This is a genomic window from Thermoanaerobaculia bacterium, from assembly GCA_018057705.1.
In the GTDB taxonomy this organism is placed as follows: domain Bacteria; phylum Acidobacteriota; class Thermoanaerobaculia; order Multivoradales; family JAGPDF01; genus JAGPDF01.
In genome coordinates, this window is the sequence record JAGPDF010000038.1 from 1 (window position 1) to 43,987 (window position 43,987).

Genomic DNA, 43,987 nt, shown 5'->3' on the forward strand with positions numbered 1-43,987 from the left:
CGTCCGAGCCCACGGCGAACGCCACGCCGCCCTCGTGCCGTTCCTCCTGGTCTACGCCGGCCTCCTCAACCAGTGCCAGGGCTGGGCCGCCGGCAAGCCCTTCTACGATCGCGCCCAGCGCCTGCGCGCGCTGGTCGCAGCCCCGCGCTAGCCAGCGCGAAGTGACCCGATCGCCGCGCTAGCCAGCGCGGCTTGGGTCGCGTCGCCCCGCGCTGGATTGCGTTCCATGACCGAACTCACCGGAGAGAGTCTCATGCGCCCTGCACTCCGCTTTCGCCTCTCGATCGCCCTGCTCTGCACCTTCCCCGCGCTGTCTGCGTCGGCGCAGGACGGCCCGTGTGCCTTCTTCAACGCCCGGAACTTCTGCGTCACCCAGGATTCGGAGAACATCTCCGACTCTTCGCAGACCGGCGACAACTTCGGCAGCGCCCTCGCGTTCGGGGACTTCGACGCCGATGGTCACCTCGATCTGGCGATCGGAGCCCCCGATGAGGACTACTCCGGCGCGCTCCTCAACAGCGGCGCGGTACACGTCCTGCGCGGCCGGGGCCTCGGCTTCACCACCGTCGCCGACCGCTTCTACGAGCAGTCCGATGTCTCGGGCGGGGGGAACTCCGAGACCGATGACCGCTTCGGCGCCGCTCTCGCGACCGGCGACTTCGACGGCGACGGCTACGACGACCTCGCGATCGGCAGCCCGGACGAAGGCTTCGTCGCCGACGGGCACTGCGGCGAGTTCGGTCTGTGCACCGGCTTCGGCGTTGTTCAGATCGCCTGGGGCGGCGCCACCGGTCTCGGCCTGAGCTTCGACACCTACACCTTCCTCGACCTGGGTCTCGAGATCCTCGACTCGGGCGCCTTCGCGCTGCGCATGGGCACGGCGCTCGCTGCCGGCGACCGGGACGGCAACGGCCTCTTCGAGCTCGCCATCGGTATCCCGAACGCCGACGTCGGACCCGACCATCGGACCGGTGCCGTGGCGATCTTCGAGGGCACGGCCGGCCGCACGTTCGTCGAGGCCGACAGGATCGACCGTCAGTCCACTGCCGGCAACAACGATCACATCGGAACGACGACGGCGTTCGGCCACTTTCAGTTGAACGACGAGCCGCACTTCGTCGGCGGCGGACCCGACAGCGACATCGGCTCCGCCAACGACGCCGGGCTGGTGGCGCAGCAGTCCGATTCCCTGGGCGCCGCGCGCCCGGACCTCGACCAGGTCGACGTCGGGGGCGCCAACCAGGACAACGACTTCTTTGGCGCGGCGCTCGCGGTCGGCGACTTCGACAACGACGGCGCCGACGACCTGGCGATCGGTGCGCCCGGCAACGATCACAACGGCGAGAACGACGCCGGCACGGTGTTCATCGCCTATGGCGCCAACGCGGGGCTGCCCGCGGGCGGGCATCAGTTCCTCGCCCAGAGCGACATCTCGACCGCCGACGAGCCGAACGCGGAGTTCGGCCGCGCGCTGGCCGCCGGCGACATCGACGGCGACGGCTTCGACGACCTGCTGGTCGGCGCACCCGGCCGCGGTGACGACGATCGCGGCGTCGTCTACATCTTTCACGGTTCGAGCACCGGCCTGGTGGTCTCCGGCTCCGTGGTCTTCTCGGCGCCGACGATCGGTGGCGAGGCGCAGACGAACTCCAACTTCGGCAGCGTCCTCGCCGCCGGCGACATCGACGGCGACGGCACCGCCGAGGTCGCGATCGGCGTGCCGAAACAGAACGTCGGCATCGCCCTGGGCGCCGGCCAGGTCTTCGTCACCCGCCGCCTCGACCCACGCTGGCTCTTCGGCGACGGCTTCGACGGCCAAGGGACCGGCTTCTGGTCCGCCTCAACGCCCTGAGACCGCGCGGCGCTGTGCGGCGGCGCCGCAGAGGTGCCAGGCGCTTCTCTGCGGCGGACTGCCGCGGAGGTGTCCGCGCGGAGGTGCCAGCCGCTTCTCAGGCTCCAAGGCACTCCCTCACCAAGGTGAGACCGGGCGCCTGACCAGCGACCCTGTCGCCCCTGCCGCCGCCGCGGCAGACTTCCTTCAACCTCATAGGGAGACGACCATGGCCTGGTTTCACAACCGCACCGCCGCAAATGCGACCGCACCGAGGGCCGAAAGAAAGACCGCCGACCCCGCCCACGCCGAAGCGCTCCTGCAGCGCGCCCAGGAGCTCCGCGCCGCAGGCGACCTCATCGCCGCCCAGACCCTCGCCGAAGAGGCGCTCCACCAGAGTCTGCGCGCCCACGGCGAACGCCACGCCGCCCTCGTTCCGTTCCTCCTCGTCTACGCCGGCCTCCTCAACCAATGCCAGGGCTGGGCCGCCGGCAAGCCGTTCTACGACCGCGCCCAGCGCCTGCGCGGCCTCGCCTCGGCGCCACGCTGACGCCCGCCGGGCCTCGCCCCCCGGGAGCTCCTGACGCCGCGGCGCGAACCGCTTGTGCGCCGCGCACTGCTGGCGGACAATGCTGAGGTTGGCTCTCTGAACGTCGCCCTCGGGAAAGGACCGCCAGCTGAAAACGCCGCGCCGTCACCCGCAGGGCCCCGTGCGCCGGCTCGTGCTCGCGGGCTTCCTGCTTCTTGCCTTTCCGCACGCAGTCGCTCCGCTCGCCGCACAGGTCCTGACCGACTTTCATTTGCAGTGGGTCTGGTCGCAGGGCGGAGAGCTCCTGGGTCGTGCGGGCTTCGAAGTCGTCGACCTCGCAGGGGACGGGCGGTCCGAGCTGCTCACGACCGCAGTCACCAGCTCCACCGGCTACTGGTACACGCTCGATCGGGAAGGCGCCGATCTCGTTCAGACGCACAGTTCTCTCCCCTCCCAGGTTCGACCCGTTCAGGTCAACGTCGCCAGCGAGAATGGCCGGCCTCGCATCCTCATCACCGGGCCCGCCTCCATTCAGGTGCTCGACGGCCCGACGCGGGACGAGCTCGCCAGTTTTCCGAGCCTCGGCTCCCTCAACCGGGCCGCCGCTGCAGCCGATATCGATCTCGACGGCAGATTGGATCTCGCGGTCTGCGACGACTCCACCCTCTACGTCTACGACCTTCTCACCGGCAACGCACGCGTTCGGAACGGCTTCGGTTGCAAGGAGGTCGCCCTCGGGCAGACGGACTCCGATCCGCAGCTCGAGATCATCCTCGCCGGCAGCCCAGCCGGAGGCTATGTCCTCGACGGAATTTCCTTGAGCGTCGATTGGGGTGACGTACGCGGTTTCGGTGACCATGTCGCCGTCGCCGACTTCGACGCCGACGGCCAGGACGAAGTGGCGGCGCTTGCCGAGTCGGGAACCGTTGTGCGCGTCCAGGACCCCGCGACGGGCGGCCTGCTGTGGGAGGTCGCGACATCGCCGGCCGGTGCGCTCGCCGCCGCCAACATGGACGGCGAGCCGGGGGCGGAGCTGGTCTGGGCCATCCAGAATGGCTACGGCTCTCTCTTCGTCGTCGACGGCGCGACTCCGACGCAGCTCGGAGTCATCCCCAACCCCGCCTTCAGCGTCGAAGCGGTCACGCTGGGAGATCTCGATGACGATGGCGTCGTCGACGTGATCTGGAGCTCCGGGCGAGACAGTCCTGAGGGACAGCACGTCTACCTTCAGACGGGCGACCAGCTGGAGCCCGCAGCGAAAACTGCCGACCTCCGAGGTGGCGTTCCGGGGATGGCGGTGGGTGACTTTCGCGGCGACGGTACACCGGAGGTGGCCGCCACGTCCGCAAAAAGCAAGCCGGAAGACGGCGGCATTGCGTTCGTCCTGGCCCTGGAGAGCGGACGGGTTCAGCGCACCAGGTCCGGGCAGGCGGCCCTCGGCCCGGAAGCATCGGGCCTGGCCGCGGCGCAGCTCGACGAGGATGCAGCGCTGGAGATCTGCCAGTTCGGCGGTGTCGAAGTCGTTTGCTTCGACGGTCGCACCTTTGGCGGGCAGTGGGCTGCCCTGCATTTCGACGGCATCACGGCGGTGGGTGTGGGCACTTCCGAGGGCGAGACCCAGGCCGATCTTTTCCTGGCGACTTTCGGACCTGCCGTCGTTGCCGTGTCCGGCAGTGACGGGTCGCCGCGGTGGAGCTCGCCGATCTTCGACGTGAGTGGATTCATCATCAACCAGATTGACCTCGCCGACGTCAGCGGAGACGCCCGGCCCGAGATCGTCGCCGGCTCCATGAACACGGGTGTCGCCGGCCTCGCCACCCTGAATGCCGACACCGGGCAGGTCCTGGCGGGGCCCTGGCATCTGCCGTTGGTTTCGACCTTCGTCGTCCCGGGCTCCGGTCCGCCTGCACTGCTCCTGGCTGGACTGGCGAACGGCGACGTTGTTCCCGCCGACCCGATCTCGGGGCTGCTCGGACCGCCTGTCGCCGCCTTTCCGGCCGCAGCGCACGCCATGGGGATCGCCGACTTCGATCGTGATGGCGTTGCCGACCTCGTGGCAACCATCGGCAACCACGTTCAGGTACTGGACGGCCAGACCGGGCTACCGGTCTGGGTGAGTCCCTATCTGCGACTCTCGGAGTTTTTCTCGGTGCCGCGTCTGCCGCTCCTCGCCGGGGACCTCGACAGGGATACCGTGCCTGAGATCCTCGTCGCCACGCTCGACGGAATCGTGCACTTTGAAGCCCCTTTGCTCCTCATCTTCGCCAACGGCTTCGAGTCGGGCGATACGTCGAACTGGTAGCGGCTCCGCTCACCCCTTCGGCGGCGTGCGCTTGAGGCTCACGGCGAGGAGGGCGGCTTGGGTGCGGTCCTGGACGCCGAGTTTGTCGAGGAGGATCGAGACGTAGCCTTTGACGGTGCCTTCGGTGAGGCCCAGGCGGTTGGCGATCTGGCGGTTGCTCTTGCCTTCGGCGACGAGGTCGAGGACGGAGCGCTCGCGGGGGGTGAGGTCGTCGAGCGGGCTCTTCTCGGGGCGCTTCATCAGGATGCGCTGGGCTTCGGGGTGGAGGGTCGGGCGGTCGCGGGCGGCGTCGCGTACGGCGCGAACGAGCTCGATGCGCGAGACGTCCTTCATCAGGTAGCCCATCGCCCCCGCCCCGACCGCTTCGCGGATCGCCGCTTCGTCGGCGAGGCTGGTGAGCATCAGGACCCGCGGCGGTGCGGGAAGGGCCAGGAGGCGCCGGGTCGCCTCGATGCCGCCCATGCCGGGCATCATGACGTCCATCAACACCACGTCCGGGTGGCGCTCGGCGGCCATGCGCACGGCCGACTCGCCGTCCTCGGCTTCGCCCACGACTTCGAGGTCCTCCTCCTGCTCGAGGAGTGTGCGCAGACCTTCGCGCACGATCTCGTGGTCGTCGACCAGCATCAGGCGGAGCGGCGGGGCGGGGGTGTCGGAGGGGGTGGACATGAGAGATCTCCGGAGCGGCGTCAACGGGGGAGCCGGGCCTCGACGGTGGTGCCGAGCCCGGGCGCACTCTCGACGAACAGCTGACCGAACAGTGCGCGGATCCTGTCACGCATCGACTCGAGACCCATGCCGCCGTCGGTGCGCGCCCGCGCCGCCCCGGAGCGCACGGCGGTGCGGGCGTCGAAGCCGCGCCCGTTGTCCTGGACCGTGAGCACGACCTCGCCCTCGAGCACCGCCAGGCGAAGGGCGACCTCCCGGGCGGCGGCATGTTTGACGACGTTGGCGAGCGCCTCCTGCGCCACGCGCAGCAGGATCTCCTCGCGCTCGCGCGACTGGCGCTCGTAGCTGGAGGCCTCGAGGCGGGTCGCGAGGCCCTGCGCGGCGACCGTTGCCAGCTCCGTGCGCAGCGCCTCGACCAGGCCGTGGCGCTGCAGCATGACCATCGCCGGCGTCGGCAGCTCGCGGCTGGTGAAGTCGGCGCCGCTGCCTCCGGGGGCGAGCTCGCGCAGCAGGCCGCGCATCTCGCCCAGGGCCCGGCGGTTGAGCTCGATCAGGCGCTCGAGCTTCGGGGCCGCCTCTTCCGGGCCCTTGCGCAGCAGCCCGGGAAGCGATTCCGCGAGCAGCGTCGAGCTGAACAGGAGTTGCGTGACCGAGTCGTGGAGATCGCGCGCCAGGCGCTGGCGCTCCTCGAGGATCGCGAGGCGGCGCTCCTGGGCGAAGAGACGGGTGTTTTCGAGCGCCACCGCGAGCGCATCGGCCACGAGCTCCAGCAGCTGCACGTCGACCGCGGTGAACGGCCCCTCGCCCTCGACGTTGACCACCCCGAGCGGCCGGCCGGCGTGCAGGATCGGAACGGCGAGCTCGGCGCGCACGGCGAGCCCTGAGGGCGGCTGCACGTAGCGCGGATCGGCGGCGACGTCGTTGACGACCTGGGTCCGCCGTTCGCGCACCGCGGAGCCCATGACGCCGCGCGCGATCGGGATTCGATCCTCGTGACGAATGCGCTCCTTGTAGCTGCCGCCGCGGATGCGCACCACCAGGGTTTCGGGGTCGTTCTCGTCGAGGAGCGGCAGGTCGACGTTCGGGTAGCCCAGGAGCTCGTGGATCGCGTCGGCGGTCTTCTGCAGCATCTCGAACTTCTTGAGATCGGAGGCGATGATCCGCCCGACCCGCATGAGGAGCAGGAGCTTTTCTCCGGCGCGGGCGTCGGCTGAGGGGTCGGGCGAGGAGTTCACGGGCGCTCGACCCCGGACGGTACCGCGAAGGAGCTTCACCGGTCCATCGTCCCCCAACTGGCGCAGCCCCCACCCCTCACTTTGGTCAGGAGCCGGGGCCTACCATGGTCGGGGGCCCGCCCAATGCGATCAGCCGGCCGGAAAGGCGAAGTAGCGCGGGGCGGGAAGCAACCGCTGAGGAGACGACGCGAGCGCCAGCTCCTGACCATCGCGATCGACGATGCGCTGCGGCGCCTCCGGCGGCGTCCAGTCGAGCGCGCCGGCCGTCGACCAGGCGACGACGATCTCCTCGGCCGGGCGCGAGCCGGCGGCGGCGCGGGAGAAGCGGTAGGCGCGCCCTCCCGGCGGCAGGGCCGCCGCCTCGAGCGGGCCATGACAGGTCGTTCCGGCGAGCTCGCGGATGAGCGTCGCGAGAGCCGCGAACGACGGGCGTTCCCGCAGCGTCCCGTCGGCCTGCGGATCGCACAGGCCGTAGCCTTTGGCGACCAGTTGCCACCAGTCGATCCGTTCGACCCGGTCGCCGCCGCCGGCCAGAAGGAAGAAGCGCACCAGAAAATCGGCCTGCGCCTCCTCGTCGACCGCCACGCTCTTGCCGGCGGGGGAGTGCGGACCCTCGCGCAACGGCCAGTTGACCTCCGAGATCCACTGCCGCGGCGCGGCCACCCGCCGCGCCGTGCCGGCGATCGCCGCCAGCAGCCGTACCTTGCCCTCGGTGTCGAAGCCGAGCTGCCGGTTCTCCGGCGCCCCGCGGCGATCGACGTAGAGCAGGCTCGCCAGGCCATCGAAGCGCAGGTCCGGAAGGTCCCGAGGAGCGCGCAGGTTGACCACGGCCGCCGTCACATGGGCCTCGAAGTCGATCACCGCCGGTCCGAAAAGCTCGACCTCCGCCCCCACCTCTGCGGCGGTACCACGCAGGATCGCGGCGGCGCGCGCCGCGAGGCCCAGGTACTCGTCGTAGTTCCAGATCCCCCACTTGCTGCGATTGATCGCCTGGCCGATCTGAAAGCACCTGCCGAGCGGCACGAAGCGGCGGGCGATCTCCGTGATCGCCGCCTCCCAGCGCGCCGGATCGCGCACCAGCTCACGATTCTGCGGCAACGTGAAGGCGAGCTCGACGCCGCGGTCGGCGAGGGCGCGGGCAAGCTCCCACTCCGCGTCGTGATTCGCCTGCCAGGGATGCAGGCGGATCATGGCGCGCCGCGCGCCCAGGCGATCGAAGGCCGCGAGCAGCGCCTGCGGATCCTCCGGCCAGGGGCGCAGTGCGACGCCAGGCTCCGGCCAGGCGAAAGCAGCGAGGGCACCGGCGTCTTGCGCGACGAGCGCGCGATACCGGCGGCGGATGCGCGGCACCGCCCCGGCGAGAGCGACCCCCGCCCGCAGGTGCTTCGGGAGATCGGCGAGCCGGATGCGCGCCCGGGCCCATCGCCCGGCGTGCTGATGCGGCTGGTCGGAGAGCCGGTCCCAGACCGCCCGGTCGCGGACCGGGGCGTCCGCGGGAGGCGGCGGGATGTGGGCGTGCACGCCGCGCGGCACGAGCCACGACTTGACCCTGGCCAGAGCCCCGCGCAGGCCGGACTTCGCGCGGTTCTTGCCGAGGAAGCTCCGGCGCGCGAGCTCGTAGCTCCGCCGGGCGGTTGCCGGTACGGCCTCGGGCTCGAAGTAGGCGGCCAGCAGAAGGTCCCTGTCGCCCTGCCGTTCGAGCGGCAGGCGGCAGAGATCGCGCATGCGGTCGCGCAGCGCGACGTGGCGCTGCCGGCGGCAACGGTTGAGATCGAGCACGGCGACATCGGCGATCTCGTTCGCGGTCTCCCCTTCGAGGAGCAGGAGATTGCCGATCGAGAAGTCGCGGTGGAAGAACCCGGCGTCGTGCATCCTCCGGGCGTAGCGTGCCACCGCGGCGATCGCCGCCTCGGCCGCCATCCGGGGAAAGCTCTCGCGATCGATGCCGGCGTTTCTGGCCCGCAGCAGGTAGCGCAACTCGAGGCGCCCCTCGAGGCAGGCGGTGACGAAGATCGCCGTCGGGTCGCCGCCCTCGGCCTCGGCGAAGAGGAGCGGCGCCGGGGTCGAGAGCCCCGCGGCGGCGAACGCCTCCGCCATGCGGAAGCTCTTCGCCGCCTTCGACTGTCCACGTGCGCGCAGGAGGCGGGCCCGGAGGCTCCTCTCCCGGAACTGTTTCACCGCCACCGCCGTTTCGCCCGCCGCCGTCGCGAGCAGGGCGCGGTAGATGTAGTTGCGCCCCCAGTGCAGCGTCGCGGTGGCCGAGGCCGGGTCGAGCAGGCGGCGGGCGACGGCGGGCAGATCTTCCCCGGCGAGGCGCGGCGATGCCTCGCCGCGGAACCCCGTCCAGGCGAAACGGATCGAAGTCACACTTCGAGGATATCGAAGCTCGCGGGGGCGCAGTGAGGAGCCGTCACACTTCGAGGATGTCGAAACTCGAATGATGGAGCTTGGCGTCGCCCTGGACGATGATGCTCACCGCGAGCTCGCGCTCGAGCTCTTCGAGGATGCCGCGCTCCTCGCGCTGCAGCATGCGCGCGACCTCCGGATGGACGCGCACGAGGAGCTCCTTCGAGGCGAGCGTCCCGCGCATCGCGAGCGCCGAGCGCCGCAGGGAGAGGCAGATCGTGGCGACCGACTTGATCCGGCCGCTGCCCTCGCAATAGGGGCAGGTCTGGGTCAGCAGCCGCTCGAGGTTGGAACGGCTGCGCTTGCGCGTGATCTGGACCAGCCCAAACTCCGAGATCGAGAGCACCTTGTGCTTGCCCCGGTCCTTGCGCAGCTCGAGCTCCAGCGCGTGGGAGACCTGCTCGCGGTGGGCAGGATCGGTCATGTCGATGAGGTCGAGCACGATGATCCCGCCCAGGTCGCGCAGGCGGATCTGCCGCACGACCTCCTCGACCGCCTCGAGGTTCGCGGCGAGCGCCGTCTCCTCGAGATTGTGCTGGCCGACGAAGCGCCCCGTGTTGACGTCGATCGCCACCAGCGCTTCGGTCGGGTTGATCACCAGATAGCCCCCCGACTTCAGCCAGACTTTCGGCTTCAGGGCGGCTTCGATCTCCTTCTCGATGCCGAACCGTTCGAAGAGGCCGCGCTCTTCCCGGTCGAGCTTGACGCGCGGCACCAGCTGCGGCTGCACCTGGTCGAGGAACTCGACGATGCGCTCGTAGGTCGACTCGCTGTCGACCCAGAGGAGCGAGAACTCCGCCGAGAAGAGATCGCGCACCAGGCGCAGCGCGAGATCGAAGTCCTGATGCATGAGCGCCGGCGCGACGGCGGTCTCGGCCCGGCTGTGGACCGACTCCCAGCGCCCGCGAAGATAGGCGAGGTCGGTGGCGAAGTCGGCGGCGCTCCGGCCCTCGCCGGCGGTGCGCACGATGACTCCGCCCGCACCTGCGTTGCCGACCGCACCGTGGGGAATCGACTCGAGCAGCCCGCGGAGGCGGAGCCGCTCCTCTTCGTCCTCGATCTTCCTCGACACGCCGACGTGCGACACCGTCGGCAGGAAGACCACGAAGCGCCCGGGCAGCGTCACCTGGGTGGTGACCCGCGCCCCCTTGTTCGGCAAGGGATCCTTGGTGACCTGCACGAGCAGCTCCTGGCCCACCTTGAGAAGCGAATCGATCGTCGGCAGGGGGCCGCTGTCGACCCGGACCGTTTCGCCGGCGAGGGTATCGTCGTCGTGACCGTGCGGCTCGAGCTCGACCTCGTCTTCACCGGAAAGAGCTCCGGCGACGGAGGGAACGGTCGCGGCGGCGTCGGTTTCACTGGGCAGGTAGACGTCGGCGACATAGAGGAACGCGTCGCGGTCGAGCCCGATGTCGACGAAGGCCGCCTGCATGCCCGGCAGGACGCGCGACACACGCCCCTTGTAGATGTTGCCGACGACGCCGCGATGGTACCGGCGTTCGAGGTAGATCTCGGTCAACAGATCCTCTTCGAGAACCGCCACGCGGGTCTCGTGCGGATCACTCTCGACCAGCATCTTGTGGGCCACAGGGACCTCCGTCCCCCGATCTTACCCGCAGAGGCCCGCAAAAGCCCTGTTTTCAAGCCTTCTGCGCGGGTTTCGACCTCGCCGCCGCCAGTCGGCGGCCCGCGATCGGCGCCCTACCGGTTGGCGAAGCGCCGGGAGTCGACTCCCCCAAGACTGCCGGCGTGCTCCGCAGACGAGCCGGCTAGCGATTGGCAAAGCGCCGGTAGTCGACGCCCCCAAGACTGCCGGCGTGCTCGGCAGACGAGCCGGCTAGCGATTGGCAAAGCGCCGGTAGTCGACTCCCAATATCAGCCCCAGGCCGATGAAGTTGAGCAGGGTGAAGGAGCCGCCATAGGACAGGAAGGGCAGCGGGATGCCGGTCACCGGCACGAGGCCGATGACCATCGCCGAGTTGTAGAGCACGTGGAAGGCGAAGGTGCTCCCCAGGCCGACGACGAGGAGGATGCCGGCGCGGTCCTGGGCCCGCATGGCGACCGCCGCGACGTTGGCGAGATAGACCGCGTAGAGCAGCAGCACCACCCCGACACCGAAGAAGCCCCACTCCTCGGCGAGCACCGAGAGGATGAAGTCGGTGTGGCGCGCCGGCAGGAAGCGCAGCTGGCTCTGCGTGCCCTGGCCGTAGCCGCGGCCGGTGAGCTCCCCCGAGCCGACGGCGATCTTCGACTGCCGCACCTGGTAGCCGGCACCCAGCGGGTCGGTGTCGGGCGCCAGGAACGTCAGCACGCGCTGCTGCTGGTACGGCTTCATTCCCAGGCTCCAGATCAGCAGACCCGCCACCAGACAGGCCCCGAACGTCGCGAGGATGACCCGCAGGCGCACACCGGAGACGAGCAGCATCCCGGCGGCCATCGGCACGAACATCGCGGCGCCGCCCAGGTCGGGCTCGAAGACGATGAGCAGCATCGGCATCGCCACCAGCGCCACGGCGGTGAAAATCTGCCGCAGCGGCAGCTGCCGCGTCGACGGCGCCGCGAGGTAGCGCGCGAGATAGAGCGCGGTGATCAGCTTCGCGAACTCGGAGGGCTGCACGCCGATCGAACCGAGCCGGAACCAACCCTGCGCGCCTCCGGCCTCGTAGCCCAGAACCAGTACGAGGGCCAGGGCGACGAGGGAGAGGACGTAGAGCGGCAGCGAGAAGCCGAGGAGCGTGTGGTAGTTGAAGCTGAAGGCGACGACCATCGCGACGAGGCCGACACCGACCCAGACGAGCTGGCGCGAAAAGAAGTCCGTGCCGAGCTCCGCCGAGGCGCTCTGAACCGTCGCGAGACCGATCACCGTCAGCGCCAGGGCGGCAGCCAGGAGTCCCCAGCGGATGGTCGCCAGGTGCTCGAGACGCGGCCGCGCCTCAGGAAGCGGGAGCGGTGCGGAGATCGGGCCGGAAGAGCTTTTCATAGAGGACTTTCGCGACGGGGGCGGCGGCCCGCGAGCCCTGACCGCCGTGCTCGAGGAAGACGACGATCACCACCGTCGGGTTGACGAAGGGAGCGAAGGAGGCGAACCAGGCATGGTTGCGCTCGGCATAGGGCCGGAGACTCGAGTCTTCGAAGGCGGTGTGCGCCACCACCTGGACGGTGCCGGTCTTGCCGGCGATCTCGACCCCGGCGACCCGCGCGGAGCCGCCCGTGCCGCCGTCGTTGACGACCTTCCACATGCCGCGCCGGATCGGGTCGAAGATCCCGGGCGCGAGGTCGATCCGCCGCGGCGGATGGGTCACGTCGCCCTTCACCAGATGCGGCGTCACGATCTGGCCGCCGTTGGCGAATGCCGCCGCCATCACCGCCATCTGCAGCGGTGTCGCGAGCAGCGCCCCCTGGCCAATCGCCACCGAGATCGTCTCCCCCGGATACCAGGGGTGGCGGCGCTGGCGCTGGCTCCACTCGCCGTCGGGCACGAGCCCGCGCTTCTCGCCGTCGAGGTCGACGCCGGTGGGGGCGCCGAAGTCGAAGAGTCGCGCGTAGCGGGCGATGCGCTCGATGCCCAACTTCTGGCCGAGCTCGTAGAAGTAGATGTCGCAGGAGTTCTTGAGCGCCGCTTCGAGATTCATGAAGCCGTGCCCGCCCGCCTTCCAGCAGTGGAAGGGGCGCTTGTAGAAGGTCTTCGCGCCGCTGCAGAAGACGCCGCTCTCGGTGGAGATGACCCCCTCGCTCAAGCCGGCCGCCGCCATCACCATCTTGAACACCGAGCCCGGCGGATAGGTGCTCGCGAGGGCGCGGTTCTGGAGCGGCAGCAGCGGATCCTGGATGAGCTGCTGCCACTCGGCGACCTCGAGCCGCCGCGTGAAGAGATTCGGGTCGTAGCCGGGAGAGGAGACCAGGGCGAGGATCTCGCCGTTCCTCGGATCGAGCGCCACGACCGCGCCGGCCTTGCCCTCGAGCTGCCGCTCGGCCTCCTGCTGGAGCTCGGCGTCGAGGGTCAGGGTCAGCGCGCCGCCCGGGCGTCCGACCTCGCGTCCCAGCTCCTCGACCGACTGCCCGTGGCTGTCGACCACCACGACGCGCTCGCCGTCCTCGCCGCGCAGCTTCGCGTCGTACTCGAGCTCGACGCCGCGCCGCCCCACCCAGTCGCCGTTCTTCAACTCCTTCCCCGGATCGGCGAGCTCCTCGGGACGGGCCTCGCCCAGGTAGCCCAGGACGTGCGCCGCCTGGACGCCGAGGCGGTAGAGGCGGCGGTGCGAGACGTCGACCACGAACTCGGGGTGGGCGAGCTGCTCGACCTCGAAGCGCGCCACCTGGTCGAGCGTCAGACCCTCGCCGAGGAGCACCGGCTGGAAGGAGGGCACGGCGCGGTAGCGCTCGAGGAGCGCCTTCAACTCCGGCAACGGGCGCTCGAGGATCGGCGCCGCGAACTCGAGGCTGGCCGCGAAGTCGCGCGCCCGGCTTCTGTCGAGAAGCAGGTTGTAGCTCGGGAGGTTTTCGACCAGGACGCGCCCGTTGCGGTCGTAGATCGAGCCCCGCGGCGCCTTGATCGCCACCTTGCGCAGCCGGTTGTTCTCGGCGAGGTCGCGGTAGTAGCTGCCGCGCACCACCTGCACGAACCAGAACGCCCCGGCGATCATGGCGAGGCAGACCCCGACCACCCCCGAAAGGACCCGTACCCGCGCGACCAGCGCTTCCTTGTGTTCAGCGACCCGCATGGCGAGGGACTTTCTACTCCCGATCCGCTGGATTCACAAGGCGACGACGCGGTCGGTACATCAGCCCGGAAGCTGGATCTTGGTGGCGCGGTTGGCGCGGTGAGACTTCAGGCGGCTGGCGAGGGCGTTGGCGGAGGCGGTCCAGGCGATGCCCAAGAGGGCGGTGGTCGCGACTTTGACCAGCAGCCAGAGCGGATCGGGGAGCTCGGCGTGCTCGCGGAAGACGAGCGCGAGGGCCGCGAGGAGAGCCTGCTGCGCGGCGGCGGCGGCGGCGAAGACGCCGGCTAGCCCGGTGGTTCGCTGCACGACCAGCTGCTGCGCGGCGCGCGCGATGCCGAAACCGACCGCCGTGTTGGCGAAGCCGTAGAGCCCGTAAGGCCCGCCGGAGAGGCCATCGGCGAGAAGACCCGCCGCGAGTCCGGCGAACATGCCGGCGACCGGGCTGCCGTGCCGGGCCTCGAGCGCCACCACCAGCAGGAAGAGGTCGACCGCGAGCGAAAAGTCGGGCAGCAGGCGGGCGCCGGCGAAATGCAGCAGGGCGGCGGCGGCCACCGCCGCAACGAACTTAAGGAACCGCATCGCCACCCTCGGAGAGAACTTCGGCGGAGAGAAGCTCGGCGGGCACCTGTTCGCCTTCGAGCAGGTAGACGAACGAGAGACGCGAGAAGTCGACCGCCGGCTGGATCACGATGCGATGGAAAACCTCGTTCCCCGGCTCGACCGAGGCGACGACACCGACCCGGATGCCGCGCGGATAGACGCCGTCGATACCGGCGGTGAGAACGGCCTCGCCGACTTCCACCTCGGCCTGGCGCGGGATGAAATCGAGCAACAGCTCGCCGGGCGACGATCCCCGCACGACGCCCTGTCGGCGCGAGCGCTGGAGCTGAACGCCGGCAGAGGCGGCGCGGTCGGTGAGCAGCTGGACCTTGGCGTAGGCGCCCGAAACGCGGATCACCCGACCGACGACGCCGTCGTCCGAAAGCACAGGTTGGTTGCGGTGCGCGGCGCCGGCGCCGACGTAGAGCACCAGAGAGCGCAGCCAGGAGCTGTAGTCGGCATGCACGACCTCGGCGATCCGCAGGGTCGCGGCGTGGCGCCGCTGAAAGGCGAGGGTCTTCGAGAGCCCTTCGATCTCCTGCTCCAGGCCCTCCATGCGCAGCTCGCGACGGCGCAGCTCCAGCAGCTCCGCGCGCAGCCGCCGGTTCTCCGCCGCGAGATCGTCCCGGCGGCGCAGCCCTTCGCGGGCCGTCGCGAGGCCTTGCGAGCTCGCGTCGACGGCGCGAGCGAAGGGTCCCAGACTGCGCAGCGCGGCGCCCTCGAGCAGGTTCGAGGCGCCGCCCCGGTCCGGCTCCTGCGCCGCGATGAGGAAGAGCTGGCCGACGAGCAGGACGGCGAGAAGAATGCGGACGCGGCCCGGTCTCACGGTCGCGGCTGGATTCCCGAGGAGGCTACCCGGGGGGGGACCTCTCGATCGGCGCTCTGCCGCGTTGCGATCATCGGACCGGTTCTCTGCACGCTCTCGATCAGCGGATCGAGACCTTCCGCAGCAGATGCATGTCTTCGAGGACGCGACCGGTGCCCAGAACCACGCAGGCCAGCGGGTCCTCCGCCTGGACGACGGGCAGGCCGGTTTCGGCCCGGATGCGCTCGTCGAGCGCCCGCAGCAGCGCGCCGCCGCCCGACAGGACGATTCCCTTGTCCATGATGTCGGCCGAGAGCTCGGGCGGCGTGCGCTCGAGCGCCATCCGCACCGCGTCGACGATCACGTTCACCGTCTCGGCGAGCGCTTCGCGGATCTCCTCGTCGGAGATCACGAGCTCTTTCGGAATGCCCTCGACGAGATCGCGCCCCTTGATGGTGAGCGTCAGCCGCTCCTTGAGCGGGAAGGCCGATCCCAGCTCCCACTTGATGATCTCGGCGGTGCGCTCGCCGATCAGCAGGTTGTACTTGCGCTTGAGGTAATTGATGATCGCCTCGTCCATCTCGTTGCCGGCGACGCGCACCGAGCGCGAGTAGACGATGCCCGAAAGCGAGATCACCGCGATGTCGGTCGTGCCGCCGCCGATGTCGACGATCATGTTGCCCGAGGGCTCGGTGATCGGCAGTCCCGCGCCGATCGCCGCCATCATCGCCTGTTCGACCAGGTAGACCTCCGAGGCGCCGGCCTTCTGCGCCGAGTCCCGCACCGCGCGCTTCTCGACCTGGGTGATCTCTCCCGGCACGCCGATCACGATCCGCGGATGGACGTACATCTTGCGGCCGTGCGCCTTCTTGATGAAGTAGCCCAGCATGCGCTCGGTGACTTCGAAGTCGGCGATCACGCCGTCCTTCATCGGGCGGATCGATTCGATGTTGCCGGGGGTGCGGCCGAGCATCTCCTTGGCCTCGGCGCCGACCGCCTCGATCTGGTTGGTCAGCTTGTTGAGCACGACGATCGACGGCTCGCGCACCACGATCCCGCGATTGCGGGCATAGACGAGGGTGTTGGCGGTGCCGAGGTCGATCGCCAGGTCGTTCGAAAAGTAGCGCAGCATGGAACCAAAGGGCATGGCGTTCTTTCTGGGTCAGTCAGACTAGGAGCGAAATTGCTTCAGAGCGTTTCGACGAAAACACGTTGGCGAACGGTGGACTCGTTGCCGGAGGGATCGGTGGACCGCAGCTCGAGGATACTCCAGCCCTCCTGCCCGACGAGGACCGTCTTGGTGAAGGTTCCGTTGGCGGTCACCGCCACCTGTTCGCCGTTGACCTTCATGACCGCGCCGGCCTCCGTGCGACCGGCGACGATGAAGATGTTGCCATAGGCCTGGACCTGATCGACGACCAGCTCGGGCGGAGTCTTGTCGCCCTTCTCGCCCGGTTGCTCCGCGGCCCGCACGCGGAAGGTGCGCGGCGGGCTCCACGGGCCCTGCAGGCCGTCCCGTCCGACCGCCGCGACACGCCATTCGAAAGTGCCCTCTCCCTTGAGGCCGAGGGTGGCTTCGGTCTTGGTGCGCGCGTTGACGTCGATGATGTTGTCGACGAACAGCCGGTTGCGGGAGACCTGGAGCGCGTAGCGCGCAGCGGCGTCCACCGGTTCCCATGACAGCACCAGTGTCTTCACGGCGGCGAGCGAGAGCTCGACGTTGTCCGGTGGCCGGTCCGCCTGCGGCGCACCGGGGAGACGGCGGGCTTCCGAGAGCAGGTCGCCGGTCTGCACCACCTGCTCGAGCTCGCCGACCGTGCGCTTCAGTCCGGCGTTCGAGGCGACTTCGAGGGCGCCGCGGAACGCCGAGAAGCGCCCGGTCGACGACGCCTTGTCGTAGGAGACCACGACGTCCGACTCGCGCCCGACCAGGGCCTCGGCGCGCGGCGTCGTGACGCGACCGCCGCGCTGCGCCGTGTTGAGATTCACCCAGCCGTACTCCATCGCGATCGTCTGTTCGGCGGGCGCGCCGGCGGAGCCCGGCTGGCGGGTGACGAGAAAGAGCGTGTTCGGGCGCACGTTGTAGAGGGTGCCGTCGAGGAAGACGATCTCCGCCGAGCCGTTGGCAGAAGTCTTGACGTAGTCGCCCGACTGCAGGACGACACGCGAACGAGCCTCCTCCCATTCGCCGCGCTCGCCCCGTCGAACCTCGACGCTGCCCTGCACGGCGATGAACTGCGCTTCGCCGGTCGACTCGCGGGCCGCCGCGGAATCGAGCACGGCCAGGAGGAGCGCCCGGCTGCGGCGTCCTTCACCCAACGCGGTCGCGAACTCTCCGGCCTCGAAGGCCGCCGCGGCGGTGGCGCGGCCGCGCCGCGCCGACTCGAGCTCTTCGACGAACGAACCGGCCGGCTGCTCGATGTCGGCGCGCGCCAGCAGGCCCTCGACCTCGTTCAAGACCGCCGCGGCCTCCTCCTGCAGCGCCTTCTCGGCCCATTGCCGGTACAGGCTGTAGCCGACGAGCGCCAGCGCCGCGAAAGAAGCCACGATCACGGCGCCGCGCACCGTGTCCACCGACACGGTGTACCAGCCCCGGGTGCTTCTGTTCGCTCGGTTGGACGGCACCTGGCGCTCCTCTGTCGCTCCCCCGCGATCGCCCTCGCGACCACACTTCGACGCCGTAGCGAATGGCGAAGGGGCTGATTCTACTTGAAGTTACGGCCCGGGGCGCGGACTTCCGACAGGCCGTGCCGGCCTCCCCCCTGGGGTTCCGGTTGCCGGCTCCTCGCGTCGCTTGGTATCTTTGAGCGTTCTTCCCCGGGCGCTCGCCGTCCGCGCTTCTGGAGTCTTCCATGCTCAAGGTCTTGCGCGACAACCTGAAGTACCTCTCCTGGATCCTCTGGGTCGTGATCCTCATATTCATCGCTTTCGTCTTCGTCGACTTCGGCGGCGGCCTCTCCCAGGGGTCCGGCGCGCGTGCTTCGGCGGCGACCGTGGGGACGGACAAGATCTCCTACGCCGACTTCGAGCGCCAGTACCGGCAGCTCGAAGGGCAGTACCGCCAGGCGTTCGGCGAGAACTTCACACCGGAGATCGCGCAGCAGCTGCGCCTGCCGCTGCAGGCGCTCGACCGGCTGGTCGACCAGCGCCTGCTGCTGAACGAGGCGGCGGATCGCGGCCTCGTCGCCTCGGACAAGGAGGTCCAGGAGGCGATCTTCGAGATTCCCGGCATGAAGGACGCGTCCGGTGCCTTCGTCGGCGAGGAGACTTACAAGCGCTTCGTGCGCTCCAACGGCTACACGGTGCGCGACTTCGAAGAGGCGATGCGGCGCCAGATCGTGCTCACCAAGCTGAACGCGATCTTCTCGTCCAGCCTCGTGGTCACCGACACCGACGTCGAGCGCGCCTACCGCGAGCAGGCCGAGCGCGCCTCGGTGCGTTACCTCGTACTGCCCCCCACCGGATTCCAGTCCGACGCGACGCTCTCCCCGGCCGAGGTGGCGAGCTACTTCGAGCGCCACTCCGAGGAGTTCCGCCTGCCGCCGCAGCGCGTGGTGAACTACCTGCTGGTCGACACGGTGCGTACGCGCGCCAAGATGACCTTCGAGAAGGCCGAGCTCGAGGCCTACTACAACTCGCATCTCGACGACTGGAAGCAGGAAGAGCAGGTTCGCGCCCGCCACATCCTGCTCAAGGTCGACGACTCCCGGACGGCCGACGTGGCCGACGCCGCGCTCGTCACTCTGCGAAAGCGCGTCGAGGCCGGCGAGGACTTCGCGAAGCTCGCCTCCGAGCTCTCCGACGATCCGGGTTCGAAGACCCGCGGCGGCGATCTCGGCTTCTTCGGCCGCGGACGCATGATCAAGGAGTTCGAGGAGGCGGCGTTCGGCGCCGCTCCCGGGAGCCTCGTCGGACCGATCCGCACCAGCTTCGGTTCGCATCTGATCCAGGTGCTCGAGAAGCGCCCCGCCGGCGTGCAGCCGTTCGCCGAGGCCGAGGCGCAGGTGCGCTCGCGGCTCGCCGCCGAGCGCGCCGAGACGCAGGCGGAGGCCAAGGCCGCGGAGCTCGCCGCGAAGATCTCCTCGGAGACCCTCGACACCGAGGCCGAGCTCAAGGCGCTGGCCGACAACGACACCGTGATGTTCCTCACCACGCCGCCGTTCGGAGTCGACGAGGTCGTTCCGGGCATCGGTCGCGGCACGCCGTTCTCCACGGCCGCCTTCGCGCTCGAGGCCGGCAAGACCTCGACAGTGGTCAAGATCGCGCGCGGCTTCGCGATCCTTCAGCTGGTCTCCGAGAGCCCGGCGCGGCTGCCCGCCCTCGCCGAGGTCGAGGCCAAGGTCCGGCCCGCCGCCCTGCGCGCCAAGGCCGGAGAGCTCGCGCTCGCCCGGCTCACCCAGGCGCGCGGCGCCCTCGCTTCGGGCAAGAGCCTGGACGACGTCGCCAAGGAGCTTGCCGTCGAGGTGAAGGAGAGCGGCGAGTTCGGCCGTGACGGCAACATCCAGGGGCTCGGCGACTCGCGCGCACTGGTCTCCGCCGCGCTCGCCGGCAAGGCGGGAGACGTCGGCACGCCGATCCTCACCGAGCAGGGCGCGGTGCTCTACCAGGTCACCGCGCGCAAGGGCTTCGACGCGACCGCCTTCGCCGCCGAGCGTGACCAGACGCGCCAGGCGCTCGAGGGCAACGAGGTCAATCGCCTGCTGGGCTCGATCATCGAGCAGAGGAAGCGCGAGGCGAAGGTGCAGTACGACAAGCCGCTGCTCGAGCAGTTCGGCATGTTGGAGGACGAGCCGAAGGGCAGCTGAGGCGGATCGAAGCGCGTCGTCCCTGAAAGGGCGGAGAGGGGAGGTTAGACTCCCCGCATGCGCTTCGAGACGCTCGCCGTGCACGCCGGAGGAGAGGCCGACCGGGAGACCGGCGCGGTCGCTCCTCCGATCCACCTCTCCACCACCTTCCTCCACGGGCCCGCGTCGGAGGCGCTCCACGGCCGGCTCTACCAGCGCGAGGGAAATCCGACCCAGGACCGCCTCGAAGCGGCTTTAGCCGCGCTCGACGGCGGCGGCCCTTCCAGCCGCGCGCTCGCCTTCGCCTCCGGCATGGCGGCGGCCTCGACGCTCCTTCAGTCGCTGCCAGCGGGGGCGTGCGTCCTGTTCCATCAGGACATCTACTCGGGCGTCCGCCAGCTGGCGCTCGAGTTTCTGCCGCGATGGGGAATGGAGCCGCGGTTCGCCAACCTGGCCGACCCCGACGCCGTCGCTGCCGCTCTCGGAAGGTCGTCCGCGAAGCCCGCGCTGGTCTGGGCCGAGACGCCGACCAACCCCCAGCTCGAGATCCTCGACCTCGCCCGCCTCGCGGCTGCAGCCCATGCCGCGGGCGCGCGGCTCCTGGTCGACGGAACCTTCGCCACGCCGGCTCTGCAGCGCCCGCTTGCGCTCGGCGCCGACCTCGTGCTGCACTCGACGACCAAATATCTGGGCGGCCACAGCGACGTGCTCGGCGGAGCGCTGATCTTCGCCGGTGCGGGAGATGGCGAGCTTCTCGAGCGGGTCGCGAAGGCCCGCCGCCGGCTCGGGGGAACGGCGAGCCCGTTCAACTCGTGGCTCGTCCTGCGCGGACTGAGATCCCTCTCCTGTCGAATGGAACGCCACTCGGCCAACGCTTTGTGGCTCGCAGAGAGGCTCCTCGGCCACCCGGCACTCTTGAAGGTCCACTATCCAGGTCTTCCCACCCACTTTGGGCACGAAGTCGCCTCCCGCCAGATGACCGCCTACGGCGGCATGCTGGCCCTGCGGGTCGCCGGCGGCCGGGCGGCCGCGGTGGCGGTGGCCTCCCGCCTCGAGCTCTTCACCAACGCGACCAGCCTGGGCGGCCCGGAGAGCCTCGTCGAGCACCGCGCCTCGAGCGACGGCCCGGGATCGACGACGCCGGACGATCTCCTGCGCCTGTCGATCGGTCTCGAGCATCCGGACGACCTCCTCGCCGACCTCCTGCAGGCCCTCGCAGGATCGGCGGCCGGGGCGCCCGGTTGATGGCGCCCGGACGCACGGCCCCGGATAGGATCCGCGGATGATCGGCTGGCTCTCCGGAAAGGTCGTGCATGCGGTGCCGGACCGCCTGATCCTCGATGTCGGAGGGGTCGGCTACCAGGTCGCGATCCCGCTTTCGACCTACTACGAGATCCAGAAGGCCGACGCCGGCGCGACGCTCCGGCTGTTCATCCACACCCACGTCCGCGAGGACGCCCTCGCCCTCTACGGCTTCTGGAGCGAGCGCGAACGCGAGCTCTTCGAGCGCCTGATCGCGGTCTCCGGCATCGGCCCGCGCCTCGCGCAGGTGGTGCTTTCGGGGATGGCGCCCGACGAGCTCATCGCCGCGCTCGCGGCGGGCGATGTGGCGAAACTGGTGCGCATCCCGGGGGTCGGCAAGAAGACCGCCGAGCGCATGGTCGTGGAGCTCCGCGACAAGCTCCAGGCGCTGGCCGCCGAGCTCCCCGCGGCGCGCGCCGCGGCGGCAACGGGTGGCAGCGACAACGACCTGGTCGCCGCCCTGGTCAACCTCGGCTACAAGCCGTCGCTCGCCGAAGGCGCCGTCGGGGCGGCGCGGAAGGACGCCCCCGAAGCCGCCTTCCACGAGCTCCTGCGCCTGGCGCTCCGCCGACTGTCGCGGGTGTAGCCGCGTCTGCGGGGTCGCGGCCCGGCGAGCGTGCAACTCCGGCAGCGATCTCGCCGTAGGTTCCTCGGGAGACAGTCGCTTGGCGAAAGGTGAAACCCGCATGCGGTGGAGGAGATCTCGTCGTCTCGTGGCGGCCCTCGGGCTGCTCGTCTGGGGTGTCCCGCAGGCGCGGGCGGCGGCGATCACGAGCCCGACGATCGAGCGGCTGCGCCGCCAGATCGCGGCGGGAGACACCGCGGCCGAGGCCGAGTTCGTGCGCACCTTGCGCACGCCCCTCGTCGAGGCGGCGGAGTCCGGCGATCGCCGCCTGGTGACGTTCGTGTGGAGCGCCGATCCGCAGGGGCCGAAAACGGAGCGCGTGCACCTACAGGGGGGTCGACCCGCGGCCGATTTCGACAAGCCGATGCGGCCGCTCGCCGGCACGAGTCTCTGGTATCTCTCCGAGCTCCTGCCGAGCGATGCGCGTTTCCAGTACTGGATCACGGTGAATCCCCCGACCGAGCGCTCCGACCGGATCGAGGACATGTTCGACGGACCCGCACCGCAGCGCGATCCGCTGAACCCGCTGGAGCTCTATGGTGAGTCGTATGTCGTCCTGCCCGACGCGGTGCCCTTTCCCTACCCCGAGAATCTCGCCGCCCCGAAAGGAAGCGTTGTCGAGAGGTCTATCCACAGCCCGACGCTCGGCGCCACGATCGAGCTATCGGTCTATCTTCCTGCGCTATCTTCTGCCGCCGTCGAAAAGCCCTGGCTGGCGATCGTCTTCGACGGCGGCTTCCTCGACATGCAGCGCGTGCTCGACGATCGGATCGCGACAGGGAGGCTGCCTGCCATGGTCGTCGTCGGGGTGCACAACCGCGAGGGGATGCGGCCCAAGGACCTCGGCTACTCGGCGCCGTTCGCGCGTTTCGTCGCCAAAGAGCTCCTGCCGTGGGCGCAGGCGCAGCTCGGCGTGAGCCGCGAGCGCGACCAGACGATTCTCGGCGGGGTGAGCCGCGGTGCCGGCATGGTCGCCTTCACCGGCCTCGAGTATCCGGAGGCGTTTTCCCGCCTCCTCTGCCTCGCGACCGCCATCGAGAACGAGCCCGGCGACTTCCCGCCAACCCGCTTCTGGCTGCGCGGCGACGACGGCTGGATCGTCGAGCGCTACGTCCAGGCGGAAAAGAAGCCGCTGCGTTTCTTTCTCGGCGCGGCGCGCTTCGACACCAGCCTGTGGACCGACCGGCTGGTCAACAACCGTCGGTTCCGCGACACGCTGCGCGCCAAGGGCTACCCGGTCGACTACCTCGAGTCCGCCGCCGGCCACGACCAGCTCTTCTTCCAGCTCGGCTTCGTCGAGGGACTCCAGGCTCTGACGAGACCTTAGCCCCGCTCAGCGCTGCGCGGGGGCGCCGAAGACGCCGGGCACGCCGGCTGGTGAGGTGCCAGCCGATCTACGCCAGCTCGACGCCCTCGAGCGCTTCGGCAAGCCCGTCATGCTGCGCACCGACAACGGGCCGATCTTCACCTCGCGCCTGTTTCTGCTGTTGAGGTGCTGCTGTTGAGGTGCTGTTGAGGTGGAGGTGCCAGCCGCTTTCCATTGGCGGGTTTTCTTCTCGCACCTGCGAGATATCCGGAGGTTTTTCCGTCTTTCACCTGTATGGCAAGAAGACTGCGCTACGTACCCCCCGGAGGGGCGCTGTTCGAGATCACCTGCCGGACGGTCCAGGGTCGCTTGCTCCTGCGCCCTTCGGCGGGCATGAACGACGTCATCCGGGGCGTCCTGGCCCGCGCCGCGCGCCGGGCAGGCCTTGCGGTTCACGCGCCCGTTTTCCTGTCCAACCACTACCACCTCCTCGTCTCCGTCAGCGACGCCCAGCAGCTCGCCGCGTTCACGAACTACCTCAACTCGAATCTCGCCCGCGAGGCCGGCCGCCTCGTGCGCTGGCGCGAGAAGTTCTGGGGCCGGCGCTTCCAGGCGGTCATCGTCTCCGAGGAGGAAGAGGCCCAGGTGGGCCGGTTGGCGTACGTGCTGGCGCAAGGCGTCAAGGAAGGGCTCGTCGCCTCGCCCTTCGACTGGCCCGGGGTCCATTGTGCCCAAGCCCTGACCGAAGGGACCGCCATCTCCGGCCGCTGGCACGACCGGACCCTCGAATCCAGGGCCCGTCGCAAGGGGCTTGCGCTCGATCCGCAGTCATTCCTCGAACAGGAAACTCTCCACCTCACGCCCCTGCCTTGCTGGAAATCTCTCACGCCGGAGAGTATCGAGCTCGCGTCAAGCAAATGATCGAGGCCATCGAGGCTGACGCCCGACTCCAGCAGGAGGAAACCGGGGAGTCGCCGCTCGGAGCCGACGCCGTCTGCCGGCAGGATCCTCATCACGAGCCGAACCGGATCAAGAAGGGTCCAGCACCGCTGGTGCATGCCGTGGCTCCAGCGGTGCGTCGCAGCCTCCGCAAGGCCTACTTCGCCTTCCGCGAAGCCTATCGATACGCCGCGAACCGGCTTCGGGCGGGCGCGACGGATTTCGAGTTCCCCGTCGGCGCCTTCCCTCCGCGGCTGCCGATTCGGCTGGCCGCCCGAACCGGCTAGCGACCTCGAAAGCTCGAACACAACACGAAGACTCTTGGCGGACAGAGCAGTCTCTAGCTGGGAGCTCGCGCATCGGAGGCGATGCCGCGCTCGACTCGAGAGGCCAAGCAGCGCCACAGCGCTGAGCAACCCCTCCGACAGGCGCTACGACCTACTTGACCGTATCCGAGTCAGCGAGAAACGCCGAAAAGGACACTGCTCACGCGAGGGAGATGCCATTCCCTCGGACTCGAGTCGAAAGCTCTTGGAATTCGGGTGGCACCTCTTCGGCGCACACCACGTCCGCTGGTGTTGTGTGCGAGAAGACGAGATCCCCTTTGGGCACTCGCTGTCCAGAAGCAGTGAAGTGCGGCAACCGCTTCGCCATTCCTTCCCTAAAGTCCCGGCAAACGCGCTCTCGAAGATCTTTGCGCATAGAACTGGACGGTGGTGAGGTGCCAGCCGTTTCTTCCTTCAAATCGCTGAACTACATTTGCTTACAACCAGGCGACGGAATGGTCGCCAACAACCCATCTTCCTCGCTGCGGAGCGCCGAGAAAGCGGCTGGCACCTCGTCAGGACCTGACCCCATTTCGATAGGGGCAGCGAGCGCAGATTTCGAGCAAGCCATCGAGCGCCTCATTCCACTCGATCAGCTGACCAACACTCTGGCGGGTGTCGGGATAGGTCCTCTCCTGCACCTCCGTGCAGTGCGTCTCGCATATCCCGTCCTTGAGGATCAGACATTGCCACTCAAAGTCGCTACCTGTCGCGATCCCGAGACTCGAACAAAGAGTGCAATGGCCGCGTTCTCCAGCTGGAATCGCCGCCCGTCCGACTTCCTTCGTCACGACTTCTTCGTGCATTTCACACGCAGAGCCTGGAAACTCGGCTAGCAACTCTTCCAGCAGACGCGACACCTAGCGAAGCTCCTCCCAGTTGGAAGCGATCTCCGCCGCGAGCTCAGAGACACTTGTAGAAGTTGAGCGCCTCGCTTCAACGAATAGATCCTCCACATCCTCCGGAAAGACAGATCCATCCTGCAACGCACTGCGCAGGATATCGAGCAGCAGGAGCTGAAGTTGCCCATTGCTTGCGGAGAACACCGAGAGTAGGCGTGGAGCAGCGGACCTATTCAAGATATCGCCCATGAGGCGCATAAGGACCTCTCTATCCTCGCTACCAGGCGCTTTCTCAAACAGGTCAATACAATGACTAATCGCGACATCTGTTCGAATGAGACGAAGAACGCAATTTGCCAATAGTGCGCCTTTACGTTCGCTGGCCGCGAGCTCCACCGCGGCGCGGAGTTCATCCTCCCCCAAGAGGATCTCCAGCGCCCTTCTCACTTCGGAGAGAGTCACCGACTCGCCTTCGATGTGGACTGTTCCTAGTCGAACAGCCAGCTCGGACCAATCCACCGATCTACTTGGCTCTGGAGTAGTCATCCTCACTCCCTGACATCAATGAAATTGGAGATTGTGGCCGACTATTTCCGGTTAGGAACCGACCGACTCATCTCATCTGGCACCTCTTCAGGCGTCATTCGATGCGGGAGATCGGTTGGCACCTACTCAGTCTGGCCTTCAAAGCTAGTCCCGCCGTGAGCCGAAAATGCTTTCATCGAGGCGGCGTCCAATGCCCGCGAGGTCCGGCTCGCTCGCTTCGGACCACCCTTTCAAGAAAGCCTTCATTCCTGGGGTACGGAGGGACCCGGCCACTTCCGGATCAAGCTCAGTACCCTTGTTAAGGCCGACCAAGATATCGCGCGCCTCGACGTTGCTCAGCGAAACGCTGCCTTCGTTCAGAAGTCGACCAAATGCAGGAGCAGCCGCGGCGAGTCGCGCCTTTCCAATCAAGAACAAGAGACCGGAGCGCCTTGTAGCGAGGAACAGATCTACCAGACCAAGCAGCAGTTCGGCTTCCTCCTCCTCCATGAGCGGAGGAGCGTCCGCCACTTCCGGTGCGAGCAATCGATAGTGCTCAGTCTCCTTGGCCGGAATGGCCGGCCCAAAAACGCGCATCTCAAGGAGAACGAGAGAATCGAAGAGAGACTGATTCTGCACGTCCAAGTCCTGCGACAAGAAGCCCTCAAGGATGCGCCGAATTCTCTCGCTCATTTTCCAGGCCCCTATCTCTTCAGGTTGTCCCCGGCAAGGTTCTCGAGATCCAGGCGATACCGCCGGCTATCGAGAGGAAACTCGACCGTCTCTATGTTCCCGATCCTGCCATGAGTCCCCCCCGCCGCTACCCATCGATGAAGGCGCTGACTCATCTCGACGATCGCAGAGTGGAGCTCGGGGCGGATGCGATCCGGAAGCCACTTCGCCTCGCCTCCCGTCGCTCTTGCGAAGAGAATTATCATGTTGTCTCGAACCTGCCGGGAGCTAATCCCAATCCCGGGAGGCCCAACGATTGGTTCAGCGAGTGTGTGCAGGCTCCCTTCCTGGACTTGAATCCGCATCACACTTCCACGACAGATCTTGCTCGGACTCGCAAAGGACACTTGAGACGGCCCATTGCTTTCCGGAAACGACAAGAACAGGGCCCGGATCGAATCCGCGGTTGCCACCAGCGCGCAAGCGGCGACGGCCGCCACGGGAATGGCCACTGCAGCTGAGCGGACTCGCATCTCACTCGAAACTGTAATCGAGACGAGTGCCTCAGATGCAGATGCGAACAAACCCTCCGGATCGCGGCGCAGCGTAGGGTCTGCGTCTGAATAGTTGTACGCATTCCGCTGGGTCTGGTCAGAAGTGGTGAAGAGCGGGTCACGCGATACGAACCTCCCACTATCCTGCGCCATCCACCGCGCTCTCAGATAGTAAAGTCCAGCGGTATCCTCGAGTTGCTCACCGGCGAACAACGCAAGGGGCCGGTACATGCCCTCGCGCAGAACCATCCCTCCGAAGGCCTCGAACGCATAGCGGTCAGTAACGCTACTCGCAGCATCAGTAAGTGCGCGGCTGGTTCCAATACCTTCGGCGTGGAAGTACCTCGCAATGAAGTTCGCGGCGTTCGCACCCTCGGGCCTCAACGTAGCGAGCAGATCATCGCCACGGGCGTGGTAATCGGCGAGGGCGTTGACTTCATCCGATTCGGCAACGACCTGACTGAGGACGAGAGCGCCTCTGGCGCTGGTCTGGTGCCAGGGATCGACCAAGTAGTCGACCGTCGCCGGCGATCCAACTGACGGCATCGTTCTCGTGCGGACCCGGGTGCCGTCGGCGTCGTAGGAGTGCTCGACGACGGTCCCGTCCACCAACTCCACGCTGACCAGCCGATTCTCGATATCCCACACGTACGTCGCGCCGTCCGCCCCGCTCTTCGCGGTCTGATTGCCGTTGGCATCCCACCCGAACGTGACCGGCCCTGCGATCCCGTTCTCGGTGAGCAGGCGGTCGCGTTCGTCGTAGGTGTAGATCACCGGCTGCGGGGTGCCGTTCTCGGTCTGGCGGAGCTGTTCGAGGCGGTTGCCGACAGCGTCGTACGCGAACTGATTCCGCCACGCCGTCGGCGCGTCCGGCGCGGTGCCCTGCTTCACGTGCTCGTCGGTCAGGCGGTAGAGGCTGTCGTAGGCGTAGTTTCTCGTCACGCCGTCGTGCTCGACGATCTTCGTGCGGTTGCCGGTGGGCATTAGCGTGTAGGCGAAGCTCACCAGCGTCGTGCCGGCGTTGTTGACCGTCGAGATGTTCAGCAGCTGGTTCTTCGCGTTGTAGGCGTAGGTCGTCGCGACGCCGTTGGGGAAGAGCAGGCTCTCGCGGTTGCCGTTGGCATCGTAGTTGTGATCGTAGACGCCGCCGATCGGGTCGGTGACGGTGTCGAGGCGGTTGAGGTCGTCGCAGGTGTAGCTGGTCGTCAGGGTCTGGCCGGCGACGTTGGCGGTCAGGGCGGTGCGGTTGCCGACTGCGTCGTAGGCGTACTCGAGACTCCTGCCGTCGGGATAGGTCAGGCTGGTCACGCGGTCGCGGGTATCGTAGCCGTAGGTGGTCGTTCCACGCGCGTCGGTTGCGGTCAGGCGCCTTCCGGTCGGGGTGTAGGTGAAGCTCACTTGGACGTTGCCGGGATAGGTGCGGCGCAGCAGGCGGCTCTGGAGGTCGTAGTCGTAGAGCGTCGTGCGGCCCAGGAAGTCGGTTCTCGAAGACCTGTTCCCCACCGCGTCGTAGGTGAAGCGCTCGCTGGCGCCGTCGGGGAGGATGCGCTTCGTCTGTCTGCCCACGCTGTCGAACTCGAATCTCGTGACGTGGCCGTTGGCGTCGATCTGCGAGATGCGGTTGCCGGCTTCGTCGTAGGCGTAGGTGGTGATCTGGTTCAGCGCATCGGTGACCGTCGTCAGCCTTCCCAGGGCGTCGTAGCCGAATTGGGTGACCCTTCCGGATTCATCCGTTTCCGAGGTTCTTCTGCCCAGCGCGTCATAGCCCGTTGTCCGGAAGGTGGCGTCCGGAGCGATCGTCCGGGTCAGGCGGTTGCCGGCGTCGTAGACGAAAGCTGTCGTGTTACCGCGCGGATCCGTGAGCGCCACCTGGTTGCCGGCTGCGTCGTAGGCGGTCAGGGTGACCTGATTCAGGGCGTCGGTGATCGTCGTCCGGCGGCCGCTGTCGTCATAGCCGAAGGTCGTGGCGTGGCCGCGGGCGTCGATCGACTGATCGAGCCTTCCGACTTCGTCGTAGACCTGCTCGCTGATGGGCACGGTCGGGCTGTCGGAGAGAAATGTCTTTCGAAGTCGTCCCGCCGGGTCGTACTCGTACGTCGTCGTGCGGTTCGCACGGTCGGTCGAGCTGATTCTGCGATTCTCGGCGTCGTAGCCGGTGAGGTCGAAGGTGCCGTCGGGGTGGTCGGTCCGCGTCTGTCGGCCGAGCTCGTCGTAGGTGAATTCCGTTCTTCTTCCGAGAGCGTCGACGGTCGCCTTCACATTTCCGAGGGCGTCGTACTCCGTCCGCGTGATGCTGCCGTCCGGCGCCGTCGTCGTGATCGGGCGGTTCGCGCTGTCGTAGGTGAAGCGGGTGATCTCCGTCGCCGTGGTGCCGTCGCCGAGCGTTCTCGTGCGCGTCTCGGTCAGGCGGTCGCCGTTGCTGTTGTAGGTCGAGGTCGTCACCTGGGCGAGGGCGTTCGTCTCGCGGGTCATCCGGCCGCGGCTGTCGTACTGGTAGCTCGACAGGTTGCCGAGAGCGTCGAGCTCGGTCAGGAGCTCGCCTTTGCTGTTGTAGGTGAAGTTCGTCACCGCGCCGGTGGCGTCGGTGGTGCGGGTCAGGTTCGACTTGGCGTCGTAGAGGTTGGTGGTCACCCCGCCGCGCGGGTCGGTGGTCGTCAGGGCGTTGCCCTTGGCGTCGTAGGTGAAGCGGGTGACATTCCCGAGCGGATCGGTCGTCGAAGTGAGGTTGCGCTGGGCGTCGTAGACGTAGATCGTGGTGTTGCCGAGCTCGTCGGTTTCGGTGAGGAGCTGGTCGTTGCTGTCGAAGGTCCGGGTCGTTTCGACGCCCGACTCGTCCACCTCGTGCGTGACGTTGCCGCGGGCGTCGTAGTCGAGCTGGCGGGAGGCGCCGAGCCGATTGGTGACGATCTCGCGGTTCGCGGCGAGCTGATGGTCGTAGAGGATCTCGTGGCCGAAGGCGTCCACGTGCTTCGTCAGGCGGCCGTCCGGGCCGTACTCGTTGCGGATCGGGGTTCTTCCGAGGGGATCGTGGATCTCCTCGAGGTAGTGCTCTCCCGTGTAGGTGTAGGTGGTTTCGGCCTCCGTGCGGTCGGTGAAGCTCGTCAGGTCGCCCGCGACGTCGTAGGCGTAGACGAGGTCGGCGCCTTCGGGGTCGACGATCCGAGTGATGCGATTCTGCCCGTCGCGCTCGAAAGTGATGCTGCTACCGCTCGTGTGGCTGATGCCGCCGGCGGTGAGAGTCGCGGCGTTGCCGTTCGGATCGGCGATCTTCGTCACGCCGGTCGTGCGGTTCAACTCGAACGCCCTTCCGTCGCGGGTCGTGAGCCGCACCTGCGGCGGGTCGTAGAGGCCGCCTTCGGTCGAGAGCAGCTGGCTGCTGCCGGTCGCCCAGAAGATGTTGGTGCCGCCCATCGTCTGCAGCGTCGCGCCCGGCACCGGGCCGTCCACGAAGGCGAAGGCGGCGACGCCGTAGCAGCCGCCGACCCCCGGCGCGAGCTGCGTCAGCACCGGCCGGAAGCGGTAGACCTCGCGGTCGGAGAGCTTCACCGTCGAGATGTGCGACTTGCGCTCCTGCGCGGTGTCGCACGGCAGGAAGCCCTGCGCGATGTTCCAGCCGTCGCCGGTCGGGCGGTTGGTGCGGTACGAGCCGGCCTTCACCTCGAGCTCCCAGCCCTGGCCGAAGTCGCCCTTGCGGTGCACCCGCCGGCTGTCGTAGCCGCGGATCACCTGGATCGGGAGACCCGAGAGCGGCACCTCAAGATCCACGAAGGCGAGCGCGAAGTGGCCGATCTTCCGCTGGCCTTCGATGTTGAGGGCGATGATCTCTTCGACGTAGTTGAGCGCGGTGTCTACCGCGCGGAGCCTCACCTCGTAGAGCCCGTTCTCGAGCAGCGTCGGGTCGAGCGTGCCGAGCGTCTGCGCCTCGACCGGCGTCGTGCCGGTGCCGAGCGCGATCCAGTCGGAATCGCCCACCGCGCGGACGGCGAGCGTCCAGCTCTGGAGCTCCGGCGAGCGCACCGTGCCGACGATCGCTGTCGGGCCGGTGACCTCGGCGAGGTCGGCGGGCGAGAGGATCGCGACGTCCGGGAGCTCTTCCTCGTTCGAGATCGTGAGCGTCGTCGCCTCGGTGACGTAGATCCAGTAGCCGCGCCCGGGGCGGAGCTCGGTCATGTCGTTCGCCCAGGCCGGCACCGCGACGTCGTAGACCTCCCACGGATCGGCGCTGTCGGTCGGGTCGAAGCCGAAGAGGCGGATGTACTTGCCGGCGATCGAAGCCAGCGCTGTCGCCACCGGCCGCGCCGAGCCGGCGGGATAGCCGATGAGGTTCCAGCCGAGGCAGAGCGGAATCGACGTCGTCGTCGGCTCCGGGCCGCCCTCGGGCAAGGTCGCGCTCCCCTGCCCTTCCAGCCAGAAGCCTTTCGCCGGCGTGATCGCCGTCAAGTCCGAAGTCCCCGGGCTCGCCGGATCCCAGACCTTCCACGGATCGGCGGTGTCGCAGGCGTCGAAGGCGAAGACCCGCCGCACCGCGCTCTGGATCGGCAGGAAGACCGCCCCGGGAGACGGATCGTTGGGCTGCCAACTGATCGACAGCAGATTGAACGCCGGCACCACCGGCACGGCGGCCATCGGCTGCACGGACCCCGCCCCCGCGCCGGAGCGCGGAGCACCTAAAGCTATCGGCGCCATCGGCGATGCGGAGGCGGCGCCGGGAGATGCGGCGCCAGCTGAAGGAGGAGTTCCCGCTGAAGGGAGCGAAGTCGGATTCGCGTCCGGCGGCGTCGGCGGCGGCGGGATCGCGCCCGGGGGCAGATCGGTCAAGGGCGCCTGGCCGGCGCCCGTTGCGCCTTCGGCGCGGGGGGCGGCGGACGGAGCGCCAGTGGCTCCCAGCAGGGTCGCACGGGCGGTCGATGCGGTGGACTCGGAGGAGTCGGCAGAGAAAAAGCTGCTGGTAAAGGAAGTACCCCGGTTCAGGGACTCGAGAGCGACGCGGACGGCCCGCTCCTGCAGGTCTTTTCCTTTACCGAAGATTTTCGCTGGCAGGACAACACCGTCGATCTTCGCGGAGACGCCGAGCCACGCCCCCCGCGCGGCTTGCCGCGCAAACTGCTGTGTCAACTCGAGGCTGGTCGTCCGCTTCGCCAGCGAGATATGCGACCCCAGCTTCGGGGCCGCCTCGGTGACTCGCAGGCCGAGATCCTCGGGGGCGACCACACCCATCCCCATCACCGGACCGGTGGGCAGGAGGGCGAGGGTGAGGAGGAGGCGGGCCGTCGTCTGGCGCAGCGCTAGAAAGTGGAAGGGCCCGCTCATCGCGGTTCCCTCGAGCTACAAGCGGTCCAGCGCAAGATGACGACTCCGACGTTCATCAACTAGAAGAAGAGCATAGCGAACGAGAATCTCGCCCCCAGGGGAAGTGTGCCAGCTCATTCAAAGGAGCCGGCACAGTCCTGATTGGAGGTGATTCAGCGAAGCAAACCTTCTGATTCCCGTCCTCGAGTCCCGTTCCACGCGGCTATCGAGCTCGCTTTCAGCACGCCCGCCGACCCTCCTAGTCCGCCGAACGTGCGGACGGGACACCGCCGTGCCATGGGGACCGGGAGGGGCACTTTCGCGAGTGTCCGCAGGAGAGGCGTGCCGGCTCGATCGGAAGAGCGAATTTCAATCGTAATCGGAGGTGATTCAACGAAGAGAGCCGCGCGATTCTGGCCCTCGAGTCCCGTTCCACGCGGGCGTCGAGCTCGATTTCCCCACGTCCGCCGACCCTTCTGGTCCGCCGGACGTGCGGACGGGACACCTTGCGATGGCGAGCCTTGTTGGTCACCCAGTCGCCTTTCCTCCTACGTACGGGACGCGCCTTTCGATGCGGGAAAGTAGCACCAGAGAAAGGAGGCTTGCGAGTAGTGGAGGGCCAAGAAATGACAGCGCCACTCGAGCTGTGTACCTCAAGGGGAGAACGTATTCCGGAGGCTGGCGGTAGTAGTAGATGGACACAGCCAGATCCCCAACCCACGAAGCCGACAATGGAAACAGCCCGAACAGCACTTCGAACGCAAGCGGCAAGGCGACCGCGCCTGCAACAAGCACCGCCAGCTTTTGCTTCGAGCAGAAAGCCCACGCCAAGCCAAACAACAGCGCCTCGGGAGACCTGACGACAGCGAAATCAAGTGCAGCGCTGGCCGCATGACCGGCGGTGGGGTCCAATTCTGCGCCCAGGAGTGGCCCGTCATCAAAGACATCATCGCCACTAAGTACCGGTAGTCCGGTGACGAGGTAGACCAAGGCGGAGAAAACAGCTCCCAGCAGTATGAAGCTGAACGTCGCCAGCACCCACTTTGACAGGAACCTCATCGTCAGCCTCCGTGCCGCGTTCGCAGACCTGACTTTGCACGCTGAATCTCACCTTCAGAGAGTGACGTGCCACCCACATCCCACTGGAACATTAGGGACCACGGGCTCGCTACGTGATGAAGACCTAAGACATGACCGATTTCGTGCGTAAGGGTGCGCTCGTTAGCTAGTCTGGTCATCAAAATCCAAGCGGGCTCACTTGGATCGGCGGTATTGGCTCCGCCTCTCGTACCGTGTCCACCACGGGAGCGAATGAATACAACTGGAATTGTGGCCAATGAACGGCGACTAAGGCCCACTTCTGGCCTCGCAAGCACGCTTTCAACCTCCGCATTAGATCTGAATGTGCTCTCAACGACTCGAACTGGCCCTCGAGTAGGAAGCGCAGTGATCAGCACTCCATGCTTCGCCCATGAGCTTCTGGCCACACTGATCTGGTACGTGATCTCCTCGTCGGCCCAGCCGGGGAAAGGGAGGCCGATCTGCTCTGGCGTTGTGCCATCCCAAGACATGTCTTGCACCTGAACCGGCGCAAGAGTCAGAGCGAGAACGCGACCTAGGATTCCCCCAACTGACCCGCCGAACGAGAGCGAGAGGGTCCCAAGCGTAGAAAGAGCCGCAAAGCTAAGACTCAGAGATATTTCGAAGTTCCCCGTCGGATCAACTGAATTGGTTGGCCTGCCCCCGACATAGGAATACCGGTGCAGACTCGATGGCGAAGAGATTGAATATGGATACTCGTCCTGACTTACGAATCCTCCAACTCTCGAATCCAGCCACCTCGCCCGATTGTCGTATAGGCCTGAAATTCGATCGAGCCGCTCGCCCGAAAACAGATAGCAGGTTTCATCGTCACCTTGATGCTCAACCAAGGTTCCGTAGGCCTCGAGTGAAAACTCGTCGGTGGCATTTCCTTGACCGTCCGTCAGCGCTCGGGTTGAGCCTAGTTCTTCCGAATGGAAATACCTTGGAGCCAGCTCTGTCGGGCTACCGACTGCAGTCCGGAGCGTAGCGACCAGGTCATAGCCGCGGACGTGATAGGCGACGAGCGTGTCGACCCCGCTGCTTTCACCGACCACTTGACTCAGGCTTCCAGAAGCATCGACCAGATACTCGAGTGTCGACGATGGACCCTCCGTCGGTGCAGCTCTCATGCGGACTCTGACGCCATCGACATCGTAGGTGTGCTCGACGAAGGTTCCATTCGCGAGCACGACTCTAGTCAACCGATTCTCGATATCCCAGACGTACGTCGCCCCATCGGTGCCGCTCTTCGCCGTCCGATTCCCGTTCGCATCCCAGCCGTAGGTGACGGGGCCAGCGATCCCGTTCTCGGTGAGCAGGCGGTCGCGTTCGTCGTAGGTGTAGATCACCGGTTGCGGGGTGCCGTTCTCGGTCTGGCGGAGCTGTTCGAGGCGGTTGCCGACGGGGTCGTAGGCGAACTGGTTTCGCCAGGCGGTCGGGGCGTCGGGGGCGGAGCCCTGCTTCACATGCTCATCGGTCAGGCGGTAGAGGTTGTCGTAGGCGTAGTTTCTGGTCACGCCGTCGTGCTCGACGATCCTCGTGCGGTTCCCGGTCGGTGCCAGCGTGTAGGCGAAGCTCACCAGGGTCGTGCCGGCGTTGTTGACCGTCGAGATGTTCAGCAGCTGGTTCTTTGCGTTGTAGCTGTAGGTCGTCGCGACGCCGTTGGGGAAGAGGAGGCTTTCGCGGTTGCCGTTGGCGTCGTAGTTGTGGTCGTAGACGCCGCCGATCGGGTCGGTCACCGTGTCGAGGCGGTTGAGGTCGTCGTAGGTGTAGCTGGTCGTGAGCGTTTGGCCGGCGACGTTGGCGGTCAGCTCCGTGCGGTTGCCTACGGCGTCGTAGCCGTATTCCAGCGAGCGGCCGTCGGGATAGGTCAGGCTGGTCACCCGGTCGCGGGTGTCGTAGCCGTAGGTCGTGACACCTCGGGCGTCCGTTGCCGTCAAGCGCCTTCCCGTCGGTGTGTAGGTGAAGCTCACCTGGACGTTGCCGGGGTAGGTGCGGCGTAGCAGGCGGCTCTGGAGGTCGTAGTCGTAGAGCGTCGTGCGCCCCAGGAAGTCGGTTCTCGAGGAGCGGTTGCCGGCCGCGTCGTAGGTGAAGCGCTCGGTGGCGCCGTCGGGGAGGATGCGCTTCGTCTGTCTGCCGACGCTGTCGAACTCGAACCGGGTGACGTGCCCGTTCGCGTCCGCCTGCGAGACGCGGTTTCCGGCCTCGTCGTAGGCGTAGGTGGTGACCTGGTTGAGGGCGTCCGTCACTGAGACGAGCCTTCCCAGGGCGTCGTAGCCGAATTGGGTGATCTTTCCCGACTCGTCGGTTTCCGAGATCCTTCTGCCCAACGCGTCGTAGCCGGTTGTTCGGAAGGTGGCGTCGGGCGCGATCGTCCGGGTCAGGCGGTTGCTCGAGTCGTAGACGAAGGCGGTCGTGTTGCCGCGCGGGTCGGTCAGTGCGACCTGGTTGCCGGCCGCGTCGTAGGCGGTCAGGGTGACCTGATTCAGGGCGTCGGTGATCGTCGTTCGGCGGCCGCTGTCGTCGTAGCCGAAGGTCGTCGCGTTGCCGCGGGCGTCGATCGATTGGTGCAGGCGGCCGGCGTCGTCGTAGATCTGCTCGAGGACCACCGGCGTGCCGTCGTTCGGGAGGAAGGTCTTCCGCAGCCTTCCCGCTGGGTCGTACTCGTACGTCGTCGTTCGATTGCCGCGGTCGGTCGAGCTGATTCTGCGGTTCTCGGCGTCGTAGCCGGTCAGGTCGAAGGTGCCGTCCGGGTGGTCGGTTCGTGTTTGTCTTCCGAGCTCGTCGTAGGAGAATTCCGTTCTTCTACCGAGAGCGTCGACGGTCGCCTTCACGTTGCCGAGGGCGTCGTACTCCGTTCTGGTGATGCTGCCGTCCGGCGCGGTCGTCGTGATCGGGCGATTGGCGCTGTCGTAGGTGAAGCGGGTGATCTCCGTCGCCGTGGTGCCGTCGCCGAGCGTTCTTGTTCGGGTTTCGGTCAGGCGGTCGCCGTTGCTGTTGTAGGTCGAGGTCGAGATCTGGCCGAGGGCGTTGGTTTCGCGCGTCATCCGGCCGCGGCTGTCGTACTGGTAGCTCGACAGGTTGCCGAGGGCGTCGAGCTCGGTCAGGAGCTCGCCTTTGGTGTTGTAGGTGAAGTTCGTGACTGCACCGGTGGCGTCGGTGGTGCGGGTGAGGTTCGACTTGGCGTCGTAGAGGTTCGTCGTCACGCCGCCACGCGGGTCGGTGGTCGTCAGGGCGTTGCCCTTGCCGTCGTAGGTGAAGCGCGTGATGTGGCCGAGCGCGTCGGTGGTCGAGGTGAGGTTGCGGTTCGCGTCGTAGACGTAGGTCGTGGTGTTGCCGAGCTCGTCGGTCTCGGTGAGAAGCTGATCGTTGCCGTCGAAGGTCCGGGTCGTCTCGACCCCCGACTCGTCCACTTCGTGGGTGACGTTGCCGCGCGCGTCGTAGTCGAGCTGGCGGGAGGCGCCCAGACGGTTGGTGACGATCTCGCGGTTGGCGGCGAGCTGGTGGTCGTAGAGGATCTCGTGGCCGAAAGCGTCCACGTGCTTCGTCAGGCGGCCGTCCGGGCCGTACTCGTTGCGGATCGGCGTCCTGCCCAGCGGATCGTGGATCTCCTCGAGATAGTGATTGCCCGAGTAGGTGTAGGTGGTTTCGGCTTCCGTTCGGTCGGTGAAGCTCGTCAGGTCGCCGGCAGCGTCGTAGGCGTAGACGAGGTCGGCGCCCTCGGGGTCCACGATGCGGGTGATGCGGTTCTGGCCGTCGCGCTCGAAGGTGATGCTGGCGCCGCTCGTGTGGCTGATGCCGCCGGCGCTGAAGGTCGCCGCGTTGCCGTTCGGGTCGGCGATCTTCGTCACGCCGGTGGTGCGGTTGACCTCGAACGCTCTTCCGTCACGGGTGGTCAGCCGCACCTGCGGCGGGTCGTAGAGGCCACCTTCGGTCGACAGGAGCTGGCTGCTGCCGGTCGCCCAGAAGATGTTGGTGCCGGCCATCGCCTGCAGCGTCGCGCCCGGCACCGGGCCGTCGACGTACGCGAAGCCGGCGATGCCGTAACAGCCGCCGACCCCCGGCGCGAGCTGCGTCAGCACCGGCCGGAAACGGTAGACCTCGCGGTCCGAGAGCTTCACCGTCGAGATGTGCGACTTTCTCTCCTGCGCGGTGTCGCACGGGAGGAAGCCCGCGGCGATGTTCCAGCCATCACCTGTGGGCCGATTCGTGCGGTACGAGCCGGCCTTCACCTCGAGCTCCCAGCCCTGCCCGAAGTCGCCTTTGCGGTGCCCTCGCCGGCTGTCGTAGCCGCGGATCACCTGGATCGGGATCCCCGAGAGCGGCACTTCGAGATCGACGAAGGCGAGCGCGAAGTGGCCGATCTTCCGCTGCCCTTCGACGTTGAGGGAGATCGTCTGTTCGACGAAGTTGAGCGCGGTGTCGATGGCGCGCAGGCGGACTTCGTAGAGGCCGTTCTCGAGCAGCGTCGGATCGAGCGTGCCGAGGGTCTGCGCCTCGAGCGGCGTCGTGCCCGTGCCGAGCTCGATCCAGTCGGAATCCCCCACCGCCCGGTAGGCGAGCGTCCAGCTCTGGAGCTCCGGCGAGCGCACCGTGCCGACGATCGGCGTCGGGCCGGTGACCTCGGCGAGGTCGGCGGGCGAGAGGATGGCGACGTCGGGGAGCTCCTCTTCGTTCGAGATCGTGAGCGTCGTCGCCTCGGTGATGTAGATCCAGTAGCCGCGCCCGGGACGGAGCTCCGTCATGTCGTTGGCCCAGACCGGCACCGCGACGTCGTAGACCTCCCACGGGTCGGCGCTGTCGGTCGGATCGAAGCCGAAGAGGCGGATGTACTGGCCGGCGATCGAAGCGAGCGCCGTCGCCACCGGCCGCGCCGAGCCGGCCGGATAGCCGATCAGGTTCCAGCCGAGGCAGAGCGGGATCGACGTCGTCGTCGGCTCCGGGCCGCCCTCGGGCAGCGTCGCGCTCCCCTGCCCTTCCAGCCAGAAGCCTTTCGCCGGCGTGATTGCCGTCAGGTCCGACGTCCCCGGGCTCGCCGGATCCCAGACCTTCCACGGGTCGGCGGTGTCGCAGGCGTCGAAGGCGAAGACCCGCCGCACCGCGCTCGCGATCGGCAGGAACACCGCGCCGGGGGAGGGGTCGTTCGGCTGCCAGCTGATCGACAGTAGGTTGAAGGCCGGTACCACCGGAACGGCGACCATCGGCTGCACGGACCCCGCCCCCGCGCCGGAGCGCGGAGCGCGAGGCGCAACCTGCGGAGCTGCTCCAGCGGGGAGCGAAGCGGGATTCGCGTCCGGCGGCGTCGGCGGCGGCGGGATCTCCCCCGGCGGCAGATCGGTCAGCGGCGCCGGGCCGGCGCCCGTTGCGCCTTCGGCGCGGGGGGCCGACTGCGGATCGCCCGTGACTGCGAGAAGCGCTGGTGACGCACCAGAGAAAAGGCTGCTGGTAAAGGAATGCGTTCGATTCAGCGCCTCGAGTGCGAAGCGAACGCGCCGCTCCTGCAGCTTCTTTCCTTTACCGAAGATTTTCGCTGGCAGGACAACGCCGTCGACCTTCTCGGAAATGCCGAACCACGCCCCCCGCGCGGCTTGCCGCGCCAAATCGAGACTCGTCGTCCGCCTCGCCAGCCGGATGTGCGCGCCCAGTTTCGGGGCGGCCTCGGTGACTCGCAGGCCGAGGTCCTCGGGGGCCACCGCCCCCATCCCCATGACCGGACCGGTGGGCAGGAAGGCGAGGGTGAGGAGGAGGCGGGCGGGCGTCTGCTGCAGCTTCCTGAATCGTGAGGCGATCATCGGGAAGACGGGAGCATAGCGAACGAATTTCCTGTCCGGTGCACGCCTCCGACCAGGGATCGCAGCCATCCGCTCTCGCTAGAATCCCGTCTTTCCTCGTCGCGGCTTCCGGCTCTCCCGGCCGATTCCTCGGCCCTCGGAGCCTTCACGTGATCTTCCTCATGATTGTCGCTGTCGGCGCCCTTCTCGCATGGCTCGGGGTCCTGAGCGCGCATGCTGACTCCGGCCGCCCGAGGGCGAAGCGCCGAAAGTTCGAGACGCTCCCAGCGAAGGACCACGGCTTCCAACGCGCGAAGCCCGAATGGGTCCGCAAAGAAGTGCTCCGGCTAGAGGCCCTGATGCCCGAAGGCTCACGCAAGGTTGCCGACACCTTCAACTTCCTCCACGCCCACCGCGGGGAGACTGTCGGCAAGACCTTCGTCGCCGAGCTCGTCAAGACGCATCAGGAAGAGATTCTTCGGCTGCGCCAGACGCTCAAGCATCGCAAGCCACGGAGGGTGCCCAAGAACCTCCTCTGGGCTCTCGATCTCACCTTCCTCCCGGGCCCGGAAGGACCGCGTCCCGTCTTTGGCCTCCTGGACCACGGAAGCCGCCTCTGCCTCTCCCTCACCGCTCTGCGCGATCGTTCTGCGATCGGAATACTTCGTTACCTGCTCGACGCAATCGAGCGCTTCGGCAAGCCCGTGATGCTGCGCACCGACAACGAGCCGATCTTCACTTCACGCCTCTTCCGATTCAGCCTTTGGCTGTTGGGAATTCGCCATCAACGTACCGCCCCGCACTGCCCTTGGCAGAACGGGCGTATCGAGCGCCTCTTCCTCACGCTCAAGGAGAAGATCCTCGATTGGTTCGAAGACGCTGGCGCGCCCGACGACCTCGACGACGATCTCGCCACCGTCCGCGCCTGGTACAACCATTTGCGCCCGCATCAGCACCTCGGCGGCTTGACTCCGGCCGCGACCTGGACGGGAAGGAAGCCTTCGGGTCGCGGCAAGCCTCTCTATCTCTCGTTCTGGAACGGACGGCTCTCTGGCTTTCACTTTCCGACGTAGCTGCCGCTCCGCGGAACGCTTGAAGGGCACTTTCGCGAGTGTCCGCAGGGGAAGTGCGCCGGCTCCTTCAACTGAGCTCGATTCAGTCACGATTGGAGGCGATTCAACGAAGCAAACTGCCTGATTCTCGCCCTCGAGGCCCTCTCCTCGCAGGTAGCGGGCTCGATTTCATCGCCCCGGGCGACTCCTCCGGGTCCGCCGGACGCGCGGACGGGACACCGCTACTTCTCGAGAAACGCCTGCACGAGCCAACCGAAGACGACGCCAAGCAAGAGCAACGCTATCGAGAAGTAGATCAGCCAAGCCGCAGAATAGCCCGCGAAGGTCAAGATCGCGACCACGGGCCGCCGTCGGCGGCTCGACGCTCTCAAGGAGGCCAAACCTTCGATTAGGAATCCTGGAGTGAAAGCGAGAATCGCGACACCTGATGCGAGGATCAGGAGAATCGAGCTGGCTCGAGCCCCTCCTTCCCAACCTTGGCGCCTCATCACGAGAGTTGCCGCAAGCGCCGCGATTGCAACAAGCACAGGAGCCCAGAGTGCCGAGGCCCGTTTGGAGGCCCTTTCAGGTCCGTGGCGCTTCATGGTTGCGCTCCTCGAACTGAGTCAAAGAACCGCTGAGCATTCTGTGCCGCTGCCTCTGGCGCACGGGCGATGGGCACGAGCAGCGATGCGAAGTCCAGATAGAAAGGCAACGCTGATCGAACTGGCTCCGGGATCGTGCCAATGTCGTGGAAGTCATCTGTAAATCCAACCAGCGACGCGAAGTAGTTGCTCCTCGGGCCCACTTGAAAGTACGCTGGGCCGGATGTGGAAAGGCCCAAGGTGACCGAGTAGCCGTGTCGGCTCTTGGCATTCTTCGCCAGCTGCGACAGCATTCCCCAGGCCTTGTTCCCTCTCACTAGCGACCTGGGAAGCAAGTGAATCACGGAAAGCGGCCAGGCGGCCATGACCGCTCTACCAGCAAGCTCCTGAGGATCACTGACACCATAAGCGAATCCAGCTGTAACTGATCCGCCGAAGCCGCGTTGTGGCACAAAGATGCTCACCGGGTTGAGGCCAGCTTCCGCCGCCAGAGCGACCGAAACCCTTTCGGTCCGCGCATCCAAGTAGATGTCTAGACCACCCCCAAGCGTCCCCCCAATAGCGGACCCGTTGACGCGAAGCGATGCGAGAACTCCATCAGCCTGCTCTGCGAGCCCTGTTGCCTGAAAAAAACCAAGGGTGACCAGCGAACTGAGGACAATGGTAGAAGCAACCGCCAATGAAACTGCCAGGGTCGCATAGCTGTCCAATCCGGACGGGTCGGCGTAGTCTACAGGGTTGTTCAGAGAGTACTTGTACTTGTGGAGGCTGGTCGGTCTCATCAAGTGGCCGAAGAACGTGTCTGCTCCCTCGAACCTGGCTGTTTGGGGGTCCAGCCATCGCGAGCGAAAGTAATCCAGACCCGAAGTTCTGTCTCGCGCCTCTCCTGCGAAGAGGTAGGCATTCGAGTCGTCACTGCTCTGCGCAGCGAGAGCTCCGAACGCTTCGAAGGAATAGCGATCGACCCCGGCTCCTGACTCGTCGCTGACTGCGCGTACGGTCCCGATACCTTCCGCGTGGAAGTGGCGCGGGACCAGCCTGGCAGCGTCGCCGATTGCAGGCCTCAGCGTCGCTAGAAGATCGTCACCTCTAACGTGAAAGGCGGTGAACTCGCCAGTCTCAACTGCCTCCGCAATGACTTGACTGAGCCTCAAACCTCCATTCCAGCTCGTGTGGTGCCATGGGTCAACAAGGTATTCTTCCTGCGCGGGGGGACCAATCAACGAATTGGTTCGCGTTCGAATTCGCGTTCCGTCGACGTCGTAGTCGTGCTCGACGATCGTCCCGCCCACCAGCTCCACCCTCACCAACCGATTCTCGATATTCCAGGTGTACGTCGCCCCGTCCGCCCCGCTCTTCGCGGTCTGATTCCCATTCGCATCCCAGCCGTAGGTGACGGGCCCCGAAATCCCGTTCTCGGTCAGCAGGCGGTCGCGTTCGTCGTAGGTGTAGACCACCGGCTGCGGGGTGCCGTTCTCGGTCTGGCGGAGCTGTTCGAGGCGGTTGCCGACGGGGTCGTAGGCGAACTGGTTTCGCCACGCTGTCGGCGCGTCTGGCGCGGTGCCCTGACGCACGTGCTCGTCGGTCAGGCGGTAGAGGTTGTCGTAGGCGTAGTTGCGGGTGATGCCGTCGTGCTCGACGATCTTGGTTCGGTTGCCGGTCGGGGCTAGCGTGTAGGCGAAGCTCACGAGCGTCGTGCCGGCGTTGTTGACGGTCGAGATGTTGAGCAGCTGGTTCTTGGCGTTGTAGGCGTAGGTCGTTGCCACGCCGTTGGGGAAGAGGAGGCTTTCGCGGTTGCCGTTGGCGTCGTAGTTGTGGTCGTAGACGCCGCCGATCGGGTCGGTCACGGTGTCGAGTCGGTTCAGGTCGTCGTAGGTGTAGCTGGTCGTCAGGGTCTGGCCGGCGACGTTGGCCGTGAGGGCGGTGCGATTGCCCACTGCGTCGTAGGCGTATTCGAGACTCCGGCCGTCGGGATAGGTCAGGCTGGTCACGCGGTCGCGGGTGTCGTAGCCATAGGTCGTTGTTCCACGCGCGTCCGTTGCGGTCAGGCGCCTCCCGGTTGCTGTGTAGGTGAAGCTCACCTGGACGTTGCCGGGATAGATCCGGCGCAGCAGGCGGCTCTGGAGGTCGTAGTCGTAGAGCGTCGTCCGGCCAAGGAAGTCGGTGCGTGAGGTGCGGTTGCCGACGGCGTCGTAGGCGAAGCGCTCCAGAGCCCCGTCGGGGAGGATGCGCTTCGTCTGTCTTCCGACGCTGTCGAATTCGAACCTCGTGACGTGGCCGTTGGCGTCTGTCTGCGAGATGCGGTTGCCGGCTTCGTCGTAGGCGTAGGTGGTGACTTGGTTCAAGGCGTCGGTGACGGTCGTCAGTCTGCCGAGCGCGTCGTAGCCGAACTGGGTGACCTTTCCGGACTCGTCCGTTTCCGAGGTTCTTCTGCCCAGGGCGTCGTAGCCGGTGGTCCGGAAGGAAGCGTCCGGCGCGATCGTCCGGGTCAGGCGATTGCCAGCGTCGTAGACGAAGGCGGTCGTGTTGCCGCGCGGGTCGGTCAGCGCCACCTGGTTGCCGGCCGGGTCGTAGGCGGTAAAGGTAATCTGATTCAGGGCGTCGGTGATCGTCGTCCGGCGGCCGCTGTCGTCGTAGCCGAAGGTCGTGGCGTGGCCGCGGGCGTCGATCGACTGCGAGAGCCTTCCGGCGTCGTCGTAGATCTGCTCGCTGACCGGCACGGTCGGGCTGTCGGAGAGAAAGGTCTTCCGCAGCCTTCCTCCCGGGTCGTACTCGTAGGTGGTCGTGCGGTTCGCACGGTCCGTCGAGCTAGTGCGGCGGTTTTCGGCGTCGTAGCCGGTGAGGTCGAAGGTGCCGTCCGGGTGGTCGGTTCGCGTCTGCCGCCCGAGCTCGTCGTAGGTGAACTCCGTTCTTCTTCCGAGGGCGTCGACCGTCGCCTTCACGTTGCCGAGCGCGTCGTACTCCGTGCGGGTGATGCTGCCGTCGGGTGCGGTCGTCGTGATCGGGCGATTGGCGCTGTCGTAGGTGAAGCGGGTGATCTCCGTCGCCGTGGTGCCGTCGCCGAGCGTTCGGGTGCGCGTCTCCGTCAGGCGGTCGCCGTTGCTGTTGTAGGTCGAGGTCGAGACCTGGCCGAGGGCGTTGGTTTCCCGGGTCATCCGGCCGCGGCTGTCGTACTGGTAGCTCGACAGGTTGCCGAGGGCGTCGAGCTCGGTCA

General features: G+C 67.3%; 27 protein-coding genes. 10 read left to right on the plus strand and 17 right to left on the minus strand.

Annotated elements, in window-relative coordinates:
- The first annotated feature begins 226 nt into the window (after positions 1-226).
- From KBI44_12805 to KBI44_12815, 3 genes are all read left to right on the plus strand, one after another.
- Entirely contained in the window at positions 227-1,852 is a 1,626-nt protein-coding gene (locus KBI44_12805) for an FG-GAP repeat protein (GenBank protein ID MBP9145358.1), read from the plus strand.
- A 208-nt stretch (positions 1,853-2,060) separates the two neighbouring features.
- Positions 2,061-2,381: a hypothetical protein gene (locus tag KBI44_12810; protein ID MBP9145359.1), complete on the plus strand. Its 321-nt coding sequence runs from the start codon at positions 2,061-2,063 to the stop codon at positions 2,379-2,381.
- Between the two features lie 160 nt (positions 2,382-2,541).
- Complete coding sequence (locus KBI44_12815) at positions 2,542-4,662, plus strand: VCBS repeat-containing protein (protein MBP9145360.1); 2,121 nt, start codon at positions 2,542-2,544, stop codon at positions 4,660-4,662.
- A 9-nt stretch (positions 4,663-4,671) separates the two neighbouring features.
- On the opposite strand, the gene KBI44_12820 is transcribed toward KBI44_12815, so the two are convergent.
- The 10 genes from KBI44_12820 to KBI44_12865 form a co-directional block, all read right to left on the minus strand.
- Positions 4,672-5,331: a response regulator transcription factor gene (locus KBI44_12820; protein ID MBP9145361.1), complete on the minus strand. Its 660-nt coding sequence runs from the start codon at positions 5,329-5,331 to the stop codon at positions 4,672-4,674.
- 20 nt (positions 5,332-5,351) lie between these two features.
- Positions 5,352-6,605, minus strand: coding sequence for a GAF domain-containing sensor histidine kinase (locus KBI44_12825; protein MBP9145362.1), 1,254 nt, complete (start codon positions 6,603-6,605; stop codon positions 5,352-5,354).
- A gap of 90 nt (positions 6,606-6,695) precedes the next feature.
- A complete protein-coding gene (locus tag KBI44_12830) occupies positions 6,696-8,933 on the minus strand; it encodes a hypothetical protein (protein MBP9145363.1) in 2,238 nt (745 codons plus the stop codon).
- A gap of 43 nt (positions 8,934-8,976) precedes the next feature.
- Positions 8,977-10,560, minus strand: coding sequence for an Rne/Rng family ribonuclease (locus tag KBI44_12835; protein ID MBP9145364.1), 1,584 nt, complete (start codon positions 10,558-10,560; stop codon positions 8,977-8,979).
- A 249-nt stretch (positions 10,561-10,809) separates the two neighbouring features.
- Complete coding sequence (gene rodA / locus KBI44_12840; GenBank protein ID MBP9145365.1) at positions 10,810-11,952, minus strand: rod shape-determining protein RodA; 1,143 nt, start codon at positions 11,950-11,952, stop codon at positions 10,810-10,812.
- Entirely contained in the window at positions 11,906-13,693 is a 1,788-nt protein-coding gene (mrdA, locus tag KBI44_12845) for a penicillin-binding protein 2 (GenBank protein MBP9145366.1), read from the minus strand. The genes rodA and mrdA overlap by 47 nt, the downstream gene beginning before the upstream one ends.
- A 60-nt stretch (positions 13,694-13,753) precedes the next feature.
- Positions 13,754-14,272 carry a rod shape-determining protein MreD gene (gene mreD / locus KBI44_12850; protein ID MBP9145367.1) on the minus strand — a complete coding sequence of 173 codons (519 nt, stop codon included), beginning with the start codon at positions 14,270-14,272 and terminating at the stop codon, positions 13,754-13,756.
- Positions 14,259-15,119 carry a rod shape-determining protein MreC gene (gene mreC / locus KBI44_12855; protein MBP9145368.1) on the minus strand — a complete coding sequence of 287 codons (861 nt, stop codon included), beginning with the start codon at positions 15,117-15,119 and terminating at the stop codon, positions 14,259-14,261. Before mreC ends, mreD begins: the two co-directional genes overlap by 14 nt.
- Positions 15,120-15,219: 100 nt before the next feature.
- Complete coding sequence (locus tag KBI44_12860) at positions 15,220-16,230, minus strand: rod shape-determining protein (protein ID MBP9145369.1); 1,011 nt, start codon at positions 16,228-16,230, stop codon at positions 15,220-15,222.
- A gap of 56 nt (positions 16,231-16,286) precedes the next feature.
- Positions 16,287-17,723 (minus strand): hypothetical protein, encoded by a 1,437-nt coding sequence (locus tag KBI44_12865; protein MBP9145370.1) that lies wholly within the window; start codon positions 17,721-17,723, stop codon positions 16,287-16,289.
- Between the two features lie 227 nt (positions 17,724-17,950).
- On the opposite strand from KBI44_12865, the gene KBI44_12870 reads away from it, so the two are divergent.
- From KBI44_12870 to KBI44_12895, 6 genes are all read left to right on the plus strand, one after another.
- A complete protein-coding gene (locus KBI44_12870) occupies positions 17,951-19,903 on the plus strand; it encodes a SurA N-terminal domain-containing protein (GenBank protein MBP9145371.1) in 1,953 nt (650 codons plus the stop codon).
- Positions 19,904-19,960: 57 nt separating this feature from the next.
- A complete protein-coding gene (locus KBI44_12875) occupies positions 19,961-21,127 on the plus strand; it encodes a PLP-dependent transferase (protein ID MBP9145372.1) in 1,167 nt (388 codons plus the stop codon).
- A gap of 37 nt (positions 21,128-21,164) precedes the next feature.
- Positions 21,165-21,770, plus strand: a complete 606-nt coding sequence (ruvA, locus tag KBI44_12880) for a Holliday junction branch migration protein RuvA (protein MBP9145373.1) — start codon at positions 21,165-21,167, stop codon at positions 21,768-21,770.
- Between the two features lie 127 nt (positions 21,771-21,897).
- Complete coding sequence (locus tag KBI44_12885; GenBank protein ID MBP9145374.1) at positions 21,898-23,136, plus strand: DUF3327 domain-containing protein; 1,239 nt, start codon at positions 21,898-21,900, stop codon at positions 23,134-23,136.
- Between the two features lie 273 nt (positions 23,137-23,409).
- Positions 23,410-24,036, plus strand: a complete 627-nt coding sequence (locus KBI44_12890) for a transposase (protein MBP9145375.1) — start codon at positions 23,410-23,412, stop codon at positions 24,034-24,036.
- A complete protein-coding gene (locus KBI44_12895; GenBank protein MBP9145376.1) occupies positions 24,033-24,341 on the plus strand; it encodes a hypothetical protein in 309 nt (102 codons plus the stop codon). Before KBI44_12890 ends, KBI44_12895 begins: the two co-directional genes overlap by 4 nt.
- Before the next feature lie 554 nt (positions 24,342-24,895).
- Here the strand turns inward: KBI44_12895 and KBI44_12900 are convergent.
- The 6 genes from KBI44_12900 to KBI44_12925 form a co-directional block, all read right to left on the minus strand.
- The gene (locus KBI44_12900) at positions 24,896-25,240 is read right to left on the minus strand and encodes a hypothetical protein (GenBank protein ID MBP9145377.1); all 345 of its coding nucleotides are present in this window, start codon (positions 25,238-25,240) and stop codon (positions 24,896-24,898) included.
- Positions 25,241-25,768, minus strand: coding sequence for a hypothetical protein (locus tag KBI44_12905; GenBank protein ID MBP9145378.1), 528 nt, complete (start codon positions 25,766-25,768; stop codon positions 25,241-25,243).
- 144 nt (positions 25,769-25,912) lie between these two features.
- Positions 25,913-26,440, minus strand: a complete 528-nt coding sequence (locus KBI44_12910) for a hypothetical protein (GenBank protein ID MBP9145379.1) — start codon at positions 26,438-26,440, stop codon at positions 25,913-25,915.
- 11 nt (positions 26,441-26,451) lie between these two features.
- On the minus strand, positions 26,452-32,283 hold the full coding sequence (locus tag KBI44_12915) for a hypothetical protein (protein MBP9145380.1): 5,832 nt from the start codon (positions 32,281-32,283) through the stop codon (positions 26,452-26,454).
- A 507-nt stretch (positions 32,284-32,790) separates the two neighbouring features.
- Positions 32,791-33,321, minus strand: a complete 531-nt coding sequence (locus KBI44_12920; protein ID MBP9145381.1) for a hypothetical protein — start codon at positions 33,319-33,321, stop codon at positions 32,791-32,793.
- Between the two features lie 2 nt (positions 33,322-33,323).
- Entirely contained in the window at positions 33,324-39,137 is a 5,814-nt protein-coding gene (locus KBI44_12925; protein MBP9145382.1) for a hypothetical protein, read from the minus strand.
- A 338-nt stretch (positions 39,138-39,475) separates the two neighbouring features.
- Between KBI44_12925 and KBI44_12930 the strand changes: the two genes are divergently transcribed.
- Complete coding sequence (locus KBI44_12930; protein MBP9145383.1) at positions 39,476-40,189, plus strand: transposase; 714 nt, start codon at positions 39,476-39,478, stop codon at positions 40,187-40,189.
- Between the two features lie 580 nt (positions 40,190-40,769).
- On the opposite strand, the gene KBI44_12935 is transcribed toward KBI44_12930, so the two are convergent.
- On the minus strand, positions 40,770-43,987 hold a 3,218-nt coding region (locus tag KBI44_12935), incomplete at its 5' end, for an RHS repeat-associated core domain-containing protein (protein MBP9145384.1).

What these genes read in the sequence shown, in the direction of transcription:
- KBI44_12805 (MBP9145358.1), top strand. Translation starts at nt 227, where the DNA reads ATGACCGAACTCACCGGAGAGAGTCTCATGCGCCCTGCACTCCGCTTT.
- KBI44_12810 (MBP9145359.1), top strand. Translation starts at nt 2,061, where the DNA reads ATGGCCTGGTTTCACAACCGCACCGCCGCAAATGCGACCGCACCGAGG.
- KBI44_12820 (MBP9145361.1), bottom strand. Translation starts at nt 5,331, where the DNA reads ATGTCCACCCCCTCCGACACCCCCGCCCCGCCGCTCCGCCTGATGCTG.
- rodA (MBP9145365.1), bottom strand. Translation starts at nt 11,952, where the DNA reads ATGAAAAGCTCTTCCGGCCCGATCTCCGCACCGCTCCCGCTTCCTGAG.
- mrdA (MBP9145366.1), bottom strand. Translation starts at nt 13,693, where the DNA reads ATGCGGGTCGCTGAACACAAGGAAGCGCTGGTCGCGCGGGTACGGGTC.
- mreD (MBP9145367.1), bottom strand. Translation starts at nt 14,272, where the DNA reads ATGCGGTTCCTTAAGTTCGTTGCGGCGGTGGCCGCCGCCGCCCTGCTG.
- KBI44_12860 (MBP9145369.1), bottom strand. Translation starts at nt 16,230, where the DNA reads ATGCTGCGCTACTTTTCGAACGACCTGGCGATCGACCTCGGCACCGCC.
- KBI44_12870 (MBP9145371.1), top strand. Translation starts at nt 17,951, where the DNA reads ATGCTCAAGGTCTTGCGCGACAACCTGAAGTACCTCTCCTGGATCCTC.
- KBI44_12875 (MBP9145372.1), top strand. Translation starts at nt 19,961, where the DNA reads ATGCGCTTCGAGACGCTCGCCGTGCACGCCGGAGGAGAGGCCGACCGG.
- ruvA (MBP9145373.1), top strand. Translation starts at nt 21,165, where the DNA reads ATGATCGGCTGGCTCTCCGGAAAGGTCGTGCATGCGGTGCCGGACCGC.
- KBI44_12890 (MBP9145375.1), top strand. Translation starts at nt 23,410, where the DNA reads ATGGCAAGAAGACTGCGCTACGTACCCCCCGGAGGGGCGCTGTTCGAG.
- KBI44_12895 (MBP9145376.1), top strand. Translation starts at nt 24,033, where the DNA reads ATGATCGAGGCCATCGAGGCTGACGCCCGACTCCAGCAGGAGGAAACC.
- KBI44_12905 (MBP9145378.1), bottom strand. Translation starts at nt 25,768, where the DNA reads ATGACTACTCCAGAGCCAAGTAGATCGGTGGATTGGTCCGAGCTGGCT.
- KBI44_12910 (MBP9145379.1), bottom strand. Translation starts at nt 26,440, where the DNA reads ATGAGCGAGAGAATTCGGCGCATCCTTGAGGGCTTCTTGTCGCAGGAC.
- KBI44_12915 (MBP9145380.1), bottom strand. Translation starts at nt 32,283, where the DNA reads ATGAGCGGGCCCTTCCACTTTCTAGCGCTGCGCCAGACGACGGCCCGC.
- KBI44_12920 (MBP9145381.1), bottom strand. Translation starts at nt 33,321, where the DNA reads ATGAGGTTCCTGTCAAAGTGGGTGCTGGCGACGTTCAGCTTCATACTG.
- KBI44_12925 (MBP9145382.1), bottom strand. Translation starts at nt 39,137, where the DNA reads ATGATCGCCTCACGATTCAGGAAGCTGCAGCAGACGCCCGCCCGCCTC.
- KBI44_12930 (MBP9145383.1), top strand. Translation starts at nt 39,476, where the DNA reads ATGCCCGAAGGCTCACGCAAGGTTGCCGACACCTTCAACTTCCTCCAC.